The sequence below is a fragment of the Streptomyces sp. NPDC029216 genome (genome assembly GCF_040648015.1).
Lineage (GTDB): Bacteria > Actinomycetota > Actinomycetes > Streptomycetales > Streptomycetaceae > Streptomyces.
Window position 1 is genome coordinate 1 of the sequence record NZ_JBEZWL010000011.1, and the last position, 57,671, is coordinate 57,671.

44 protein-coding genes (1 of these 44 running past the window's edge) are annotated in these 57,671 nt (G+C 73.3%); 34 read left to right on the forward strand and 10 right to left on the reverse strand.

Annotated elements, in window-relative coordinates; all coding sequences use genetic code 11:
- Window positions 1-163 precede the first annotated feature (163 nt).
- Entirely contained in the window at window positions 164-1,453 is a 1,290-nt protein-coding gene (locus AB0F18_RS06820; protein ID WP_362055733.1) for a glycosyl hydrolase, read from the reverse strand.
- 361 nt (window positions 1,454-1,814) lie between these two features.
- On the opposite strand from AB0F18_RS06820, the gene AB0F18_RS06825 reads away from it, so the two are divergent.
- The gene (locus AB0F18_RS06825; protein WP_362055734.1) at window positions 1,815-2,948 is read left to right on the forward strand and encodes a LacI family DNA-binding transcriptional regulator; all 1,134 of its coding nucleotides are present in this window, start codon (window positions 1,815-1,817) and stop codon (window positions 2,946-2,948) included.
- Window positions 2,949-3,057: 109 nt separating this feature from the next.
- On the forward strand, window positions 3,058-3,981 hold the full coding sequence (locus tag AB0F18_RS06830) for an ROK family protein (RefSeq protein WP_362055876.1): 924 nt from the start codon (window positions 3,058-3,060) through the stop codon (window positions 3,979-3,981).
- 7 nt (window positions 3,982-3,988) lie between these two features.
- On the opposite strand, the gene AB0F18_RS06835 is transcribed toward AB0F18_RS06830, so the two are convergent.
- Window positions 3,989-4,984: a TAXI family TRAP transporter solute-binding subunit gene (locus AB0F18_RS06835; protein ID WP_362055736.1), complete on the reverse strand. Its 996-nt coding sequence runs from the start codon at window positions 4,982-4,984 to the stop codon at window positions 3,989-3,991.
- A gap of 160 nt (window positions 4,985-5,144) precedes the next feature.
- On the opposite strand from AB0F18_RS06835, the gene miaB reads away from it, so the two are divergent.
- A complete protein-coding gene (gene miaB, locus AB0F18_RS06840; RefSeq protein WP_362055738.1) occupies window positions 5,145-6,665 on the forward strand; it encodes a tRNA (N6-isopentenyl adenosine(37)-C2)-methylthiotransferase MiaB in 1,521 nt (506 codons plus the stop codon).
- Window positions 6,666-6,753: 88 nt separating this feature from the next.
- Entirely contained in the window at window positions 6,754-7,461 is a 708-nt protein-coding gene (locus AB0F18_RS06845; protein ID WP_362055740.1) for a class III extradiol dioxygenase subunit B-like domain-containing protein, read from the forward strand.
- 90 nt (window positions 7,462-7,551) lie between these two features.
- Here AB0F18_RS06845 and AB0F18_RS06850 read toward each other — a convergent pair whose 3' ends face one another.
- Both AB0F18_RS06850 and AB0F18_RS06855 read right to left on the reverse strand, forming a co-directional pair.
- Window positions 7,552-7,797: an antitoxin gene (locus AB0F18_RS06850; RefSeq protein WP_362055742.1), complete on the reverse strand. Its 246-nt coding sequence runs from the start codon at window positions 7,795-7,797 to the stop codon at window positions 7,552-7,554.
- Window positions 7,798-7,847: 50 nt separating this feature from the next.
- Window positions 7,848-8,090, reverse strand: a complete 243-nt coding sequence (locus AB0F18_RS06855; protein ID WP_362055744.1) for a hypothetical protein — start codon at window positions 8,088-8,090, stop codon at window positions 7,848-7,850.
- Between the two features lie 176 nt (window positions 8,091-8,266).
- Between AB0F18_RS06855 and miaA the strand changes: the two genes are divergently transcribed.
- The 6 genes from miaA (at window position 8,267) to hflX (ending at window position 16,349) form a co-directional block, all read left to right on the forward strand.
- Window positions 8,267-9,205, forward strand: coding sequence for a tRNA (adenosine(37)-N6)-dimethylallyltransferase MiaA (gene miaA, locus AB0F18_RS06860; protein WP_362055746.1), 939 nt, complete (start codon window positions 8,267-8,269; stop codon window positions 9,203-9,205).
- A gap of 112 nt (window positions 9,206-9,317) precedes the next feature.
- Entirely contained in the window at window positions 9,318-9,893 is a 576-nt protein-coding gene (locus AB0F18_RS06865) for a hypothetical protein (protein WP_362055878.1), read from the forward strand.
- Window positions 9,894-9,978: 85 nt separating this feature from the next.
- Window positions 9,979-10,854 (forward strand): diaminopimelate epimerase, encoded by an 876-nt coding sequence (dapF, locus tag AB0F18_RS06870; RefSeq protein WP_362055747.1) that lies wholly within the window; start codon window positions 9,979-9,981, stop codon window positions 10,852-10,854.
- A 140-nt stretch (window positions 10,855-10,994) separates the two neighbouring features.
- Window positions 10,995-13,067, forward strand: a complete 2,073-nt coding sequence (locus AB0F18_RS06875; RefSeq protein WP_362055749.1) for an HD domain-containing protein — start codon at window positions 10,995-10,997, stop codon at window positions 13,065-13,067.
- Between the two features lie 99 nt (window positions 13,068-13,166).
- Window positions 13,167-14,660, forward strand: a complete 1,494-nt coding sequence (locus tag AB0F18_RS06880) for a M1 family metallopeptidase (protein WP_362055751.1) — start codon at window positions 13,167-13,169, stop codon at window positions 14,658-14,660.
- Window positions 14,661-14,843: 183 nt separating this feature from the next.
- Window positions 14,844-16,349 carry a GTPase HflX gene (gene hflX, locus AB0F18_RS06885; RefSeq protein WP_362055753.1) on the forward strand — a complete coding sequence of 502 codons (1,506 nt, stop codon included), beginning with the start codon at window positions 14,844-14,846 and terminating at the stop codon, window positions 16,347-16,349.
- An 89-nt stretch (window positions 16,350-16,438) separates the two neighbouring features.
- Here hflX and AB0F18_RS06890 read toward each other — a convergent pair whose 3' ends face one another.
- Window positions 16,439-17,626, reverse strand: coding sequence for a hypothetical protein (locus AB0F18_RS06890; RefSeq protein WP_362055755.1), 1,188 nt, complete (start codon window positions 17,624-17,626; stop codon window positions 16,439-16,441).
- A 342-nt stretch (window positions 17,627-17,968) separates the two neighbouring features.
- Between AB0F18_RS06890 and AB0F18_RS06895 the strand changes: the two genes are divergently transcribed.
- The 5 genes from AB0F18_RS06895 to AB0F18_RS06915 all read left to right on the forward strand — a co-directional run bounded on the left by AB0F18_RS06895 (window position 17,969) and on the right by AB0F18_RS06915 (window position 26,935).
- Entirely contained in the window at window positions 17,969-19,315 is a 1,347-nt protein-coding gene (locus AB0F18_RS06895; protein WP_362055757.1) for a diaminobutyrate--2-oxoglutarate transaminase family protein, read from the forward strand.
- A gap of 1,095 nt (window positions 19,316-20,410) precedes the next feature.
- Window positions 20,411-22,180 (forward strand): IucA/IucC family protein, encoded by a 1,770-nt coding sequence (locus AB0F18_RS06900; RefSeq protein ID WP_362055880.1) that lies wholly within the window; start codon window positions 20,411-20,413, stop codon window positions 22,178-22,180.
- Between the two features lie 30 nt (window positions 22,181-22,210).
- Complete coding sequence (locus tag AB0F18_RS06905; protein WP_362055759.1) at window positions 22,211-22,930, forward strand: GNAT family N-acetyltransferase; 720 nt, start codon at window positions 22,211-22,213, stop codon at window positions 22,928-22,930.
- A gap of 102 nt (window positions 22,931-23,032) precedes the next feature.
- Complete coding sequence (locus AB0F18_RS06910) at window positions 23,033-24,913, forward strand: IucA/IucC family protein (protein WP_362055761.1); 1,881 nt, start codon at window positions 23,033-23,035, stop codon at window positions 24,911-24,913.
- Between the two features lie 51 nt (window positions 24,914-24,964).
- Window positions 24,965-26,935 carry an ATP-dependent DNA helicase gene (locus AB0F18_RS06915; protein ID WP_362055763.1) on the forward strand — a complete coding sequence of 657 codons (1,971 nt, stop codon included), beginning with the start codon at window positions 24,965-24,967 and terminating at the stop codon, window positions 26,933-26,935.
- 106 nt (window positions 26,936-27,041) lie between these two features.
- Here the strand turns inward: AB0F18_RS06915 and lexA are convergent, their stop codons facing one another.
- Window positions 27,042-27,836 (reverse strand): transcriptional repressor LexA, encoded by a 795-nt coding sequence (gene lexA / locus AB0F18_RS06920; RefSeq protein ID WP_042810077.1) that lies wholly within the window; start codon window positions 27,834-27,836, stop codon window positions 27,042-27,044.
- Window positions 27,837-28,353: 517 nt separating this feature from the next.
- Here lexA and nrdR point away from each other — a divergent pair.
- From nrdR to AB0F18_RS06950, 6 genes are all read left to right on the forward strand, one after another.
- A complete protein-coding gene (nrdR, locus tag AB0F18_RS06925; protein ID WP_042810078.1) occupies window positions 28,354-28,869 on the forward strand; it encodes a transcriptional regulator NrdR in 516 nt (171 codons plus the stop codon).
- A gap of 134 nt (window positions 28,870-29,003) precedes the next feature.
- Entirely contained in the window at window positions 29,004-31,886 is a 2,883-nt protein-coding gene (locus AB0F18_RS06930; protein WP_362055765.1) for a vitamin B12-dependent ribonucleotide reductase, read from the forward strand.
- Window positions 31,887-32,053: 167 nt separating this feature from the next.
- Window positions 32,054-32,884: an arylamine N-acetyltransferase gene (locus tag AB0F18_RS06935; protein WP_362055767.1), complete on the forward strand. Its 831-nt coding sequence runs from the start codon at window positions 32,054-32,056 to the stop codon at window positions 32,882-32,884.
- Window positions 32,885-32,916: 32 nt separating this feature from the next.
- Window positions 32,917-33,522 carry a YdbC family protein gene (locus tag AB0F18_RS06940; RefSeq protein ID WP_362055769.1) on the forward strand — a complete coding sequence of 202 codons (606 nt, stop codon included), beginning with the start codon at window positions 32,917-32,919 and terminating at the stop codon, window positions 33,520-33,522.
- 74 nt (window positions 33,523-33,596) lie between these two features.
- Window positions 33,597-34,256, forward strand: a complete 660-nt coding sequence (locus AB0F18_RS06945; RefSeq protein WP_362055771.1) for a histidine phosphatase family protein — start codon at window positions 33,597-33,599, stop codon at window positions 34,254-34,256.
- Between the two features lie 11 nt (window positions 34,257-34,267).
- Complete coding sequence (locus AB0F18_RS06950) at window positions 34,268-35,182, forward strand: ADP-ribosylglycohydrolase family protein (protein ID WP_362055772.1); 915 nt, start codon at window positions 34,268-34,270, stop codon at window positions 35,180-35,182.
- An 81-nt stretch (window positions 35,183-35,263) separates the two neighbouring features.
- Here AB0F18_RS06950 and AB0F18_RS06955 read toward each other — a convergent pair whose 3' ends face one another.
- Window positions 35,264-36,817 carry an MFS transporter gene (locus AB0F18_RS06955; RefSeq protein ID WP_362055774.1) on the reverse strand — a complete coding sequence of 518 codons (1,554 nt, stop codon included), beginning with the start codon at window positions 36,815-36,817 and terminating at the stop codon, window positions 35,264-35,266.
- A gap of 139 nt (window positions 36,818-36,956) precedes the next feature.
- Here AB0F18_RS06955 and AB0F18_RS06960 point away from each other — a divergent pair, with 139 nt between their 5' ends.
- The 3 genes from AB0F18_RS06960 to AB0F18_RS06970 all read left to right on the forward strand — a co-directional run bounded on the left by AB0F18_RS06960 (window position 36,957) and on the right by AB0F18_RS06970 (window position 39,137).
- Window positions 36,957-37,562 (forward strand): TetR/AcrR family transcriptional regulator, encoded by a 606-nt coding sequence (locus tag AB0F18_RS06960; RefSeq protein WP_362055776.1) that lies wholly within the window; start codon window positions 36,957-36,959, stop codon window positions 37,560-37,562.
- Between the two features lie 139 nt (window positions 37,563-37,701).
- Window positions 37,702-38,412 carry a ribonuclease HII gene (locus tag AB0F18_RS06965; RefSeq protein ID WP_362055778.1) on the forward strand — a complete coding sequence of 237 codons (711 nt, stop codon included), beginning with the start codon at window positions 37,702-37,704 and terminating at the stop codon, window positions 38,410-38,412.
- A 59-nt stretch (window positions 38,413-38,471) separates the two neighbouring features.
- Window positions 38,472-39,137 carry a hypothetical protein gene (locus AB0F18_RS06970; protein WP_362055780.1) on the forward strand — a complete coding sequence of 222 codons (666 nt, stop codon included), beginning with the start codon at window positions 38,472-38,474 and terminating at the stop codon, window positions 39,135-39,137.
- Between the two features lie 170 nt (window positions 39,138-39,307).
- Here AB0F18_RS06970 and AB0F18_RS06975 read toward each other — a convergent pair whose 3' ends face one another.
- Entirely contained in the window at window positions 39,308-39,934 is a 627-nt protein-coding gene (locus AB0F18_RS06975) for a hypothetical protein (protein WP_362055782.1), read from the reverse strand.
- A gap of 215 nt (window positions 39,935-40,149) precedes the next feature.
- Complete coding sequence (locus AB0F18_RS06980; protein WP_362055783.1) at window positions 40,150-42,309, reverse strand: RecQ family ATP-dependent DNA helicase; 2,160 nt, start codon at window positions 42,307-42,309, stop codon at window positions 40,150-40,152.
- A gap of 123 nt (window positions 42,310-42,432) precedes the next feature.
- Between AB0F18_RS06980 and AB0F18_RS06985 the strand changes: the two genes are divergently transcribed.
- The 7 genes from AB0F18_RS06985 (at window position 42,433) to AB0F18_RS07015 (ending at window position 53,065) form a co-directional block, all read left to right on the forward strand.
- Window positions 42,433-43,695, forward strand: a complete 1,263-nt coding sequence (locus AB0F18_RS06985; protein ID WP_362055785.1) for a DUF4192 domain-containing protein — start codon at window positions 42,433-42,435, stop codon at window positions 43,693-43,695.
- A gap of 212 nt (window positions 43,696-43,907) precedes the next feature.
- On the forward strand, window positions 43,908-46,133 hold the full coding sequence (locus tag AB0F18_RS06990) for a glycogen debranching N-terminal domain-containing protein (protein ID WP_362055787.1): 2,226 nt from the start codon (window positions 43,908-43,910) through the stop codon (window positions 46,131-46,133).
- A 117-nt stretch (window positions 46,134-46,250) separates the two neighbouring features.
- A complete protein-coding gene (locus tag AB0F18_RS06995; protein ID WP_362055789.1) occupies window positions 46,251-46,997 on the forward strand; it encodes an NUDIX domain-containing protein in 747 nt (248 codons plus the stop codon).
- Window positions 46,998-47,182: 185 nt separating this feature from the next.
- A complete protein-coding gene (locus AB0F18_RS07000) occupies window positions 47,183-49,135 on the forward strand; it encodes an ATP-binding cassette domain-containing protein (protein WP_362055791.1) in 1,953 nt (650 codons plus the stop codon).
- Between the two features lie 201 nt (window positions 49,136-49,336).
- The gene (locus tag AB0F18_RS07005) at window positions 49,337-50,224 is read left to right on the forward strand and encodes a FadR/GntR family transcriptional regulator (RefSeq protein WP_362055793.1); all 888 of its coding nucleotides are present in this window, start codon (window positions 49,337-49,339) and stop codon (window positions 50,222-50,224) included.
- Between the two features lie 314 nt (window positions 50,225-50,538).
- Complete coding sequence (locus tag AB0F18_RS07010; RefSeq protein ID WP_362055795.1) at window positions 50,539-52,110, forward strand: RNA polymerase sigma factor; 1,572 nt, start codon at window positions 50,539-50,541, stop codon at window positions 52,108-52,110.
- A 100-nt stretch (window positions 52,111-52,210) separates the two neighbouring features.
- The gene (locus tag AB0F18_RS07015; protein WP_362055797.1) at window positions 52,211-53,065 is read left to right on the forward strand and encodes a serine protease; all 855 of its coding nucleotides are present in this window, start codon (window positions 52,211-52,213) and stop codon (window positions 53,063-53,065) included.
- Between the two features lie 227 nt (window positions 53,066-53,292).
- On the opposite strand, the gene AB0F18_RS07020 is transcribed toward AB0F18_RS07015, so the two are convergent.
- The gene (locus AB0F18_RS07020) at window positions 53,293-53,529 is read right to left on the reverse strand and encodes a hypothetical protein (RefSeq protein WP_351880652.1); all 237 of its coding nucleotides are present in this window, start codon (window positions 53,527-53,529) and stop codon (window positions 53,293-53,295) included.
- A gap of 447 nt (window positions 53,530-53,976) precedes the next feature.
- On the opposite strand from AB0F18_RS07020, the gene AB0F18_RS07025 reads away from it, so the two are divergent.
- From AB0F18_RS07025 to AB0F18_RS07035, 3 genes are all read left to right on the forward strand, one after another.
- A complete protein-coding gene (locus AB0F18_RS07025) occupies window positions 53,977-56,097 on the forward strand; it encodes a DNA topoisomerase IV subunit B (RefSeq protein WP_362055799.1) in 2,121 nt (706 codons plus the stop codon).
- Between the two features lie 130 nt (window positions 56,098-56,227).
- Window positions 56,228-56,716, forward strand: a complete 489-nt coding sequence (locus tag AB0F18_RS07030) for a DUF485 domain-containing protein (protein WP_362055801.1) — start codon at window positions 56,228-56,230, stop codon at window positions 56,714-56,716.
- Window positions 56,713-57,671, forward strand: the 5' portion of a protein-coding gene (locus tag AB0F18_RS07035; protein WP_362055803.1) for a cation acetate symporter. Its footprint extends 634 nt past the window's final position; only the first 959 of its 1,593 coding nucleotides appear in the window; its start codon is at window positions 56,713-56,715; its stop codon lies off the right edge, out of view. Before AB0F18_RS07030 ends, AB0F18_RS07035 begins: the two co-directional genes overlap by 4 nt.

Here is a 57,671-nt window from a genome sequence, read left to right on the forward strand (position 1 = left end):
GCGCGGGGGCCGCCCAGGGCAGCAGGGCGGCGGCGCCGGCCCCGGCGCCCAGGGCCAGGACCGTGCGGCGGGCCGGGGGTGAGGGGGTGGTGCCGTGGCCGGTCGAGGGCATGGGGGCTCCTGGGTGGCTGCGGGCGGCTGGGCGGTGTCCTGTCATCTCGTTTCAGCTCCGGTCGACACCCCACCCCGTCCCCGCCCCCGGCCGGCGGACGTCTTCGGGGTGGAGCACCTCCTTGATGCCGCGTGCCGCCAGCAGGGGCCGGTCCTGTGCGTGCTCCGCGCGGATCACCGCCGGGCGGATTCCCTCCGCGGCCAGGGCCGCCCAGGCCTCGAAGAACGTGCCGCCGGGGGCGCACGCCGAGCGCGGCCGGCCGGAGTCCAGGGCCAGGGCGGTGGACCGTACGGCCGGGCGGTGCTCCCGGCCCCGCCAGGCCCCGGCGATCCGGGCGACGGCGGCGCCGGCCGGTTTGGTCCGGCGGTCGTTGGTGAGCAGGCCCAGGCCGTACTCCAGCTCCGGGAAGTCCGCCAGCTCGCGGGACACGTCGTGGGAGCACCACCAGGTCACCCCCCACAGGCCGGGGCAGTCCAGCGCGGCCGCCAGGGTGGCCTCGGTGAACTCCGCCGCGTGCTCGGGCGGGATCAGCGGCGCGGGTGCCCCGACCTCCTGGAGCCACACGGGGCGGTGCGGGTCCTCCGCCCAGGCCTTGGACAGCTCGACGAGGTAGGCGGCGTGCTGTTCGGTGGCCGTACCGGAGCGGCCGTGGCGCTGCGCGGTCCCGTTGAACACCCACGCGTGCACGGCGGTGGCCGCCCCCAGCCGGGCCGCCTGCGCCGGGGTGAAGGGGTGCCCGTCCCGGAACCAGGCGGCGTCGTACTCGGCGTGCAGGTGGAACCGGCCCGGCGCGCCCTCCTCGCAGGCGGCCAGCATCCGCTCCAGCCAGCGCTGCGCCTGGGCCTCGGTGATCCGGTCGGGGTCGGGGTGGGGGTCGTCGGAGAACTGGTTGATCTCGTTGCCGATGGTCATGCCCAGGAAGTTCGGCCGGTCGGCGAGGGCCGCGGCCAGGGTGCGCAGGTACTCCTCCTGCCCGGCCACCACGTCCGGATCGGTGAAGAGGTTGCGGCGGTGCCAGGTCCCGGTCCACGCGGGCAGGAAGTCGAAGCTGGACAGGTGCCCCTGGAGGCCGTCCACGTTCACGTCGAGCCCGCGCTCGGCGGCCGCGTCGGCGAGAGCCACGAGCTGTTCGACGGCGCGCGGCCGGATCAGGGTCCGGTTCGGCTGGAAGAGCGGCCAGAGCGGGAACACCCGTACGTGGTCCAGGCCGAGCGCGGCGATCGAGTCGAGGTCGGCGCGGACCTCGGCGAGGTCGAAGTCCAGCCAGTGGTGGAACCAGCCCCGGGTGGGGGTGTAGTTCGCGCCGAAGCGCAGGGTTCGGTGGCGGGCGGCGCGGTCCATGAGGGGTCCCGGAGTTCAGGGGGAATTCGCCGGACGCCCACAAACTGCCGGGCCGTTCGGGGGGAAGTCAACGGGGCGTCCGGCGCCGGGCGGCCGAATTCCGGCGGGAGGGCCACTTATGCGCTTCAGCCCCGTCGCCGCAAGGGTGGCGGGCGGGTGCTGTGACGCGGCTAATGCGGTTTAGTACGGGCGCGCGTACAGGCGTCCGTACGGAAAGGGGCAGGGCCGTTCCGGCCGCACGGGAAGGTCCGGCGGGCCGCCGCCGGTGCGGACCGGCGGGGCCGGATCGCGTACGGTCCGGCCAACGAAGTCCAAACGAAGTCCAGTCGTTCACGTCACCGAGGGATGAGGCGGCACGGCCATGGCCCGCAGACCCACCATCAAGGACATCGCCCGCCAGGCCGGGGTGTCGGAGAGCGCCGTCTCCTTCGCGCTGAACGGCAGACCGGGGGTCTCCGAGGGCACCCGCGCCCGGATCCGCCGGGTCGCCGAAGAGCTCGGCTGGCGGCCCAACAGCGCCGCCCGCGCCCTGTCCGGCGAACGTTCCGGCGCGGTGGGGCTGGTGCTGGCCCGCCCCGCGCACACCCTGGGCGTCGAATCCTTCTTCCTGCGGCTCGTGTCCGGCATCCAGGAGGTGCTCTCGGCCGCCGGTTCCGCCCTGCTGTTCCAGGTGGTGGAGGACGTCGAGGCCGAATGCGCCGTGTACCGCCGGTGGTGGGCCGAACGCCGGGTGGACGGGGTCCTCGTCGTCGACCCCCGGATCCGCGACCCCCGGCCGCTGCTGCTGTCCCGGCTGGGCCTTCCGGCGGTGGTGATAGGCGGCGGCGCCGGGACGCCCCCGGACCCGTGGGACCCCGGGGTCCCGGCCCCGCCGGGCGGAGGGCCGCCCGGCGCGGGCGCCGGGCCGGCGACGGACGGTGGGGCGACGGACGGCGGGGTGGGGCTCGCGGCGGTGTGGGCGGACGACGCCCGGGCCATGACCGAGGTCCTGGACCACCTCCACGGGCTCGGCCACCGCCGCATCGTCCACATCGCCGGCCTGCCCGGCCTCGCCCACACCGCCCGCCGGGTCGCCGCGCTGCGCGCCGAGGCGGAACGGCTCGGGCTCTCCGCGGCCCGGGTGCGCTCGGTGCCCACGGACTACTCCGACACCGAGGGCGCCGCCGCGACCCGCCGGGTCCTCGCCGAGCCGGAACCGCCCACCGCGCTGGTCTACGACAACGACGTGATGGCGGTGGCGGGCCGCGCGGTCGCCGCCGAGCTGGGCATCCCGGTGCCCGGCCGGCTCTCCATCGTGGCCTGGGACGACTCGCCCCTGTGCCGGCTCACCCATCCCCGGCTGACCGCCCTGGTCCGGGACACCGCCGGATTCGGCCGGCTCGCCGCCGAGGAACTGCTCTCCGTCCTGGCCGGGGCCCCGCCCCGGGCCCGCGAGAGCGAGCTGCCCCGGCTGGAACCCCGCGGGAGTACGGCCCCGCCACCGGCCGCATACTGAAATCCGACCCCTTTTCAGGAGTGCCTCCGTGACCACCCCCACCTCAGCCTTCCCCACCCCGCGCGCGGCCGCGACGGCGGCCGCCACGGCCGACACCGCCGGTCCGGTCGTGGCGATCGACATCGGGGGAACGAAGATCGCCGGGGCGCTGGTCCACCCCGACGGCGAGATGACCGCGGCCACCCGGCGGCCGACCCCGCGCGGGACGGACCCGGAGGCGGTGCTGGCGGCGGTCACCGAGGTCATCGCCGAACTGTCCGAGGCCCCGCTGTGGGAGCGGGCCGTCCGCTGCGGGATCGGGAGCGCGGGCCCGGTCGACACCTCGCGCGGCACGGTCAGCCCGGTCAACATCGGCGCCTGGCGCGGCTTCCCCGTCCAGGCGCGGGTCGCCGCCGAGCTGCGCGCCCGCGGGGCCCGGATCCCGGTCGTCCTGGCGGGCGACGGGGTCGCGATGACGGCGGCGGAGCACTGGCTCGGAGCCGCCCGGGGGTACGCGAACGCCCTCTGCATGGTGGTCTCCACCGGGGTCGGCGGCGGCCTGATCCTGAACAACCAGCTCCATGCCGGCCCCACCGGCAACGCCGGTCACATCGGCCACATCAGCGTCGCTTTCGACGGCGAACCCTGCGTCTGCGGCGGCCGCGGCTGCGTGGAATCCCTCGCCTCCGGCACCGCCATCGCCCGCTGGGCCCTCGCCCAGGGCTGGACCGGCCCCGACCCGACCGCCGCGGGCGTCGCCGCCTCCGCCGAGGCGGGCGACCCGGTCGCCCTGGCCGCCTTCGACCGGGCCGGGCGCGCCCTGGCCGCCGCCATCGCGGCCACCGCCACCCTGGTCGAGACCGACATCGCCGTGATCGGCGGCGGGGTCGCCGCCAGCGGTGAGACCCTCTTCGGACCGGTCCGGCGGCACCTGGCCTCGTACGCCACCCTGGCCTTCGTCAAGGACCTGCGGGTCGTCCCGGCCGCCCTCGGCACCCACGCCGGGCTCATCGGCGCGGCCGCCGCCGCGATGATGCTGGCGCCCGCCGACTGACGGTGTCCTACGGCTTGACCGAGCGGTAGTACCGCCGGGCCCCCTCGTGCAGGTCCAGCGGATCGGTGTAGATCGCCGTCCGCAGGTCCACCAGCTGCGCCGCGTGCACCTCGTGCCCGATCCGGTCGCGGCTGAGGATCACCGTCCGGGTGAACTGCTCCGTCAGCCGGGCGTCCGCCCCTTCCTTCGTGACCAGCAGGTTCGGGACGGCGAGGGTGGCCACGGACGAGGTGTTGCGGGCCCGCGCGTACGCGTCCTGGGGCATCACCGCCGCGCGGTAAAACCGCGCCGGGGTCCCGCTGGCCTGGAGGTCCGCCACGAGGTCGCCCAGCTGGACCAGCCGGATGTCGAAACGCTCCGACAGCTCGCGCACCGCGTTCGTGGGGAGGCCGCCCGACCAGAAGAAGGCGTCGATCCGCCCCGCCTGCAGCTCCGCGGGCATGGTGTCGATGCCGATGGCGACGGGGGTGATGTCGTGGGCCGGGTCCAGCTTGGCCGCCCTCAGCAGCCGGTCCGAGACCAGCCGGACCCCGGAGCCGTCCTGGCCGACCGCGACCCGCTTGCCCCGCAGGTCGCGGGCCGACTGCACCGGCGACCCGGCGGGCACCACCAGCTGGACGTAGTCGTCGTAGAGCCGGGCGACCCCGCGCAGCTGCTCGGCGCCCGGCTTGCCGTCGGTCCGGTACTTGGCGACCGCGTCCGCCGTCGCGATGGTGAAGTCGGCCTCACCGGAGGCCACCCGCTGGAGGTTCTGCTGCGAACCCTCGCTGGTCTCCAGCCGGACCTTGACCCCGGGCATGTCCTGCGCGAGGGCCTGCTCCAGCAGCTGCCCGTAGCGGTGGTAGACGCCGGTACGGACCCCCGTGCTGAAGGCGAGCCGCCCCTTGAGCTCGGGCTCCCCGAAGGGCCGCAGCCACCACAACAGCACCCCGAGCACGGCCAGCACGGCGACCAGCCCCACGAGCAGGCGGCGCGGGCTGATACGGGGTGGTACGAGGGACATGCCCGCGATCCTCCCACCCACCCCGCCGTCTGTCACGGCCCGGCCCGGCGGGCTGCCGGCCGTGTGCCCCCGCCCTGGCTCCGAGCAGGGACACCAGGCCGAAGCCGTCCACCGCCGTACGGGGGACGGGGGGCTCCCCGGCACCGCCTACCCTTGTTGCATGACCAGCAGCAGCGACCGGAGCACGGCAGTGGTGGACCCCAAGGGAACTTACGAGGTGCGCACCTACGGGTGCCAGATGAACGTGCACGACTCCGAGCGGCTCTCCGGTCTGCTGGAGGACGCCGGCTACGTCCGGGCCCCCGAGGGCTCGGACGGCGACGCCGACGTGGTCGTCTTCAACACCTGCGCGGTGCGCGAGAACGCCGACAACAAGCTGTACGGCAACCTCGGCCGGCTCGCCCCGATGAAGACGAAGCGCCCCGGCATGCAGATCGCCGTCGGCGGCTGCCTCGCGCAGAAGGACCGCGACACCATCGTCAAGAAGGCCCCCTGGGTCGACGTCGTGTTCGGCACGCACAACATCGGCAAGCTGCCCGTCCTCCTGGAGCGCGCCCGCATCCAGGAGGAGGCCCAGATCGAGATCGCCGAGTCGCTGGAGGCCTTCCCCTCCACCCTGCCGACCCGCCGCGAGTCCGCGTACGCCGCCTGGGTGTCGATCTCCGTCGGCTGCAACAACACCTGCACCTTCTGCATCGTCCCGGCGCTGCGCGGCAAGGAGGAGGACCGCCGCCCCGGCGACATCCTCGCCGAGGTCGAGGCCCTGGTCGCCGAGGGCGTCTCCGAGATCACCCTGCTCGGCCAGAACGTCAACGCCTACGGCTCCGACCTCGGCGACCGCGAGGCCTTCAGCAAGCTGCTGCGCGCCTGCGGCCGGATCGAGGGCCTGGAGCGGGTCCGCTTCACCTCCCCGCACCCGAAGGACTTCACCGACGACGTCATCGCCGCCATGGCGGAGACCCCGAACGTGATGCCGCAGCTGCACATGCCGCTGCAGTCCGGCTCGGACCCGATCCTCAGGGCCATGCGCCGGTCCTACCGGCAGGAGCGTTTCCTCGGGATCATCGAGAAGGTCCGCGCCGCCATCCCGCACGCCGCGATCTCCACCGACATCATCGTGGGCTTCCCCGGCGAGACGGAGGAGGACTTCCAGCAGACGATGCACGTGGTCCGCGAGGCCCGCTTCGCCAGCGCCTTCACCTTCCAGTACTCCAAGCGCCCCGGCACCCCGGCGGCCGAGATGGAGGGGCAGATCCCCAAGGAGGTCGTCCAGGACCGCTACATGCGCCTGGTCGCCCTCCAGGAGGAGATCTCCTGGGAGGAGAACAAGAAGCAGGTCGGCCGCACCCTGGAGGTCATGGTCGCCGAGGGCGAGGGCCGCAAGGACGGCGCCACCGCCCGCCTCTCGGGCCGTGCCCCCGACAACCGCCTGGTGCACTTCACCAAGCCGGACGAGGAGGTCCGCCCGGGCGACGTGGTGACCGTGGAGATCACCTACGCGGCCCCGCACCACCTCCTGGCCGAGGGCCCGACCACCGCCGTGCGCCGCACCCGCGCCGGCGACGCCTGGGAGAAGCGCAACGCCGCCCCGGCCCAGCCGCAGGGCGTCATGCTCGGCATCCCGACCCTGGGCGTCCCGGCCCCGCTGCCGGCGGCCACCTCGGGCTGCGCGATCGACTGATCCGGGACACGACCCCGGCGCGGTGGCCCTCCGTCCGCCGCGCCGGGGCGTCTGGCCCGATGCCGTGACACCGCCTAGGCTGCGGATCATGCTCGTAGCCGCCGCCGTATGCCCCGCCCCGCCGCTCCTCGTGCCGGAGGTCGCCACGGGCGCCGCCGCCGAACTCGACGAGGCCCGTACCGCCTGCTCCGACGCGCTCGCCGTGCTGGCCGCCTCCCGGCCCGACGTGCTGGTCGTGGTCGGCTGCGCCGACGCCGACCACGAGGGGACGTACCCGCAGGGCTCCCGGGGCGGCTTCCACGGCTTCGGCGTCGACGCCGAGGTCCGGCTCGGGGAGGGCGAGGAGGGGCCGCGCGCCCTGCCCGCCTCCCTGTCCGTGGGCGCCTGGCTGCTCGGCCGCGCGCGGTGGGGCGCCGCCCCCGTCGAGGGGCTCGCCGTCACCGCCTCGATGGACTCCGGGCGCTGCCTGGAGACCGGCCGGGAGCTCGCCGCCGCCGACGAGCGGGTCGCGCTGCTGGTCATGGGTGACGGCAGCGCCTGCCGCACCCTGAAGGCCCCGGGCTACCTCGACGACCGCGCCGCCGCCTTCGACGCCGCCGCCGGCCGCGCCCTGGGCGCCGCCGACACCGACGCGCTGGCCGCGCTGGACCCCGTACTCGCCGCCGAGCTCCAGGCCGCCGGGCGGGCCCCCTGGCAGGTGCTCGCGGGCGCCGCCGAGGGCGCGGGCCTGGACGGGCGGCTGCTGTACGAGGACGCCCCGTACGGGGTCGGCTACTTCGTGGCCGCCTGGTCCTGACGCCGCAGCCCGCCGACGGGTGACCGCACACGCCGAAGGGGCGTGGGATCCTCGATCCCACGCCCCTTCGGCGTTCGCAGGCGCCGCGCCTCAGGGAGCCGCCGGCGGCGTCGGCCCGCCGGGGTCGTCCTTGTGCGCGACCTTGCCCAGGGCGTCCTTTGCCTTGTCCGTACCGGTCGTGATCCGGTCGCTGTATTTGCCATGGGTCTTGGAGTCCACGACCTTGGCGACCTTGTCCAGGCCCTCGCCGATCCTGCCCTCGTGCTTCTGCGCGAGGTCGCCGACCTTCTCCTTGGCCGGAGCGAGCTTGGCCTTCAGATTGTCGAGCAGGCCCATGGGTCACCTTCCTGGGGGTCCCCCCGGACGGAGCCCGGGGGAGGCGGTAGCTACGTACGGGCGCCGTCGCCGGTCTCGCTGTCCGCGGCTGCCTCCGCCGACTGCTGCTTGGGGATCTCCACGGCTGCCTCCGCCGCGGGAGCCCCGGCGGCAGCCGCCTCGGCCTCCCCGGCCCCAGCGGCCGGTTCGGTCTCCGCGGCCGGCGTCTCCGCCGGGGCGGTCTCGGCCGCGACCTCTCCGGTCGCTGCCTCGTCCTTATCCTTACGGCGGAAAATCCGGTCAAAAACGCCCATGTCTACTCCCATAACGTTACTCGTGCGGGTGAAGTTCCGCCTTGCCCGGACAGGCCTCCCCCGCTTGACGCGCCAGGCGCACGCCGGGCCGGAACCTCTTCAAGGCAACGACCCCGGACACACCCCGTCACCTCACCCGATCGGGTACATGCCGGAGGGTTTGCGAGACTGTGCCGGTGAGGAATGCAGCCCCCGCCCCGCGGGTCATCGCCGTCGTCGGTCCCACCGCGGCCGGAAAGTCCGACCTGGGCGTCGCCCTGGCCCGCCACTTCGACGGGGAGGTCGTCAACGCCGACTCCATGCAGCTCTACCGGGGGATGGACATCGGCACCGCCAAGCTGACGATGGACGAGCGCGGCGGCGTTCCCCACCACCTCCTCGACATCTGGGACGTCACCGAGACCGCCAGCGTCGCGGAGTACCAGCGCCTCGCCCGGGCCGAGATCGACCAGCTCCTCGCCCAGGGCCGCACCCCCGTCCTCGTCGGCGGCTCCGGCCTCTACGTCCGCGGCGCGCTCGACGCCATGGAGTTCCCCGGCACCGACCCCGAGGTGCGGGCCCGGCTGGAGGAGGAGGCCGCCCTGCGCGGCCCCGGCGCCCTGCACGCCCGCCTCGCCGCCGCCGACCCGGCGGCCGCCGCCGCGATCCTGCCCAGCAACGCCCGCCGCATCGTCCGGGCACTCGAAGTGATCGAGATCACCGGCAAGCCCTTCACCGCCAACCTGCCCGGCCACGAGTCCGTCTACGACACCGTCCAGATCGGCGTCGACGTGGCCCGCCCCGAGCTCGACGAGCGCATCGCGACGCGCGTCGACCGCATGTGGGAGGCGGGACTGGTCGACGAGGTCCGCGCCCTGGAGGCCCAGGGCCTGCGCGAGGGCATCACCGCCTCCCGCGCCCTGGGCTACCAGCAGGTACTGGCCGCCCTCGCCGGAGAGTGCACCGAGGACGAGGCCAGGGCCGAGACCGTACGGGCCACCAAGCGCTTCGCCCGCCGCCAGGACTCCTGGTTCCGCCGCGACCCCCGCGTCCACTGGCTCAGCGGAGCCGCCGCCGACCGCGGGGAACTCCCCCGACTCGCGCAGTCGTTGGTCGAACGAGCGGTCACAGCCTGATCACGTGATGGCATCGGGAAGCCCCGTGCGCCCATCGCGGGGCCGGGACCGTGCCATCATCAAACTTCTGAACAGTGGCGTGCGGAGTCCGAAGTGGGGAGGGCGCGTGGCTATGGAGGCCGGCCCTCGACGAGACACCGGGCGGGACGACACCGAGCGGGAAGCGGAACAGGATCTGTCCGCCGCCCCCGCGGAGACCGGTGGTCCCGCGGGCCCCGGCGTGCCGGGAGCGGCCGGCGGCCCGGACGGCCCGGACGGCCCCGACGGACTCGGCCTGCCCGCCGACCCCGCGCGGCTGACCCCCGACGGCCCCGACGCGCCCGAACCGGGCACCGAGGACGTCGCCGGCCCCGCCGTCGAGGTCGAGCTGCGCCCGCAGCGCAGGCTGCGCATCTGGCAGATCGCCCCCATCGTGATGCTGGCCGCCGCCGGCTCCCTGATGTTCGCCTTCCCGCTCGCCTTCGAGTTCGGCGACGGCGGCGCCGTCGTCGCCATGCTCGGCTTCCTCATCAGCTCCTGCGCGGGCGGCTGGGGCATGATGGCCGCGCGCCGCGTCGGCTACTCCTGGCCGGGGCTGCCGCCCCGCGGCAGCGGCCGCCGCCCCGACTGGCGGATCGCCGGGCTGTACGCGCTGATCGCGCTGGTCCTCGTGGCGCTCGCCGTCTACCGGGTGGCCCGGCTGCGCTGACCTGCGCCGACAAGGGGCTGACGGCGGTCTGACCGCATGCTGATCCCACCGGCCCCGGTCCCGGCCCGCTCGGTACCATGGCCGGGTGACGCACAGCACCCTCTCCTTCCTCAAGGGCCACGGCACCGAGAACGACTTCGTGATCGTCCCCGACCCGGACAACGCCATCGAGCTGCCGCCCACCGCCGTCGCCGCCCTGTGCGACCGCCGGGCCGGCATCGGGGCCGACGGTGTGCTGCACGTCGTACGCTCCGCCGCCCACCCCGAGGCCGCCCACCTGGCCGACGAGGCCGAGTGGTTCATGGACTACCGCAACAGCGACGGCTCCGTCGCCGAGATGTGCGGCAACGGCGTACGCGTCTTCGCCCGCTACCTCCAGCACGCCGGCCACGTCGAGCCCGGCGACTTCGCGGTGGCCACGCGCGGCGGCGTCAAGCAGGTCCACCTCGCGAAGACGGGCGACGTCACCGTCTCCATGGGCAGCGCCCGGCTCCCCGAAGGAGAGGTCACCGTCTCCGTCGGCGAGCGCTCCTGGCCCGCCCGCAACGTGAACATGGGGAACCCGCACGCCGTCGCGTTCGTTGAAAGCCTCGACCACGCCGGCGACCTGTACAGCCCCCCGCCGTTCAGCCCCGCCTCCGCCTACCCCACCGGGGTCAACGTCGAGTTCGTCGTCGACCGCGGCCCGCGGCACGTCGCCATGCGCGTCCACGAGCGCGGCTCCGGCGAGACCCGCTCCTGCGGCACCGGCGCCTGCGCCGTCGCCGTGGCCGCCATCCGGCGCGACGGGGCCGACCCGGCCGTCACCGGTGAGCCCGTCTCGTACACGGTCGACCTGCCCGGCGGTACCCTCGTCATCACCGAACACCCCGACGGTCGCATCGACATGACCGGACCGGCCGTCATCGTGGCCACCGGCGAGTTCGAAGCGGACTGGCTCACCGAAACGGCTTTCGCCTGAAGGTTCCCTCTCATGGGTGATCCGTTTCACGCTGAGCGAGAGGCGGACTGCGCCACGTGGTGGGGTCGGTAACATCAGGCACCGGCCCTGAGGGCTCACCCCATGCCCACCACCGCCGGTCGAAGCCGCCGGAGGTGCCCATGAGTGCAGAGGCCACGAACCCCGAAGCACACGCAGAAATGCGCCCTGAGCTGCGCAGACGTGGCCGAACCCGGCTCGATCTGCGCCGCCTGGGCCGAGCCGCGCTGCTCGGACCCGCGTCCCGCGACCGACTCCCGGACGCCATCGGACACGTAGCAGAAGCGCACCGCGCCCACCACCCGGACGCGGACCTGTCCGTCCTGCGTCGTGCGTACCTCCTGGCGGAGTCCTCGCACCGCGGCCAGATGCGCAAGAGCGGTGAGCCGTACATCACGCACCCGCTCGCCGTCACCCTCATCCTGGCCGAACTCGGCGCCGAGACCACCACCCTGACGGCGTCCCTGCTGCACGACACCGTCGAGGACACCGAGGTGACCCTCGATCAGGTCCGCGCCGAGTTCGGCGACGAGGTCGCCTTCATCGTCGACGGCGTCACCAAGGTCGAGAAGATCGACTACGGCGCCGCCGCCGAGCCCGAGACCTTCCGCAAGATGCTCGTCGCCACCGGCAACGACGTCCGCGTGATGTCCATCAAACTCGCCGACCGCCTGCACAACATGCGCACCCTCGGCGTGATGCGCCCCGAGAAACAGGCCCGGATCGCCAAGGTCACCCGCGACGTCCTGATCCCGCTCGCCGAACGCCTCGGCGTCCAGGCCCTCAAGACCGAGCTGGAAGACCTCGTCTTCGCGATCCTGCACCCGGAGGAGTACGAGCGCACCCGCGCGCTCATCGCCTCCCACGCAGGCGAGGACGACCCCCTCCTCACCATCGCCGAATCCGTACGCACCGTCCTGCGCGACGCGGGCATCGCCGCCGAGGTGCTCGTCCGCCCCCGGCACTTCGTCTCCGTCCACCGCATCTCCCGCACCCGCGGCGAACTGCGCGGCCCGGACTTCGGCCGCATCCTCGTCCTCGTCGGCGAGAACGCCGACTGCTACGCGGTCCTCGGCGAGCTCCACACCTGCTTCACCCCGGTCGTCTCGGAGTTCAAGGACTTCATCGCCGTACCGAAGTTCAACCTCTACCAGTCCCTGCACACCGCCGTCGCCGTCCCCGAGGGCTACGTCGCCGAAGTCATCGTCCGCACCCGGCAGATGCACCGCGTCGCCGAAGCAGGAGTGGTCGCCCTCGGCAACCCGTACGCGACGGGGGAGGGCGCCGACTGCGAGGAGGAGCGCGTCGACCCCACCCGGCCCGGCTGGCTCTCCCGGCTCCTCGACTGGCAGCAGTCCGCACCCGACCCCGACACCTTCTGGACCGGCCTGCGCGCCGAACTCGCCCAGGACCGGGAGATCACGGTGTACCGCGCCGACGGCGGCACCCTGGCCCTGCCCGCCGGGGCCAGCTGTATCGACGCCGCCTACGCCCAGCACGGCGAGGCGGCCCACGGCTGTATCGGCGCCCGCGTCAACGGGCGCCTCACCTCCCTCTCCGCCCCGCTCTCCGACGGGGACACCGTCCAGCTGCTGCTCGCCCAGGACGCCTCCTCCGGGCCCGCCGCCGACTGGCTGGAGCACGCCAGGACCCCGGCCGCCCGGATCGCCATCAGCAGCTGGCTCCAGGCCCACCCCGACGGGCCCGTACCCGCCGCCGCTGCCCCCCGCGCACCGCTCTCGGTGCCCGGGCTGCGCGGGGGCGGGGGCAACGCCGTCGCCGACCTCCCCGACGCGCACGTACGCCTCGCCGGCTGCTGCACCCCCGTACCGCCGGACGCGGTCGCCGGGTTCGTCGTCCGGGGCGGCGCCGTCACCGTCCACCGGGTCCACTGCCCGGCCGTCGCGCAGATGCGCTCCCTGGGCCGCACCTCCGTCGCCGTGCACTGGCGGGCCACCGCCGACTGCCGGGTCACCCTGCTCGCCGAATCGTTCGGCCGCCCGCACCTGCTGGCCGACCTGACCGAGGCCATCGCCCGCCAGGGGGTCGAGGTGGTCTCCGCCACCGTGGAGCCGCCCGTGGAGCAGCGGGTCCGCCACAGCTACACCCTGCAGCTGCCCGACGCCTCGGTGCTGCCCGGCCTGATGCGGGCGATGCGGGACGTGCCCGGCGTGTACGACGTCGGCCGGGCCTGAGGGGGGCCGGGGGCGGGGGGACGTTGGGGGAGTCTCGTTCGGGTGGATCCGTCGCGCGCCGCGCGCGGGCCCGCGGCGGGCGCTGGTAAGCGGTGGTGGATGCAGCTCTCCTCCCCCCGCCTGCGCGCCGCCCTGCTCGCCGCGGCCTCCCTCACCCTCGTCGCCGCCGTGCTGCCCCCGCCGAAGCCGCTCGGCATCGGCGACCGGCTCTTCCCCGAGCTGGGCAACCCCGGGTACGACGTCCTCGCGTACGACCTGTCCCTCACGTACAAGGACGACCGCACCCCCCTCGACGCCGTGACCGCCATCGAAGCCCGTGCCCTGGCCCCGCTGGAGCGGATCAACCTGGACTTCACCCACGGGACGGTGGCCTCCGCCGAGGTCAACGGCGAGCCCGCGCGGTTCGAGAGCGCGGGGGAGGACCTCGTACTCACCCCCGCACGCCCCGTCGCCGCGAACACCCCGCTGCGGATCACCGTGCGGCACACCAGCGACCCGCGCGGCTCGGCCGACGGCGGCTGGGTCACCACCGACGACGGCCTGGCCATGGCCAACCAGGCCGACGCCGCCCACCGGGTCTTCCCGTGCAACGACCACCCCGCCGACAAGGCGTACTTCACCTTCCGCGTCACGGCCCCCGAGGGCTACACGGCCGTGGCCAACGGCCTGCCGGGCGCGCTCCCGGCCGCCCGCGCGGCGGGCGCGACCGAGTGGACGTACCGGACCCTGCACCCGATGGCCACCGAACTGGCACAGGTCTCCATCGGCCGCTCCGCCGTCCTGCACCGCACCGGGCCGCACGGGCTGCCGCTGCGCGACGTGGTCCCGGCCGCCGACCGGGAGCGGCTGGAGCCCTGGCTGCGCAAGACCGCCGGGCACATCGAGTGGATGGAGCAGCGGGTCGGCCGCTACCCCTTCGAGAACTACGGGGTGCTGATCGCGCGCGCCCGCACCGGCTTCGAGCTGGAGACGCAGACCCTCTCGCTCTTCGAGAACGGCCTGTTCGCGGGGGAGGCCGAGGGCTACCCCGACTGGTACGTCGAGGCGGTCATGGTCCACGAGCTCGCCCACCAGTGGTTCGGCGACAGCGTCACCCCGCGCACCTGGTCCGACCTGTGGCTCAACGAGGGGCACGCCACCTGGTACGAGGCCCTGTACGCGGACGGGCTCGGCAAGTACTCCCTGGAGCGGCGCATGCGCGAGGCGTACCAGCGCTCCGACCAGTGGCGGGCGGCGGGCGGCCCCCCGGCGGCCCCGAAGGCGGCGGCGCCCGGGCAGAAGATCGGGCTGTTCCGGCCGGTCGTCTACGACGGGGCCGCGCTGATCCTCTACGCGCTGCGGGAGGAGATCGGCGCCGCCGCCTTCGACCGGGTGGAGCGGCGCTGGGTGGCCGAGCACAAGGACGGGATCGCGGGCACCGAGGACTTCGTACGCCTGGCCTCGCAGGAGGCGGGACGCGACCTCTCGGCCTTCCTGGAGCCGTGGCTGTACGGGGAGAAGACCCCGCCGATGCCGGGACACCCGGACTGGAGCGCCCCGGCGGCCCGGAAGGCGGCCCCCCGGCCGGCCCCGGCCGGGGGGCCGGGCTCATGAAGCGGGCGGAAAAAACGGTATGACGGGCCGGGAACGGGCATGTCACCATCGACAAGGCCGACGACGAGGCGGTCCGGGGAATCCCCGGACGGGGTCCGGCGTTGGACGTGACAGGCTTAGTCACGCACGGCGGTACCTTTGGCCTTAGCCGGCGCGGCGCAATCGAATCGACGTAAGGATCCAATGACCTCCTCTTCATCCCCTTCCCAGGACCCGCGGGACGCACAGGACGTGCGGGACGCGCAGAGCTTCACCGAGAGCCTTCGGGCCGATGCCCTGATGGAAGAGGACGTCGCCTGGAGCCACGAGATCGACGGAGACCGGGACGGCGACCAGTTCGACCGCTCCGAGCGCGCGGCCCTGCGCCGCGTGGCAGGTCTCTCCACCGAGCTCGAAGACGTCACCGAGGTCGAGTACCGACAGCTCCGCCTGGAGCGCGTGGTCCTCGTCGGTGTCTGGACCTCCGGCACGGTGGGTGACGCCGAGAACTCCCTCGCGGAACTCGCGGCCCTCGCCGAGACGGCCGGCGCCCTCGTACTCGACGGTGTCATCCAGCGCCGTGACAAGCCCGACCCGGCCACCTTCATCGGCTCCGGCAAGGCCCGCGAGCTGCGCGACATCGTCCTGGAGAGCGGCGCCGACACCGTCGTCTGCGACGGCGAGCTCAGCCCCGGCCAGCTCATCGCGCTGGAGGACGTGGTCAAGGTCAAGGTCGTCGACCGGACCGCCCTCATCCTGGACATCTTCGCCCAGCACGCCAAGTCCCGAGAGGGCAAGGCGCAGGTCGCCCTCGCGCAGATGCAGTACATGCTGCCCCGGCTGCGCGGCTGGGGTCAGTCGCTGTCCCGGCAGATGGGTGGCGGCGGCGGTGGCGGCATGGCCACCCGAGGCCCCGGTGAGACCAAGATCGAGACCGACCGGCGCCGCATCCGCGAGAAGATGGCGAAGATGCGCCGGGAGATCGCCGAGATGAAGACCGGCCGCGACATCAAGCGGCAGGAACGGCGCCGCAACAAGGTGCCCTCGGTCGCCATCGCCGGCTACACCAACGCCGGAAAGTCCTCCCTGCTCAACCGCCTCACCGGCGCGGGCGTCCTGGTGGAGAACGCACTGTTCGCCACCCTCGACCCGACCGTGCGCCGCGCCGAAACCCCGTCCGGCCGCGTCTACACCCTGGCCGACACCGTGGGCTTCGTCCGGCACCTGCCCCACCACCTCGTCGAGGCGTTCCGCTCCACGATGGAGGAGGTCGGCGACTCCGACCTCATCCTGCACATCGTGGACGGCTCGCACCCGGCGCCGGAGGAGCAGCTGGCGGCGGTCCGCGAGGTCATCCGCGAGGTCGGCGCGGTCAACGTGCCCGAGATCGTGGTGATCAACAAGGCCGACGCCGCGGACCCGCTCGTCCTGCAGCGCCTGCTGCGCATCGAGCGGCACTCCATCGCCGTCTCGGCCCGTACCGGCCAGGGCATCGGGGAACTCCTCGCGCTCATCGACAGCGAGCTTCCCCGGCCCGCCGTCGAGGTGGAGGCCCTGGTGCCGTACACCCGCGGCTCGCTCATCGCCCGGGCGCACGCCGAGGGCGAGGTGATCTCCGAGGAGCACACCCCGGAGGGCACCCTGCTCAAGGCGCGGGTCCATCAGGAACTGGCGGCCGAACTGGCGCCGTACGTTCCCGCCAAGCAGTAACGCCACTCAGGCAAGACCGAGGGCCCTCCGCACGTGCGGAGGGCCCTCGGCCGTTTCGCGTCCGGAACGGGACTACGTGAAGTCCGCGCTCACCGCTTGAACTTGGTGCTCACCGCGTCGTAGATCCCCTTGGCCTCCGGACCCAGCTTCGGGCCGGCCAGCCAGCCCGCCTTCGCCGGGCCGATCGAGGTGTTGGACACCAGCGCCGGCTTGCCGTCGGCGCCCGTCGCGATCCAGCCGCCGCCGGAGGAACCGCCCGTCATCGTGCAGCCGATGCGGTACATCACCGGGTCCTCCTGGTGCAGCGCCAGCCGGCCCGGCTTGTCCGTGCACTGGAAGGCCTTCTGGCCGTCGAACGGAGCCGCCGCCGGGTAACCCGTCGCCGTCATGCCCGTGATCTTCGGGACCGCCGGGGCGTTGAACTCCACCGGGAGCGCCGTACCGACCGTCTCCTCCAGCGACTTGCCGCTGCCGCCCTTCTCCGGGGTCACGTGCAGCACGGCGAAGTCGTACGGCGCGCCCGCGCCGCCCGTCGGACCGCCGGTCGCGATCCACTGGTCGGAGGTCTGCGCCCAGTCGCTCCACCACACGCCGTACGGGGCCACCTGCTCGCGCGGCGCGCCCTTGAGCTCCGCCGCCGGCTTGCCCGCGTTGTTGTACGAGGGGACGAAGGCGATGTTCCGGTACCAGCCGCCGGCCTTGCCCGCGTGCACGCAGTGGCCCGCCGTCCAGACCATGTTGGACTTCCCGGGGTGGGCGGGGTCCTTCACCACGGTCGCCGAGCAGACCATCGAGCCCTCGGGGCCGTCGAAGAAGACCTTGCCGGACGTCGGAACGCTGGAGTGGTACGGCGAGGCCGCGGCCTTCGCCGTCACCGGCGCCGGGGTCGGATCGGTGACGCCCTGGTCCTTGCCGGCGTCCGGGTCGACGGACGGGCGCTGCGGCTGCTCCGCGTCACGCATCCGGTCCGGGTCCCACAGGCCGTCGATGATGGGGTTGACGTAGTCGCCCGCCTCGCGGAGCCAGTCCTGCTTGTTCCAGTTCTTCCACGCGCCCCCCTTCCACTTCTCCATGTCGAAGCCGTGCTGCTTGAGCTTGTCCTTGAGCTCTTGCGGGATCTTGACGGGGCCGTCCGCGGCGCCGCCGGACGGGAGGCCGGCCGCCACGGTCGGCTTGGCGTCGCCGCCGGCCTCCCCGTCGCCGGGTCCGCAGGCCGCGGCGGTCAGCGCGAGCGCGGCCGCGCAGAGGGTAGCGGTGACCGGTCGGTTCGGTCGCATGTCGTAAGTCCCCCAGGTGCTTCGAGGTGTTGGGACGGTGTCGTCCAGAGTGCTTCGTTTCGCTTTCGCAGCACCCCACTATGCCGCCGCCGTTGAAGACGGCGGGCCCCGGGTCGGCGGTTCCGGTCCCCGCCCGGGCTCTTCGGCCGCTGCCCACACCGGGTACCGGGCTGCCGCGAAGCGCTGTTGAAGGTCTTTCAGGACCGCCGGAAGCGCAAGGATCTTCGGCCGACCCGTGATCCGCCGCCGTCACCGTCGTTGGTACGTACGGGGGACGGCGCAGCAGCGTTCATGTTCGAGGCGCAATCCGGAAGAGGAAACCGTGCGGGAGGACCGACAGTCGTGGCCCTGACCGAGCCGGCCGCAGCCGCGGCACAGATCCCGCCGCAGGGCGGACGGGGGCCCGTCGCGGCCGAAGGCATCCTGCGCAGGCAGGCACTGAGGGAATCCGCGGCGCGGACGTACGCGCGCTCGCTGCCCATCGTCCCGGTACGGGCCCGCGGGCTGACCATCGAGGGCGCCGACGGGCGGCGCTACCTCGACTGCCTCTCCGGGGCGGGCACCCTCGCCCTCGGGCACAACCACCCCGTGGTGCTGGAGGCCATCCGCGGCGTCCTCGACTCGGGGGCCCCGCTGCACGTCCTCGACCTCGCCACCCCCGTCAAGGACGCCTTCACCACCGAGCTCTTCGCGAACCTGCCCGCCGGGCTGGCCGCCGACGCCCGCGTCCAGTTCTGCGGGCCGGCCGGGACGGACGCCGTCGAGGCCGCGCTGAAACTGGTCCGGGTCGCCACCGGACGCTCCGGTCTGCTGGCCTTCGCCGGGGCCTACCACGGCATGACGGCCGGGGCCCTGGCCGCCTCCGGCGGGGCCACCGACGTCCGGGTGACCCGGCTGCCCTACCCGCAGGACTACCGCTGCCCGTTCGGGGTCGGCGGCGAGGAGGGCGCGCGGCTCTCCGCGGCCTGGACCGAGAGCCTGCTCGACGACCCCAAGGGCGGGGTGGCCGCGCCCGCGGGCATGCTCGTCGAACCCGTCCAGGGCGAGGGCGGGGTCCACCCGGCACCGGACGACTGGCTGCGCCGGATGCGGGAGATCACCCAGAGCCGGGGCATCCCGCTGATCGCGGACGAGGTCCAGACCGGGGTGGGCCGCACCGGCGCCTTCTGGGGCGTCGACCACGCCGGCGTGGTGCCCGACGTGATGGTCCTGTCCAAGGCGATCGGAGGCAGCCTGCCGCTCGCGGTGATCGTCTACCGCTCGGAGCTGGACGTCTGGACGCCCGGAGCCCATGCCGGAACGTTCCGCGGCAACCAGCTCGCCATGGCCGCCGGCACCGCCACCCTCGCCTACGTCCGCCGCAACGGCCTCGCCGAGCGCGCGGCGGAGCTGGGCGGCCGGATGCTGACGGCCCTGCGCGGCCTGGCGGGCGACCGCCCCTGCATCGGGGACGTACGGGGCCGGGGCCTGATGCTCGGCGTCGAGATCGTCGACCCCGACACGGGAGCGGCGGCGCCCGCCCTGGCCGCCGCCATCCGCCAGGACTGCCTGGACCGCGGCCTGATCGTCGAACTCGGCGGCCGCCACGGCGCGGTGGTCCGCCTGCTGCCCCCGCTCACCCTGACGGACGAGCAGGCCACCGCAGTCCTGGACCGCCTGGCCGACGCCATCCCCGCCGCCACCCACTGACCGAGGACCCCCATGCCCACCCCCCTCCCCGAACCCACCCCCACCCCCGGCGGCCCGGCGCACCCCCACGCCCCGGCCACGAACCACCCCACCCCCCGAGACCACGCCCCCACCGGCCCGGGCACCCACCCCCAAGGCCTCCCGTCCGAGGCACCGGCCCGCCCTGACGGCTCCGCCGCAGCCGGGTTCGCTCAGCCCGGGAGCGTGCAGGGTGTTCGCGTCGACGGTCTCACCGCCGAGGGGGCGGGCGGTCCTGACGGCTCGGCCGCAGACGGGTCCGCACGAGCCGGGAGCTTCGCCGCAGTGCGGGGTGCCCACGTCGAGGGCCTCACCGCCGAGAGGCCGGCCCGCCCTGACGGCTCGGCCGTAGACGGGGCCGCTCGGCCTGCGGGCTCCGCCGCCCTGCGGGGTACCCACGTCGACGGTCTCACGGCCGAGGGAACGGCCGGCCCTGACGGCTTGGCCGCAGACCGGTCCGCCCGTTCCGAGGCCCGTGTCGCCGGGCACGCCGACCGCCCCGGAGCCCCTGCCGTCGGGTGGGCAGGCGGCTCCGATGGCTCCGCCCCCTTGGCGCCGGTCAGCCCGGAGGAACCGGCTTTCCCGTGCATCGGCGAGCCGACCGCCGTACCGCCCGGGGGCAGGCCCGGACCCGGGGCCCCGACACGCCCCCTGCAGGCCGGCCCGGATGACGCACCCACGCCGACGGTACCGGTCCCACCCGCCGCGCACGCCGGCCCCCCGGCCACCACCGCGCCCGCGGACCGGCCCGAGCAGCCCGCGCCCGATGCCGTGCCCCTCGCGGCACCAACCCCGGCAGGCGTCGGCCACACCGACCCTGGGGATACACCGCAGCCCCCTCAAGCCGCCCCCGCCCCTGGTCCGGCCCTGCCCTGGGCCGCAGCCGACTCCGGCCATGTGGCCGGGGCGGGCCCGTCCGACGGAGCCGGGGATCCCGGGGCGGATCGGCGGCCGGCTCCCGGTCCGGGTCCGTCGTGGCCCGGCGCCGGCCCCGGACCCGTGCCCCGGGCGGGGGAGGCGGGGCCGGGCCCCGGCGGGACCGTGCCCCGGCAGAAGGGCGGCGGTCTCCGTGCCCGGGTGGGCGGTGCCGGGCCGGTCGGGCCCGAGCCGGCGGTCCTGCCCGATCTGCTGGACCACCCCGACCCGGCCACCGCCGCCGAGGCAGCCACCGTGGAGAACCTCCTGCGGTGCTGGGTGCGCGAGAGCGGCATCGGCCGCCCCGACGGACCCGCCGGAACCCTGCTCCGCATTCCCCTCCCCGCCTCCGCCGCCGCCCTGCTCGTCCCCGTCCGGCACTGGTCCGAGGCCGGCTGGCACCGCTTCGCCCCCGCCCGCCTCGAAGGCGCCCCCGCCGACGCCCCCGCCGTGGACGCCGTCACCCTCGCCGCCCTCATCGCCCGCGAGGGCAACGGCCGCGGCACCGACCTCGCCGGCCGGGTCGCCGACTCGGTACGCCGCACCGCCGAGTTCATCGCCGACCGGCGCCGCCGCCCCACCGCCCCCGCCCCCGTCGCCGGGGACCTCTTCCTCACCGCCGAACAGTCCCTCCTCCTCGGTCACCCCCTCCAACCGGACCCCAAGAGCCGCGAAGGACTCTCCGAAGCCGAAGCACACCGCTACTCACCCGAACTCCACGGCTCCTTCCCCCTGCACTGGATCGCGGTCGCACCGACCACCCTCGCCACCGACTCCGCCTGGACCGAACGCGGCCGCCCGGTCACCGCCGCCCAGCTCCTGGCCCGGCTCGCCCCCGGACTCCCGCTGCCCGCCGGCACCACCCCCCTCCCCCTGCACCCCTGGCAGGCCCGCGACCTCCTCCAGCGCCCCGCCGTCGCCGCCCTCCGCGACGCGGGACTCCTCACCGACCTGGGCCCGTACGGGGACCCCTGGCACCCCACCTCCTCCGTCCGCACCGTCCACCGCCCCGGCGCACCCGCGATGCTCAAGCTCTCCCTGGGCCTGCGCATCACCAACTCCCGCCGCGAGAACCTCCGCAAGGAACTCCACCGGGGTGTCGAGGTGCACCGGCTGCTCCGCACCGGCCTCGCCGAGCAGTGGCAGACCGCCCATCCCGGCTTCGACATCGTCCGCGACCCCGCCTGGGTCGCCGTCGACGCCCCGGACGGCAGCCCCGTCCGCGGCCTCGACGCCCTCCTGCGCCACAACCCCTTCCGCTCCGACGACGACGCCGTCTGCGTCGCCGCACTCACCGCCCTGCGCCCGTGGCCCGGCCGCACCACGATGCGCTCCCGGCTCGCCGACACCGTCTCCCGGCTCGCCCTCACCACAGGCCGCCCCACCTCCGCCGTCGCCACCGAGTGGTTCCTGCGCTACCTCGACCAGATCGTCCTGCCGGTCCTCGCCTTCGACGCACTCGCCGGCATCGCCCTCGAAGCCCACCAGCAGAACACCCTGGTCCTCCTCGACCGGGCCGGCTGGCCCGTCGGCGGCCGCTTCCGCGACAACCAGGGGTACTACTTCCGCGAGTCCCGGCGCCCCGAACTGGAACACAGGCTCCCCGGCATCGGCCGCGCCAGCGACACCTTCGTCCCCGACGCCGTCACCGACGAACGCTTCGCCTACTACCTCGGCATCAACAACGTGCTCGGCCTCATCGGGGCCTTCGGCTCCCAGCGGCTCGCCGACGAGCGCGTACTCCTCGCCGCCTTCCGCCGCTTCCTCGGCAAGGCCGCAGGCCTCGGCCCGCTCCCCGCGCAGCTGCTGGACTCACCCACCCTCCGCTGCAAGGCGAACCTCCTCACCCGCCTGGGCGGCCTCGACGAGCTCGTGGGCCCCGTCGAAACGCAGTCCGTCTACGTCACCATCACCAACCCCCTCCACGACTGACGCGCTCCCATCGACACGGAGAAGAGCCCGATGCCCGCCACCGAAACGACCACCAGCACCGCCACCGGCCCCGCCCGTCAGGGGACCGCCCACCGCGAAACGGCCCACCGCGAAGCCGACCACCACGAGACCGCCGGACACCGCTTCACCGTCGGACTGCTGCCCCTGCTCGCCGAAGCGGACCTCCTCGACTCACCCGCAGGCTGGGGCGCCCTCCCGACACCGGCCGGAGCCTTCCGCCTCGAACCGGTACGGCCCGGCCGGGACCTCCCGCTCCTCACCCGCTGGATGAACGACCCGGAGGTGGCCGCCTACTGGGAGCTGGCCGGCGCAGCCGTCGTCACCGCCGCCCACCTGCGGGCGCAGCTCGACGGCGACGGCCGCAGCATCCCCTGCCTCGGCCTCCTCGACGGCACCCCGATGAGCTACTGGGAGGTATACCGGGCCGACCTCGACCCGCTCTCCCGCCACTACGCGGCGCGCCCCCACGACACCGGTATCCACCTGCTGATCGGAGACGGCACGAACCGCGGCCGGGGCCTGGGGACCACGCTGCTGCGCGCGGTCACCGAGCTCGTCTTCGACAACCGCCCGCGGTGTACACGGGTCATCGCCGAACCGGACATCCGCAACACCCCCTCCGTATCAGCCTTCCTCGCCTCCGGTTTCCGCTACGCCACGGAAATCGAACTCCCCGGGAAGCGCGCCGCCCTGATGATCCGGGAGCGGGCGCTGCGCAATCTCCTCTGATCGCCGCTGCCCCGCCGTCCCGCCCCAAGGCCTGTTCCCTCACGCCTCTCCCTTCGAAAACTCCGCGCCTCGCAGCGGAGTTCCCGATCCACGAGGAGTCCCGTGCCGAATTCCCCCGCAGCCCCCGACTCCGCTTTCCCCGCAGCCCCCGGTTCCACTGAGCCCGCCGTCCCCCCGTCGCCCCAGCACCCCTGCACACCCCCCGAACTCAACCGTCCTACCTGGGACCTCGCGGCCCGCCGCCTGCTCGCCAAGATGCTCGCCGAGTTCGCGTACGAGGAGATCATCAGCCCCGTCCCGGCCCCAGGGGCCGCCAGCGACGCCTGGACCCTGACCCTCGACGACGGCAGCAGCCTCGGCTTCCGTGCCCGCCGCCGCGCCTACGACAGCTGGCAGGTCGCGCCGGACACCATCACGCTCACCCCGCCGCCCCCCTCCACCGAACCCCCGGCCGCCTTCGGGGACCCGTACGGCTTCCTCGTCCGGGCCCGCACCCTCCTCGGCCTCGACGGCGCCACCCTCGGCCACCTGATCCACGAGCTCAGCGCCACCCTCTCCGCCGACGCCCGCCTCGACCACCACGCCCTCACCGCCGACGTCCTCGCCGACCTGGACTACGCCGAGCTCGAGGGGCACCAGACGGGCCACCCCTGGCTCGTCCCCAACAAGGGCCGCGTCGGATGGTCCGCCGCGGACGCCGCCGCCTGGGCCCCCGAGGCCCGCACCCGGCAGCGCCTGCCCTGGCTCGCCGCCCACACCTCCCTCGCCGAGTACCGGGGCGGCGCCGGCCTGGAGGACCCCGCGCGCCTCTACGCGGCCGAACTCGACCCCGTCACCCGGGCCGCCTTCGACCGGATCCTGCGCGACCGGGGCCTGGACCCCCTCGGCTACCTCTACCTGCCCGTCCACCCCTGGCAGTGGGACGAGATCGTCCTCCCCCTCTTCGCCCCCGCCCTCGCCTCCGGCGCACTGGTCCCGCTCCCCGCCGACCCGGACGCGCGGCTCCCGCAGCAGTCCGTCCGCACCTTCCTCAACCTCACCCGCCCCGACCGCCACAGCGTGAAACTCCCGCTGTCCGTCTTCAACACCATGGTCTGGCGTGGCCTGCCCGGCGACCTCACCCTCGCCGCCCCCGCCGTCACCGCCTGGATCCACTCCCTCCGCGACGCCGACCCCTTCCTCCGCGACGAATCCGGAGTGATCCTGCTCGGCGAGGTCGCCTCCGTCACCGTCCGCCACCCCGTGTACGGCCGGCTCCCCGACGTCCCCTACCAGTACAAGGAACTCCTCGGCGCGATCTGGCGCGAACCCCTGGCCCGCCACCTCGCCCCCGGCGAACGCGCCCGCACCCTCGCCTCCCTCCTCCACACCGACCCGCGCGGCCGCTCCTTCACCGCCGAGCTCGTCGCCCGCTCCGGCCTGGCGCCCGACGTCTGGCTCCGGAGGCTCTTCGCCGCCCTGCTGCCCCCGCTCCTGCGCTTCCTCTACCGCTACGGCACCGTCTTCTCCCCGCACGGCGAGAACGCCGTCGTGATCTTCGACGAGCACGACGTGCCGGTCCGCCTCGCGGTCAAGGACTTCGTGGACGACGTCAACATCAGCCGGACCCCGCTGCCGGAGCACGCGTCCATGCCCGACGAGGTCCGCGCGGCCCTCCTCACCGAGCCGCCCGGCTTCCTCACCCAGTTCATCCACTCCGGCCTGTTCATCGGCGTCTTCCGCTACCTCGCCCCCCTGTGCGAGGACCGGCTCGGCGTCCCCGAGGACGACTTCTGGTCCCTCGTACGGGCGGAGATCCTCCGCCACCAGGCCCGCTTCCCCGAGCTCAAGGACCGCTACGAGCTGTTCGACCTGCTCACCGAGCGGATCGACCGGCTCTGCCTCAATCGCAACCGGCTCTTCGAGGACGGCTACCGCGACCGCCCGGACCGCCCCCACGCCGTCACCCACGGCACCGTGCCCAACCCCCTCCACCGTCCGTGAGTCCGGATCGGTACCTCACTGTCAGCGGAGCCCCGTAGGGTTGGTACCGCTATGACGAAGCCCTCCCTCCCCGACCTGCTGCACGCCGCCGTCTCCGCCGTCGGCGGCACGGAGCGCCCCGGCCAGGTCGCCATGGCCGAAGCCGTCGCCGAAGCGATCGACGACAACTCCCATCGGCTGATCCAGGCCGGTACCGGCACCGGCAAGTCCCTCGGCTACCTGGTCCCGGCCCTCGCGCACGGCGAGCGCGTCGTCGTGGCCACGGCGACGCTGGCGCTCCAGCGCCAGCTCGTCGAGCGCGACCTGCCGCGTACGGTCGAGGCGCTGCACCCGCAGCTGCGCCGGCGGCCGCAGTTCGCCATGCTCAAGGGCCGGTCGAACTACCTGTGCCTGCACCGGCTGCACGAGGGAGCCCCGCAGGACGAGGAGGAGGGCCTCTTCGACCAGTTCGAGGCGGCCGCCCCCACCAGCAAGCTCGGCAAGGACCTGCTGCGCCTGCGCGACTGGGCGGACGAGACCGAGAGCGGCGACCGCGACGACCTCACCCCCGGCGTCTCCGACAAGGCCTGGAGCCAGGTCTCGGTCTCCTCCCGGGAGTGCCTGGGCGCCACGAAGTGCGCGTACGGCGCCGAGTGCTTCGCGGAAGCGGCCCGAGAGCGGGCCAAGCTCGCGGACGTGGTCGTCACCAACCACGCGCTGCTCGCCATCGACGCCATCGAGGGCGCCCCCGTCCTGCCGCAGCACGAGGTGCTGATCGTGGACGAGGCCCACGAGCTGGTCTCCCGCGTCACCGGCGTCGCCACCGGCGAGCTCACCCCGGGGCAGGTCAACCGGGCCGTCAAGCGCGCCGCCAAGCTGGTCGACGAGAAGACCGCGGACTCCCTGCAGACCGCCTCGGAGACCTTCGAACGGGTCATGGAGCTGGCGCTGCCGGGCCGCCTGGAGCAGATCCCCGAGGACCTCGGCTACGCGCTGGCCGCCCTGCGCGACTCCGCGCGCAACGTGATCTCCGCGATCGGTGCCACCCGCGACAAGTCCGTCCACGACGAGGACGCCGTCCGCAAGCAGGCCCTGGCCGCGGTGGAGAACGTCCACGCGGTGGCCGAGCGGATCATGATCGGCTCCGAGTACGACGTCGTCTGGTACGAGCGCCACGACCGCTTCGGCGCCACGCTCCGGGTCGCACCGCTGTCGGTGTCCGGGCTGCTGCGCGAGAAGCTGTTCGAGGACCGCTCGGTGGTCCTCACCTCCGCCACCCTCAAGCTCGGCGGGGACTTCAACGGCGTCGCGGCCTCGCTCGGCCTCTCCCCCGAAGGGGTCGAGGGGGAGGACGTGCCGTCCTGGCGGGGCCTGGACGTCGGGTCCCCGTTCGACTACCCGAAGCAGGGCATCCTCTACGTCGCCAAGCACCTGGCCACTCCCGGCCGGGAGGGTACGCGCGGCGACATGATGGACGAGCTGGCGGAGCTGATCGAGGCGGCCGGCGGCCGTACCCTCGGCCTCTTCTCCTCCATGCGCGGCGCCAAGGCGGCCGCCGAGGAGCTGCGCGGGCGGCTCGACAACCCCATCCTGCTCCAGGGCGAGGAGACGCTGGGCGAGCTGATCAAGAACTTCGCCGCGGACCCGCGCACGTGCCTGTTCGGGACGCTGTCCCTCTGGCAGGGCGTGGACGTGCCCGGTCCCAGCTGCCAGCTGGTGATCATGGACCGGATCCCGTTCCCACGGCCCGACGACCCGTTGATGAGCGCGCGGCAGAAGTCGGTCGAGGAGAACGGTGGCAACGGCTTCATGGCGGTCGCCGCCACCCACGCGGCCCTGCTGATGGCCCAGGGCGCCGGCCGCCTGGTACGGGCCTCGGGGGACCGGGGCGTCGTCGCCGTCCTCGACCCCCGTCTGGCTACGGCCCGGTACGGGAGCTTCCTGCGGGCCTCGCTGCCCGACTTCTGGTACACCACGGACCGCAACCAGGTCCGCCGCTCACTGGCCGCGATCGATGCGAGCGCGAAGGCCGACGGCAAGTAGGCCCGGCCGGTCCCGGACCGGCCGGCCTCATGCGGCTCCCGGAGGCGGGCACACAACAGCTCCGGGACCGGCGCAGTGGGTCCCGGAGCTGGCTGGGGGCGACGGGTCAGACCCGGCGCAGTACGGCGACGACCTTGCCCAGGATGGTCGCCTCGTCACCGGGGATCGGCTGGTAGGCGGCGTTGTGCGGGAGCAGCCACACATGGCCGTCCTCCCGCTTGAAGCGCTTGACCGTGGCCTCGCCGTCCAGCATGGCGGCGACGATGTCGCCGTTCTCCGCGACCGGCTGGCGGCGGACGGTGACCCAGTCGCCGTCGCAGATGGCGGCCTCGATCATCGAGTCGCCGACGACCTTGAGTACGAAGAGCTCACCGTCACCGACGAGCTGGCGGGGGAGCGGGAACACGTCCTCGACCGACTCCTCGGCGAGGATCGGGCCGCCGGCCGCGATCCGGCCGACCAGGGGAACGTAGGAGGCGGCGGGCTTGCCGGTGGTGTCGGTGGGCTGCGAGCTGGGCTGGTCGGAGCCGCGCACCTCGTAGGCGCGGGGGCGGTGCGGGTCGCGGCGCAGGAATCCCTTGCGCTCCAGGGCCATCAGCTGGTGCGCGACGGAGGAGGTGCTGGAGAGGCCGACGGCCTGGCCGATCTCGCGCATCGACGGCGGGTAACCGCGGCGCTGCACGGAGTCCCGGATGACCTCGATGACCCTCCGCTGCCGGTCCGTGAGGCCGGAGCTGTCGGCGCGGATGCCTGGAGGTCGCCCTGGCAGCGAGCGTGCGGGGCGTACGGCGGCCTCCGCCTCCGGGTTCTGACTTGCGTCATTCATGGCATGCACCGGCTCGAGTCGGCTCTGGGAGCGGTTCTGGGCAGTGATGGTGGCACTGTCTGCGGTGGTGGTCACGTCGGCCCCTCTCGAAATGTTCTCCCTAGCTGGACAACGGTAGTTGCTTTCGAAAGGTTGCGCCAAACACACGTTCGAGTGAAAAATCGCGGATCGCCCACCCGGGTTAGAACAGTGGGTGTATGGACGCCGGTACGGGTGGCCGGCCCGAACGGCGGTCCGGAGGTGTGTGGCCGGCCCGTCGTCCGAACGCGGATTCGGAACCGCGTCTGCTGCTTACGGTACCCTTCCCGGTTGGGCTGCCACCGCTCGGGTCCGTGCCCAGTGTGGCACCGGAAACCGTGAAAACCGGCCATCGGGCGCCGCGACACGCGTAGGGGTGCAAATCCTGCCCAACGCAAGATCTAGTGGTTGGATGAGCGTCACAACCCACAAGTTGTGGTCCACGGTCTGCTCGAACCGCCGGGATCGCATATGCTTGTGGCTGCTTCACGAGCCCCCGGCAGAGACTTGTCTCTCTGTGGCTGAGGGGCTCCGTGGGGTGATTCAGTCGTGCCAAGAGGAGGGTGAGGGAACCATGCACTGCCCCTTCTGCAGGCACCCCGACAGCCGCGTCGTCGACAGCCGCACCACCGACGACGGAACGTCGATCCGCCGGCGCCGTCAGTGCCCCGACTGCTCCCGTCGCTTCACGACGGTGGAGACGGCCTCGCTGATGGTGATCAAGCGCAGTGGGGTCACCGAACCCTTCAGTCGCACCAAGGTCATCTCTGGCGTCCGCAAGGCGTGCCAGGGGCGGCCGGTCACCGAGGACGCCCTCGCCAAGCTCGGCCAGCGGGTCGAGGAGGCGGTGCGCGCCACCGGGAGCGCCGAGCTGACCACCCACGACGTGGGTCTGGCCATACTCGGCCCGTTGCAGGAGCTCGACCTGGTCGCGTACCTGCGGTTCGCGTCCGTTTACAAAGCTTTCGACACCCTTGAAGACTTCGAGACCGCCATCGCGGAACTGCGCGAGCCGCGGCCTCATCCCCATGAGTGCGAGCCCGGAGGGACCCCCTCGGTCGTCCCCGTGCCCGCCTCCGCCGCCGACTGACCGGACAGGGCCGCAGCGCAGTGCGGTCCCTCCGGCCGGCAGGGCGAGATTCGTAGATACAAGACACAGCACTGTGCCGCGGAATAGCGCTGGCACTTTAGGGCGTTTTTGCCCGCATATGGGAGGCAGGCGGCATGACAGAGACGGCGAGCAGCTCGGCACGTGGTTCCCGCACCAAGGGGACCAAGGCCGCCAAGGGCGGCCTGCGGATCGAGCGCATCCACACCACCCCCGGCGTGCACCCGTACGACGAGGTGAACTGGGAGCTCCGTGACGTCGTCATGACGAACTGGCGCGACGGCTCGGTCAACTTCGAGCAGCGCGGCGTCGAGTTCCCCGACTTCTGGTCGGTGAACGCGGTCAACATCGTCACCAGCAAGTACTTCCGCGGCGCCGTCGGCACGCCGCAGCGCGAGACCGGTCTGAAGCAGCTCATCGACCGGATCGTGAAGACCTACACGAAGGCCGGCGAGGACTACGACTACTTCGCGTCCCCCGCCGACGCGGAGATCTTCGAGCACGAGCTGACCTACGCCCTCCTGCACCAGATCTTCAGCTTCAACTCCCCGGTGTGGTTCAACGTCGGCACGCCCCAGCCGCAGCAGGTCTCCGCCTGCTTCATCCTGGCCGTCGACGACTCCATGGAGTCGATCCTCGACTGGTACAAGGAAGAGGGCATGATCTTCAAGGGCGGCTCCGGCGCCGGCCTGAACCTCTCCCGCATCCGCTCCTCCAAGGAGCTCCTCTCCTCCGGCGGCAACGCCTCCGGCCCGGTCTCCTTCATGCGCGGCGCCGACGCGTCCGCCGGAACGATCAAGTCGGGCGGCGCCACCCGCCGCGCGGCCAAGATGGTCGTCCTGGACGTGGACCACCCGGACGTCGAGGACTTCATCGCCACCAAGGTGAAGGAGGAGGAGAAGATCCGCGCCCTGCGCGACGCGGGCTTCGACATGGACCTGGGCGGCGACGACATCACGTCCGTCCAGTACCAGAACGCCAACAACTCCGTCCGCGTGAACGACGAGTTCATGACGGCCGTCGAGAACGGCACCGAGTTCGGCCTGCGGGCCCGTATGACCGGCGAGGTCATCGAGAAGGTCGACGCCAAGGCGCTCTTCCGCAAGCTCGCCGAGGCCGCGTGGGCCTGCGCCGACCCGGGCATCCAGTACGACGGTGTGATCAACAACTGGCACACCTGCCCCGAGTCCGGCCGCATCACCGCGTCCAACCCCTGCAGCGAGTACATGCACCTGGACAACACGTCCTGCAACCTCGCCTCGCTGAACCTGATGAAGTTCCTGAACGACGACGGCAAGGGCAACCAGTCCTTCGACGCCGAGCGCTTCGCCAAGGTCGTCGAGCTCGTCATCACCGCGATGGACATCTCCATCTGCTTCGCGGACTTCCCGACGCAGAAGATCGGCGAGAACACCCGCGCCTTCCGCCAGCTGGGCATCGGTTACGCCAACCTCGGCGCCCTGCTCATGGCCACCGGCCACGCGTACGACTCGGACGGCGGCCGCACCCTCGCCGCCTCGATCACCTCGCTCATGACCGGCACCGCCTACAAGCGCTCCGCCGAGCTGGCCGCCATCGTCGGCCCGTACGACGGCTACGCCCGCAACGCCGACTCGCACAAGCGCGTCATGAAGCAGCACGCCGACGCCAACGCCGCCGCGCCGCGCACCGAGGACCTGGACAACGCGATCTGGGCCGCGGCCACCGAGGCCTGGCAGGACGTCCTGCGCCTCGGCGAGAAGAACGGCTTCCGCAACTCCCAGGCCTCCGTCCTCGCGCCGACCGGCACCATCGGTCTCGCGATGTCCTGCGACACCACCGGTGTCGAGCCGGACCTGGCCCTGGTCAAGTTCAAGAAGCTCGTCGGCGGCGGCTCGATGCAGATCGTCAACGGCACCGTCCCGCAGGCCCTGCGCCGCATGGGCTACCAGGAGGAGCAGATCGAGGCGATCGTCTCCCACATCGCCGAGCACGGCAACGTGGTCGACGCCCCGGGCCTCAAGGCCGAGCACTACGAGGTCTTCGACTGCGCCATGGGCGAGCGCTCCATCTCCCCGATGGGCCACGTCCGCATGATGGCCGCGATCCAGCCCTGGATCTCCGGCGCGATCTCGAAGACGGTCAACATGCCGGAGACGGCGACCGTCGAGGAGATCGAGGAGATCTACTTCGAGGCGTGGAAGCTGGGCGTCAAGGCGCTCGCGATCTACCGCGACAACTGCAAGGTCGGCCAGCCCCTCTCCGCCAAGAAGAAGGAGCAGGAGAAGGCCGAGATCACCGAGAAGGCCGAGGAGACCATCCGCACGGCGGTCGAGAAGGTCATCGAGTACCGCCCGGTCCGCAAGCGCCTCCCCAAGGGCCGCCCGGGCATCACCACCTCCTTCACGGTCGGTGGCGCCGAGGGCTACATGACGGCCAACTCCTACCCGGACGACGGTCTTGGCGAGGTCTTCCTGAAGATGTCCAAGCAGGGCTCGACCCTCGCGGGCATGATGGACGCCTTCTCGATCGCCGTCTCGGTCGGTCTGCAGTACGGCGTCCCGCTGGAGACGTACGTCGCGAAGTTCACCAACATGCGCTTCGAGCCGGCCGGTATGACGGACGACCCCGACGTACGGATGGCGCAGTCGATCGTCGACTACATCTTCCGTCGCGTGGCGCTCGACTTCCTGCCCTTCGAGACCCGCTCGGCCCTGGGCATCCACTCCGCCGAGGAGCGCCAGCGCCACCTCGACACCGGCTCCTACGAGCCGCTCGAGGAGGAGGAGCTCGACACCGAGTCCCTGGCCCAGTCGGCGCCCGTCGCCTCCGTGGCCAAGCCGGTGACGATCGTCCCGGTCCCGGCCCCGAAGACGGCGCACAGCAACGCCGAGCTGGTCGAGATGCAGATGGGCGTCTCCGCCGACGCCCCGCTCTGCTTCTCCTGCGGTACGAAGATGCAGCGCGCCGGCTCCTGCTACATCTGCGAGGGCTGCGGCTCCACCAGCGGCTGCAGCTGACGGCTGACGCCTAGCACCACGTGAAGAGGGTGCCGACCCCCGGGTCGGCGCCCTCTTCGGCGTATCCGGCACGGCGGGGGTTGGTGTGCGGGGCGGTCGTGGCGATCATTGAGCGGAGCCCGGGCACGCGCGGGCCGCGGAACGTCACGGTGGGGGAGCGGAGAGCCATGTGGAACGGTGACGAGCTGGACCTGGAGGCGTACCTGGCGCGGATCGGGCTGGGCGGCGACGGGCGGGAACTGCGCCCGGACCTCCGGACGTTGTACGCGGTGCACCGGGCCCACACCGCCGCCATCCCCTTCGAAAGCCTGGACGTCCTGCTCGGCCGCCCCGTCGCGCTGGAGGTCAAGGCCCTGGAGGACAAGCTCGTGCACGGCCGCCGCGGCGGCTACTGCTACGAGCAGAACTCGCTGCTGGCCGCCGCCCTGGAGCGGATCGGCTTCGAGGTCTCCGGGCGCGGCGCCCGCAACCGCACCCGGGGCGACAGCCTGCTCGCGGTCACCCACGCGGTCCTCGTCGTCACCGTCGACGGCGAACCGTGGCTCTGCGACGCCGGATTCGGCTACCAGGGTCCGCGCGAGCCCGTCCCGCTCGCCAGGCCGGGGGCCGGGGTGCGCCAGGGGCCGTGGACGTTCGCCGTCCGCGAGGAGGAGGACGGCGTCCTCGCCCTCCGCATCCGCCGCGGGGACGCCTGGCGGGACCTGTACGCCTTCTCCCCACAGCGCTACCACCCCGTCGACTACGTCGTACTCAACCACTACAGCTCGACCCACCCGCGCTCCTCCTTCATCGGACGGACCCTCGTACAGCTCCCGGGGGACGAGGTACGCAAGACCCTCGTGGGAGGGGAGCTCATGCGCCTGTACCCCGACGGGCGCACCGAGCGGGAGCCCGTCGCCCCGGACGGGCTCATCGGCCTGCTCGACCGGGAGTTCGGCCTTCGGCTGTCCGAGCGGGATGCGGCCGAACTGGTACGGATCCACCGCTCCGGGGACTGACCGCGGCCGGGCCCGGCCCGTACGATGGCGCGGTGCTGGTCAAGTGGATTCGCTGCACGGTGACGGACCGACGCGGGTTCGAGCGCGGGCAGCGCAAGTGGGCGGGGCTGCCCGGCGAACCGGGATTCCGGGGGCAGGGCGGCGGCTGGAGCAGAGGCCGGCAGGGGGTCGCGCATGTCTTCGCGTTCTGGGAGAGCCGTTCCTTCTACGACTCCTTCATGGCCCGGTCGCACGACAGACTGGCGGCCTCGCAGACCGGCACCTACACCGACGCGCGGGTCACGCTCTTCGACTACCGCTTCGACGTGAAGACCGGCTTCGAGCCGCGCTTCAGCGACGCCGACGTGGTGCGGGTCGCGCACACGCGCGTCCGGGAGGGCCGGGCCGAGCACTTCGCGCTGATGCAGGAGAAGGTCTGGAACCCCGCCATGGCGGGATCGCCCGGAATGATCCGGGGACTCTTCGGCGAGGCGCCGGGCCGGGAGTTCCTGGTGCTGTCCATGTGGCGTGCCGCCGCCGAACACGGCAAGTACCGGCAGGAAAGGGTCGAGAGGCTCTCGCTGCGCGCCCAGACCGAGGCCGACGTCGAGGCGCTCACCGGGGACGTCGTCGACCTCGAACCCGGCTGGACGGTATGACCGTATGACGAACCGCTGCCCGTGACCGGCGTGCCCGTGACAAGGACGCCCAGGCCGCCGCATAGGCTCGGGGCATGGTTCGACCACGGCGCATCGTCCTCGTCCGGCACGGGGAATCGGAGGGAAACGTCGATGACACGGTGTACGAACGGGAGCCCGACCACGCCCTGCGCCTGACCCGGGCCGGCCGCGAACAGGCGGCCGAGGCCGGGGTCCGGCTGCGCGAGCTCTTCGGCGACGAGCACATCAGCGCGTACGTCTCCCCGTACCGCCGTACCCTCCAGACCTTCCGCGAGCTGCGCCTGGACCCCGCGCGGGTGCGGATGCGCGAGGAGCCCCGGCTGCGCGAGCAGGACTGGGGCAACTGGCAGGACCGCGACGACGTCAAGCTCCAGAAGGCCTACCGGGACGCGTACGGGCACTTCTTCTACCGCTTCGCGCAGGGCGAGTCGGGCGCCGACGTCTACGACCGGGTCGGCGCCTTCCTGGAGAGCCTCTACCGCAGCTTCGAGGCACCCGACCATCCCGAGAACGTCCTGCTCGTGACGCACGGGCTGACGATGCGGCTGTTCTGCATGCGCTGGTTCCACTGGTCGGTGGCCGAGTTCGAGGCCCTCTCCAACCCCGGGAACGGCGAATTCCGGGTGCTGATGCTCGGTGCGGACGGCCGGTACCGGCTGGACCGCCCGTTTGAGCGGTGGACCACACCCGAGCCTTATGACCTGGACGGCTAAAGTGGCGCGCGATGACCGCTGATTCCGCTTCCGAACGGCGCTACGCGCGCGCCCTGTCCAGCCTCCGCGGGCTGGCCCTGGGGGACGCCCTGGGCTCCCAGTACTTCGTCCCCGTGAACTATCCGCTGCTCAAGCGGCGCGAGCTGCCGGCCGGCAGCGAGCCGTGGCAGTGGACCGACGACACCGAGATGGCCTGCTCGGTGGTGGCCGTGCTCGCCGCGCACGGGCGCATCGACCAGGACGCGCTGGCGTCCTCGTTCGCCGAGCACCACGACTTCGACCGCGGCTACGGCCCCGCCGTGAACCGGATGCTGCGCCTGGTCCGGGAGGGCGAGGACTGGCGGACCCTGGCCGCCGAGCTCTTCAACGGGCAGGGCTCCTGGGGCAACGGCGCCGCCATGCGGATCGCACCGCTGGGCGCCTGGTACGCGGAGGACCCTGAGCAGGCCACCCACCAGGCGGAGATCTCCGCCTACACCACCCACCAGCACCGCGAGGCGGTGTGCGGGGCGATGGCCGTCGCCGCCGCGGCCGCGCTGGCCGCTGCCCCCGCCGGGCCGCCGACCGCCGAAGAACTGCTGGACGGGGTGATCGCGCTGGTGCCGCGCAGCGCCGTGGGCGCCGGAGTGCGCCGGGCGCGGGACATGCTGGACTACGGGGACGCGAACACCGTCGCGGCCGTGCTGGGCTGCGGGCGGCGCACGAGCGCCCACGACACGGTGCCGTTCGCGCTGTGGTCGGCGGCGCGGGCGCTGGAGGACTACGAGCGGGCGTTCTGGACCACCGCCCAGGTGGGCGGGGACGTGGACACCACCTGCGCGATCGTCGGCGGGATCCTGGGCGGGCGCGGGGACGCCGTGCTGCCGCAGGACTGGCTGGGCCGGACCGAGGCCCTCCCGGCCTGGCTGCCGGAGACCCCGGCCTAGCGGGACCGGCCCCGGAACGGCCGGTGACCCGGGTGAGGGGGTTGGTCCCGCACCCGGGTCTTCCCGTACGGAGCTACGCCCTCAGGCCGCCGGACCGGCCTTGGCGGCGGCTCCGCTGAGGGCCTCCAGGTCGCTGCGGCGCACGCGGATCACCAGCAGGGCGGTGACCAGGGCCAGCCCCGCCATGGCGACGGCGGCGATGAAGGCGGTGGAGATGCCCTGGGTGAGGACGAGGTCCCCCCAGGGGTCCGGCAGCCGTCCGGTCTGCTTGAACGCGGCCAGCTGCTCGGGGCCGGCCTGGGCCGCGAAGGCGGGGACCTGCTTCGCCGCCTCGTCGCGGCTCGCCGTCCCGAAGACGGTGACCAGGATGGACAGGCCGAGGGAACCGCCGACCTGCTGGCTGGCGTTGAGCAGTCCCGAGGCCGCGCCCGCCTCCTTGGGCGCCACCCCGGAGACGGCCGTGAGGGTGAGCGTGACGAAGTTCAGGCCCATGCCGAAGCCGAACAGCAGCATCGGCCCCAGCACCCCGGAGAGGTACGTGCTGTCGGTGCGGATCAGGGTCAGCCAGGCGAGGCCGACCCCGGTGAGCGCCGACCCGGTGACCATGAACGGCTTGGGGCCGAGGCGGGGCAGCAGGCGCTGCGAGAGACCGGCGGCGACGATGATGGCCGCGGTCACGGGCAGGAAGCCGAGTCCGGACCGGATCGGGGAGAAGCCCAGCACGTTCTGCACGAACTGGACGATGAAGAAGAACATGCCGAACATGGCGGCGGCCAGCCCCAGCATGATCAGGTAGGTTCCGGCGCGGTTGCGGTCGGCGAACATCCGCAGCGGGATGATCGGTTCGGCCGCCCGCGACTCGATCAGCACGAAGAGGCCGAGCAGGACGACGGCGGCGGCGAAGGAACCGAGGGTCAGGGAGTCGCGCCAGCCGTCCTCGGAGGCGCGGATGAACCCGTAGACGAGCGTGGCCATGCCGCCGGTGGAGGTGAGCGCCCCGGCCGCGTCGAAGCGGCCCGGGTGCCGTTCGGACTCGCTGATGTAAAGCGGGGCGAGGACCGTGATGAGCACGCCGATGGGCACGTTGACGAAGAGGACCCAGCGCCAGTCGAGCCACTCGGTGAGCATGCCGCCGGCCAGCAGACCGATGGCGCCGCCGCCCGCGGACACGGCGGCGAAGACGCCGAAGGCGCGGTTGCGGGCGGGGCCTTCGGCGAAAGTCGTGGTGATCAGGGCGAGCGCGGTCGGCGAGGCGATGGCCCCGCCGACCCCCTGGAGGGCGCGGGCGGCCAGCAGCTGCCAGGGCTCCTGGGCGAAGCCGCCGAGCAGGGAGGCCAGCGTGAACAGCAGGATTCCGGCCATGAACACCCGGCGCCGGCCCAGGATGTCGCCGGCCCGGCCGCCGAGCAGCAGCAGGCCGCCGAAGGCCAGGGTGTAGGCGCTGATCACCCAGGAGAGGTCGGTGGTGGAGAAGGAGAGCGCGGTCTGGATGTGCGGGAGTGCGATGTTCACGATCGTCGCGTCGAGGACGACCATGAGCTGGCAGGCGGCGATGACGGCGAGTGCGACGCCCGGGCGTCCGGGCCGGCGGGCGGCCCCGGGTATCCGGGGCGGGGCGAGTTGAGCGCTTGTCACTGTGGATCCCCCCGAAGTGAAATAGTGAACGCATTCGTTCACTGCGGGACCACGGTAGGAGCCCGCATGGAAGGAACGCAAGCGTTCACTATGGCTGAAAATCCGTGCGAGGCCGCGCGGCTGGTCGGAGGTACGGGGCATGACGGGTCCGGGCTGGACGGAGGGGTCTGCGCCGGCGCGCAGACGGGGGCCGGAGCTCGAACGGGCGATTCTGGACGCGGCGCTGGAGCAGCTCGTCAGCGTCGGCTGGAACGCCCTCACGATGGAGGCGGTCGCGGCCGGGGCCCGCACCGGCAAGGCGGCCCTCTACCGGCGCTGGTCCTCGAAGGCGGACCTGGTGGCCGAGGTGCTGCGGCAGGGGCTGCCCGGGCTGGGGGAGGTCCCGGACCGCGGATCGATCCGCGAGGACCTGTACCGGCTGTGCGTGCGGATGTGCGACGTCATGCGCTCACGGGCCGGGGTGGCGCTGCGCGCAGTGCTTCACGAATGCGATCCCGTTCATGCCGACCTGTTCCGTGAGGTCATCTGGAAGGGGCTGCACGAGCCGGCGCACGAGGTGATCCGGGAGCTGGTACTCCGGGGTATCGAGCGGGGGGACGTCCGTCCGGACGCCACGAGTCCGCTGATCATCGACGTGATCCCGGCGATGCTGATGTACCGCGCCAAGGTGTGCGGCAGCGAATGGCCGGACCGGGAGATCGCGGAGATGATCGACGGGCTGATGGTCCCGATGCTCCGTCCCTGAACCCCTTCCGGACCGGCCCCGGGGTGGCTCCGCGCGGCTCCGGGAAGGCCCGCGGACCGGCCGGCCGGCGCGCGGCGCACGCGCTTGCCGCAGGCCGGGGTGTGCAGGCGGCCCGGGGCGGCGTAACCTTGCTGGCGCCATGCCGTACGAAGCACCCACCCACACCGTCGAGCGCTCCCTCCGTGCAACCACCGGCGCCAAAATCATCGCCGGGGTCGACGAGGTCGGACGAGGGGCCTGGGCCGGTCCCGTCACCGTGTGCGCGGCGATCACGGGGCTGCGCCGCCCGCCCGACGGGCTCACCGACTCGAAACTGCTCACCCCCAGACGACGCGACGAACTGTTCGACCTCCTGCAGACCTGGGTCACCGCGCACGCCCTCGGACACGCCTCCCCGGAGGAGATCGACGAGCTGGGGATGACGGCCGCGCTACGGCTCGCGGCCGTACGCGCGCTGGAGGCCCTGCCGGTGCGGCCCGAAGCGGTGATCCTCGACGGCAAGCACGACTACCTCGGCGCACCCTGGCGGGTCCGTACGGTGATCAAGGGCGACCAGTCCTGCATCGCCGTCGCCGCCGCCTCGGTGATCGCCAAGGTCCAGCGCGACCGGATGATGGCCACGCTGGGCGAACCGGGCGACGGGACCGAGGAGTTCGCCTTCGCCGCCAACGCCGGATATCCCTCGCCCGTGCACCGCGCCGCGCTGGAGTTGCGCGGGCCCACCGTGTACCACCGGCTCTCGTGGTCGTACCTCGACGCGCTGCCCCAGTGGCGGCACTTGAAGAAGGTGCGCCGCAGCGAGGAAGCGATGGAGCTGGAAAACGGAGGCCAACTCGGCTTCGATTTCTGATCGCACCCACGTGCCACCCACCGGTACGTTTCGTACCGGTGTTTGATAGACATCAACTCATGCCTCTCACCCCCGCCATCGAGGAGCCTCAGATTCACGAGAGTGCCCAGGGTCCCCGCGTCACGCCGGCCGCGAGCCGCACCGCGCAGACCCCCCGCCCCGTACCCGGTCCGCGTCCCGCCGCCGTCCCCCGGCCCGGGCGCCCCGGTCCCTCCCCCGCAGCGGCAAGCCGCGCGGGAGGTACCCCCAGGCCCACCCCGACCGCGCCGCGCGCGGCACAGGCCACCCCCGCACCCGTACCCGCAGCCCCCGCCGCGCCGTCCGTCTCGGCGGCGGTGCCGCAGGTCCAGCTGATCCCGGCGTCCGCCGAGGGTGCGCTGGACGCGGCCGAGGAGGCCGTGGACCTGCTGCTCGACACCGGGCGCGCGCCCGGCGACATCCTGGTGCTCACCACCGGCGACCCGCACCCGTGGGCCGCCCACGAACTGTCCTTCGGCGAGGCCTCCTACTGGGCCCAGCACGACGCCAAGGACGACGTCTTCTACGCGGACGCCGCGCACGTGCAGCGCGCCGCCGGACGTCCCGTCGTGGTCTTCGCGGCCAACGGCGGACCGGCCGGGACGACCGCGGCCGCACTCCCGGTCGCGCTCGCGCGGGCGGGGGCGCTGCTCGTCGTCTGCGGTGACGTTCAGCAGATCAACTCCGTGCTGGGTGCGGGCGTCTGACGTCCCGTATCCCGCTGGGGCGAGGGGCGGGGCGGGCCGGATGCCTGCCCCGCTGAGGTCCGAGGCCCGACCAGCCGTACCCCGTGTCGCGGGAGTACGGCCGTGAGGGCCTGGGCCGCGTTCCTCCGGGCTGCGTTCCTCGGGCCGCGCAGACGGCCCAGGCGGACGGCCTAGCGGGCGGCCGTCCGGCGCAGGGCCTCGACCGTGCCGCCGACGGTGCTCAGCGGCAGAGGTGCCACCTCGGTCATGGCACCGAGGCGCTCGGGCCGTGACTCCGAGCTGGGATGACGTCCGCCCCGGCCTTCGCCGAGCACCTGCCAGCCCCCGCGGGTCAGCGTGATGTACGCGCCGCAGCGCAGCCCGTGCAGGGTGCAGGCGTCCCGCAGGCCCCACATCCAGGCCCCGTCCTCCTCGGTCCACCGCTCGTCGCCGTCACGGCAGTACATCAGCACCGCCGTCCGGACCGGGGTCCGGCGCCGCAAGTCGTGCGGGATGACCCGGCGCAGCCGGGACAGCAGGGCGTTGCGGTACTCCCAGCCGTCCGCCGAGGCCGAGCGCTGCACGAACGAGGCGCTGGCGACGAGCCGTTCCTCGGGGCCGAGCACGGCTATGACGGCGGTGGACGGCACCGGGCTGTGCCGGGAGTGCAGGTCGCCGACCACCTCACGCGGGTTGCGCAGCAGGGGAACCCCCGCGGCGGTCCATTCGGAGGGTTCGAGCAGTCGGCCGTGCCGGCTGACGCCACCGGTGGCCGTTGTCAGGGACGCGGTCGCGGGCGGGGCGAATCCGAAGGTCACGGTCCTCCCTTCGGGTACACGCCCGCGAACGGGCACGGCTGAGGTGTGGGCGCGCCGCAGCGCGGCCCAGGAGAGTGCCGACGAGCCGAGCGGGAGCACTCCGATTCTCGCGTGGCCCGCGACGGTGGGGCAATGAGCATTTGAGGACGCGGACCGGAATTCGCCGGTATGCCGTTCATATCCTTGCCCCGCCACGCCGGAGATGACGCATTCCGCTACGGCTGAAGCGCGAGCACCAGCGGAAACACCCCCCTCACGCCCGCTCGCCGCAGCAGCCGGGCGGCTACTGCGAGGGTCCAGCCGGATTCTGAGCGGTCGTCGACGAGGAAGACCGGACCGGGGACCTCGGACAGGCTGGCCGCAAGGGCTGGCGGCACGGTCAAGGCCTGGTGGAGCGCCCGGACCCGCTGGGCACTGTTCGAGGACGGCAGCCCGAACTCCGGTGCCCGGTCCGTGTACTCCAGCGCTCCGAGCAGCGGAATCCGACCGACCTCCGCGATCCGCGCGGCCAGCGAGCCGACCAGCAGGGGACGGCTGCGCGAGGGCAGCGCGACCACGCCCACGGGCCGCGGCGGGGCGTCCTCGGCGCCGGAGGCCCAGCCGCCCGGCCCCCGGGCCCAGTCGGCCAGGACGGCCACCACGGCCTGTGCCACATCGTCCGGAACCGGCTGGTCGGGCGCCTGGGGGGCGAGCATCGGGCGCAGCCGGTTGCCCCAGCCGATGTCGGACAGCCGGCCCAGGGCCCGGCCGGGCGCCGCCTGTTCGCCCGCCGGGATCCGGCCCTTGAGATCGACGCCCACCGCGGCGAGCCCGGTCGGCCACATCTTGCGCGGTTCCAATTCCACCCCGGGACGGCCCAGTTCCCCCCGGGCGGTGTCCAGCGACGCCGAGGAGACCGCCGCGGTGAAGCGGGCGCCCGCGCAGTTGTCGCAGCGGCCGCAGGGCGCGGCCTCCTCGTCGTCGAGCTGGCGGCGCAGGAACTCCATCCGGCAGCCGGTGGACGCCGCGTAGTCGCGCATCGCCTGCTGCTCGGCGGCCCGCTGCCGGGCGACCCACGCGTACCGCTCGGCGTCGTACACCCAGGGCTCTCCGGTGGCGGTCCAGCCGCCCTTGACGCGGTGGACCGCGCCGTCCACGTCGAGGACCTTGAGCATCGTCTCCAGCCGGGTGCGACGCAGGTCCACCAGCGGCTCCAGGGCAGGGAGCGACAGGGGTCGGCCGGCCTGCGCCAGGACGTCCAGGGTGCGGCGCACCTGCTCCTCGGGCGGGAAGGCCACCGAGGCGAAGTACTGCCAGATCGCCTCGTCCTCGCGGCCGGGGAGCAGCAGCACCTCGGCGTGCTCCACGCCGCGGCCGGCGCGGCCGACCTGCTGGTAGTAGGCGATGGGGGACGAGGGCGAGCCCAGGTGTACGACGAAGCCCAGGTCGGGCTTGTCGAAGCCCATGCCGAGGGCGGAGGTGGCCACGAGGGCCTTGACCCGGTTCGCCTGGAGGTCGTTCTCCGCCTGTTCGCGGTCGGCGTTCTCGGTCTTGCCCGTGTACGAGGAGACGGTGTGCCCGCGGTGGCGCAGGTAGGCGGTGACCTCCTCGGCGGCGGCCACCGTCAGCGTGTAGATGATCCCGGAGCCGGGCAGATCGCCGAGGTGGTCGGCGAGCCAGGCCAGGCGGTGCGCGGCGTCGGGCAGGGTCAGTACGGCCAGGCTCAGGCTCTCGCGGTCGAGGGGGCCGCGCAGCACCAGGGCGTCCGTGCCGGCGCCGGTGCCGAGCTGTTCGGCGACGTCGGCCGTGACCCGGGCGTTGGCGGTGGCGGTCGTCGCCAGGACCGGGACGCCCGGGGGGAGGTCGGCGAGCATCGTGCGCAGCCGGCGGTAGTCGGGGCGGAAGTCGTGCCCCCAGTCGGAGATGCAGTGGGCCTCGTCGACCACGAGCAGACCGGTGGCGGCCGACAGCTTGGGCAGTACCTGGTCGCGGAACTCCGGGTTGTTGAGGCGCTCGGGGCTCACCAGCAGGACGTCGACCTCGCCCGCGGCGACCTCGGCCTGGATGCCCTCCCACTCCTCGGGGTTGGCGGAGTTGATGGTGCGGGCGTGGATCCCGGCGCGGGCGGCGGCCTCGACCTGATTGCGCATCAGCGCGAGCAGCGGGGAGACGATCACGGTCGGTCCGGCCCCGCTCGCCCGCAGCAGGGACGTGGCGACGAAGTAGACCGCGGACTTGCCCCAGCCGGTGCGCTGGACGACCAGGGCCCGCCGCTTGTGCGCGACGAGGGCCTCGATCGCCCGCCACTGGTCCTCGCGCAGCCGTGCGGTGCCCGTGGGGTCGCCCACGAGGCGGGCGAGTACGGAATCGGCGGAGGACCTCAGGTCTGCGTTCATGCCCCCATGCAACCCGATCCCTCTGACATCGCGCCAATGGAGATCGCGGGCTGTGGATGTTGAAGGCTGGACGGGTTATCCACAGGGGTTTCCGGATCGGATCACGCACGGGACCTTCGAGGCATGACGACGAACCACGAATCGCGCAGCCCGTCCGGCCGGCCGTCCATCAGCCCCGCCGGAGCCCCCACCGAACCCCAGATCACCCTGCGCAGCCCGGCCGAACTCGCCGACGCGCTGCCCTACATGCTCGGCTTCCACCCGAACGACTCCCTCGTCATGGTCGCCGTGCACGGCGAGGGCGGCCGCTTCGGCGGCCGGCTCCGCGTCGGGATCCCCACCGCCCCCGCCGAATGGGAGGACACCGCCCGCCAGGTCGCCGAATGCCTGATCAAGGGCAGCGAACGGCGCGGGAACAAGCCCGACGGCGTGGTGGTCTACCTCTGCCAGGACCCGGCCGGAGGGGAGAGCGGACAGCGGGTCATGACCCGGCTGCGGCCGCTCGCCCAGCGGCTGCGGCTGGCTTGCGGCGCGCTGGACGTGCCGGTCCTGGAGGCCCTGTGCCTCTCCGGCGGCCGCTACTGGTCCTACACCTGCCCCGAGACCGGCTGCTGCCCGGCCGAGGGCATCCCGCTGGCCCCGCCCGGCACCTCGGTGATGGCCGCGGCCGCCACCTTCGCCGGGCTCCAGGTCCGCGGCTCCCTGAAGGAGATCGAGAAGCGGTTGACACCGATGGGCGGCGCCTGGGCCGCCGAGCAGGAGGAGGCCCTGGAACGGGCCGCCGCGTCCCTCGTGCCGAGGATCCTCGACGGGGAGACCCGCGAGGAGGTCGGCGCGCAGACCATCAGCCTCGCCCGCACCCTCATGCGGCGCCTGACCCTGGCACCGCCCGCCGAGGGCGGGCCCCGCGCGGACGACTGGGACGACGCGCTCCTCGGCCACGACGAGGCCGCGGCCGTGATCCTCGGCCTCCAGGACCGGGAGATCCGCGACATCGCCGCCGAGTGGATGGAGGGCGACGAGGCCGCCCCGGCCCTGCGGCTGTGGCGGGCCCTGGCCCGGCGCTGCGTCGGGGCCTACGGGGAGCACGCGGCGGCCCCGCTCACCCTGGCCGGCTGGGTGTCGTGGTCCAGCGGGGACGAGCCGACCGCCCGGATCGCCCTCGGGCTGGCCCTGCAGGCGGACGCCGAATACCGGTTCGCGCAGCTCCTGCACCACGCCTGCAACGAGGGCATCGACCCGGAGGGGCTGCGGCAGTGCCTGCGCGAGGAGCGTAGGCGCCGCGAACCCCGCCGCAAGCGCACCGCCGCCACCACCCGGCCGCCCGGCCGCCGGACCGGGCAGCGCCGCCGCACCTCCCGCCGCACCGAGGGGAGCGGACAGTGAGCGCCCGTCAGGCCCCGGCCCCCGGCCGCTCCGCGCGGCGGCTGTGGAGCGCGACGGGAGCGTCCCCGCGCCGCCCGCGCCCCACACGCTGCGGACCACCGCCACCGGGGCCCGTGACCCGGGCGGGGGCGGGGGCGTTCAGCCGGTGGGCGGTGGGGGTCCGGTCGCGCCGCCGCCCAGCCGAACCGGCCGGAGCGCAGACAAGGCGACACATGGCTCCCCCCGCACCCGAAACCGGCCAGCCCGGAACCACACCCGCTGACGCCCCCCGCCCGCCGGGGCCACCACCGGGGGCCGCCCCCACCCCCGGCTCCACGTCCGTACCGGGCGCCCGCCCGCCCGGGTATCCGGCGGGTCCCTCCCCGGAGGGGCCGGCGAGAGACCGGCACGGGCCCGGGGGCGCCCCTGCGCCTGGGGGTGCCGGGCGGCCGCCGCAGGGTGCGGGCGAACGACCGGGCGGATCCGGGAACCCGCCGCCCGGGGCGGGAGGCGGGCAGCGGGTCGAGCTGCCTCCGGTGCACGGTGCCGTCATCTGCGTCGCCGCCCCCTGCCTGGTCATCTCGCCCGAGCACGGCCAGCTGACCGGGCGGGGCATCGAGGGGATCTACCGGTCCGGGCGCCGGCTGCTGTCCCGCTGCGTGCTGCGCGTCGCCGGGCGGGAGCCGGTCGCCGTCCAAGCGCGCAGCCTCGGGGCGGACCGGGCCGCCTTCACCGCCACCGTCCGTACCGGGGTCGAACCCGGCCCCGACCCCGACATCGGCGTCGAACGGGTCCGGCACGCCGACGGCACCGAGCGCATCACCGTCCGCAGCTTCGCCGCCCGGCCCCTTCGCCTCCCCGTGGAGGTCTCGCTCGGCACCGACCTGGCCGACCTGGCCGCGGTGGCCGCCGGTCGCGCCGGGCCCGAGCTCGCCGCCGGGGTGCACGCGGCGGGGCTGCGCTGGAGCACGGAGGAGGCTCTGGCCGTCACCACCGCCGAGCCCGCCCCCGACGATGCCCTCGCCACCGCCGGACTCCTACGCTGGCAGCTCGAACTGGGGCCGGGGGAGTCACGCAGCATCGAGCTGCGGACCGCCCGGGACCGCACCGCCCGGGCCCCCGCGGGACAGGTCGCCAACCCACTGGCCGGGGCCCGCGCCGAGGGGGACGACCCGAGGGCCGAGGCATGGCTGCGGACCAGCGTCGACGACCTGCGCGCACTGCTCCTGCGGGACCCCGCGGAGCCGGGCGACGCCTTCGCGGCGGCGGGGGTGCCCTGGCGGCTCGGGCTGGCCCCGGCCGAGTCGCTGTGGGCCGCGCGGATGGCACTGCCGCTCGGCACCGGGCTCGCCGCCGCCACGCTGCGGACGCTGGCCCGGAGTCAGACCGCGGGACGGGGCCCCGGCTCCGGCAAGATCCCGGGACCGTTGCGCGCGTCCGGACCGCAGCTGCCGCCGGGATGCACCGGAACCGAGGCCACCCTCGGCTTCCCGGCGGTGCTCGCCGAGGCCCGCCGGTGGGGGCTGCCCGAGGAGGAGGTGGCCCGGCTGCTCCCCGCCGCCGAGCGCTGCCTGGAGTGGCTGCGCGGGGCGCTCGGCAAGGACGGTTTCCTGGCCGACCCCGACCCGGGGCCGCGGCGCTGTGAGACCCAGGCCCACGCCCACCGGGCCGCGCTGCTCGGAGCCGACCTGCTCGACGGGTGCGGGCGGGCCGGAGCGGGGGAGTGGCGGGAGTGGGCGGCCGCCCTGCGGGAGAGGTTCCTGGACCGATTCTGGATCGACGGCCCGGACGGCGGCCGCCCCGCCGCCGCCCTGCATCCGGACGGCCGGCCGCTGGCCCGGCTGACGGGGGCGGCCGCGCACCTGCTGGACACCGGCCTGCTGGGCGGCGGCCGGCTCGCGCCCGGTCTGCTGGACCGGGTCCGCACCGAACATCTCGCCCGGCTGCTCGGGGCACCGGCGATGGATTCCGGATGGGGGCTTAGGAGCATGGCGTCACGGGAGCCGGGACACAACCCCTTCGGCCACCGCTCGGGCGCGGTCCGGGCCCACGAGAGCGCCGTCGCGGTGGCCGGACTGGCCCAGGCCGGCTACGAGAAGGAGGCCGCCGGGCTGCTGCGGGGCCTGCTGGACGCGGCGGAGGTCTTCGGATACCGGCTGCCGGAGATGTACGCCGCCGAGCAGCGCACCGCCGGCAGTGCCCCGCTCCCGCACCCGGCGGCCTGCCGGCCCGCCGCGGTGGCCGCCGCCGCGGGGATCCACGCCCTCACCGCCCTCGCGGGCATCCGCCCGGACGCCCCGGCCGGGACGGTCGCCGTGGCCCCCCGGGCGGGCGCGCCCCTCGGCGCCCTGCGCCTCGCGGGGCTGCGGGTGGCGGGGGAGCCGTTCACCGTCAGGATCAGCCGCCTCGGCGTGGGCATGGTGGAGGAGGCAGCCGATGGGCTCCAACTGGGAGGGTGAGGTACGTCCCCGGCGGCGGGGCCGCCTGATCGCCACGGTGCGGACTGGGTTCCAGATCACCGTCCTCGGGATCACGAAAGCGCTGTTTATCGTCAGGCAGACGACTATGATCGCGGCATGTCGCCCTACGACCCGTCGGCCTTCCCGCCCTTTGCCGTCACCGTCGACCTGGTCGTGCTCACCGTGCGGCGCGACGCGCTCTGCGCGCTGGTCGTACGACGGGGAGAGCAGCCGTTCCAGGGACGCTGGGCGCTGCCCGGCGGCTTCGTGCGCGGGGACGAGGACCTCGCGGCGGCCGCGGCCAGGGAACTCGCCGAGGAGACCGGGCTGTGCGCGCACGACCCGGCCGCACCCGGCGTGGACAACGGGGCGCACCTCGAACAGCTCGCCACCTACGGCGACCCCCGGCGCGACCCCCGGATGCGGGTGGTCAGCGTGGCGCACTTGGTCCTCGCGCCCGACCTCCCCGCGCCCCGCGCGGGCGGCGACGCGAACAGCGCCCGCTGGGCCCCCGTCGACGAGCTCCTGGAGGGCCCCGACCAGACCGCCGCGGGGCTCGCCTTCGACCACGCGCGGATCCTCGCCGACGGCGTGGAGCGGGCCCGCTCGAAGATCGAGTACTCCTCGCTGGCCACGGCCTTCTGCCCGCCCGAGTTCACCGTCGGCGAGCTGCGCCGGGTGTACGAGGCCGTGTGGGGCGTGGCGCTCGACCCGCGCAACTTCCACCGCAAGGTCACCGGCACCCCCGGCTTCCTGGTGCCCGCCGGGGGGACGACCACCCGTCAGGGCGGCCGGCCCGCCCAGCTGTTCAGGGCCGGCGGGGCGACCCTCCTCAACCCGCCGATGCTGCGCCCGGAGGTCTGACCCGCCGACGGCACGGGCCCGGCCCGTGCCGGGCCGGCCCACGTCGGCCCCGTACCGGTGGACCCGGACGGCGGCAATACCGGCCACGACCCGGACCGGTTGCGAAGAAAATCGGACATATCGCGTTATCTTGCATGCGGTACTCACCCTGCCGCAGAGCGGTCTCACCCCCCGCGAGAGAAGCGATGCTCCAGGCCATCGGACTCACCAGCACACCCCGTCGAGATCTGCCGCCCCTCGTGGACGACCTCACCTTCGAGGCCCGCCCCGGGTGCGTGACCGCCCTGCTCGGAGAGCCGGGTTCGGGCAAGACCACCGCCCTGCGGCTCATGCTCGAACTCGAACCGGGCCGCGGCGTCACCTACTTCCGCGGACGCCCGCTGCACCGGATCCCGCATCCGGGCCGTGAGGTCGGCGTCCTCCTCGGAGACGTCCCAGGGCACCCGTCGAGGACGGTCCGCGGCCAGCTGCGCATGCTCTGCGCCGCCGTCGGCGTCCCGGCCTCCCGGGCGGACACCATGATGGAGGTCGTCGGCATCGCGGGCCTGCGCGACCAGCGGCTCGGCTCGCTCTCGGCCGGCATGGACCGCCGCGTCGGACTGGCGGCGGCCCTGCTCGCCGACCCGTGCACCCTGCTCCTCGACGAGCCGGCCGCCGGCCTCCCGCCCCGCGAGCGCGCCTGGCTGCACGGGCTGCTGCGCGGTCACGCCTCCCTCGGCGGGGCCGTGCTGTTCACCACTGCCGACGCGAAGGAGGCCGCCCGCAGCGCGGACCGGGTCGTCTCCATCGCCTCGGGCCGGCTCGTCGCCGACCAGGAGGCCGCGGACTTCGCCCGCACCCGGCTGCGCCCGCGCGTCGCCGTGCGCACCCCGCACGCCGCGCGGCTGGCCGACGTACTGGGCCGGGAGGCCCGGGCCGCGCACCGCGCCGTCGAGATCGTCGAGGAGAGCGGCAGCCGGCTCTCGGTGTACGGCAGCAACTGCGCCGAGGTCGGCGAGGCGGCGTTCCGGAACGGCGTCCTGGTTCACCAGCTCGCCGACGAGACCGGCGACGCCGGAGCCCCCGTCACGCCCGTACCGCAGGCCCGCACCGGGGCCGGCGGGGCGGTCAAGGCGGAGGCGCGGGTCGAGGCCGGAGCCCCGCGCCGGGCCGGAGCGGGCGCCGCCGGCCCCGACACCCCCGCCGACCCCCTCCCGGACCCGCGCCACGCCCCCGCCGGCGCCCCCGGCGGCGGGTTCCGCTCCGAGCCGGGCGGCGCGCCCGCGTCGTGGCCCGCGCCCGGGCCGGAGTCCGAAGGCCGTCCCGCCACCGGGGCGCGCCCCCTTCACGCCCGCCCCGAGCCCCCCGTCTCGGCAGTGCGCCGCGTGGGCGGGCCGCTGCGCCCCCTGCGCTACGAACTGCGCCGCGTCTTCGGCACCGCCACGCCCTTCCTCACCGCCGCCCTCGTCGTCACCGTCTCCGCCCTCACCGCCCTGGTGCTCGCCCGGGCCGGCCACCTCCCCCGCAACCGGGTCCTCGCCGCCTGGCCGGAGCTGGCCCCGCTGCCTCCCGCCGCACTCGGGGCGGGACTGCTCGGAGCCCTGGCCTTCGGTGAGGAGTACCGCTACCCCGCCCTCGCCGCCGACCGGGGCACCGTCCCGCGCCGCCTCGGACTCCTCACCGCCAAGCTCGGCGTCTGCGCCGCCCTCGCCCTGCTGCTCGGCGCCCTCGCCGTCACCGCCGACGCCGCCGCCCTCCGGCTCGTCTTCGGGCGCGGCCCCCTGGGCACCTGGGAGGAATGGGCCGAACCCGCCGCGAGCTGGGCGGGGCTGCTGGTCGGCTGCGCCTGGGCCGGGGTGCTCGCCTCCGCGGTGTTCCGCTCCGCGTCGGCCGGCCTGGCCGCCGTGCTCGCCGTACCGGTGATGGTCGTACCGCTGGTGCGCAAGGCGTTGGAGGGGCCATCCGCGTACCCGGTGAGCGGGTTCGCCTCGCGGCTGCGCGGTCTGGCCTCGGCGCCGTGGCCCGCGGAGTCGGACCGGTACGTCCTGGGGGCCTTCCGGGTGATGGCCCAACCCGTGGGCGCCGCCCTCGTGTTGTCGTTGATGGTCCTGTTGTGCGCCTATGGGTTCACAGGACTGCGCGGTCGGGTCCGTTGGTGATCGTTCCGATGCGGTAGCCGACTCCGTCGGGACCGGAGAAGTCCGCTTCGCGCCCTCTCACGCGAAGCGGACCGCAACTCCCCGCAAAGCGCCCGGTTCCTTACGATAAGTCGTCAATTGCGTAGGTGGCACCGATCACCCTTTCGTGTGCTTTTCACCAAAGACCTCAAGGGCGGTGGAGGCGCGGCCGACAAAGGATTCGTGAGTACCCTTGCGCACACCATGATGACCGCCGCCCGCCATGCCGACACCGGCCTCGCCGGCCCGGGCGAACTCGACCGCTACCCCTATGCGGAGGCCTCCGGGACCGAGCGGGTCGGACCGCCCCACTGGGACGGCGCCGACGTCGAGTTGAGCCGTGTGGGCCGCCGGGCGGCCGGCAGCCGCGGCCGCGGGCTGCACGGCCAACTCGTCCAGCAGCTCGGCCAGATGATCGTCTCCGGCGACCTCGGCGCGGACCGGCCGCTGGTCCCCGAGGAGATCGGCCAGCGCTTCGAGGTCTCCCGTACGGTCGTCCGCGAATCGCTGCGGGTCCTGGAGGCCAAGGGCCTCGTCAGCGCCCGCCCCAACGTCGGCACCCGGGTCCGGCCGGTCGCCGACTGGAACCTCCTCGACCCCGACATCATCGAGTGGCGCGCCTTCGGCCCCCAGCGCGACGACCAGCGCCGCGAGCTCAACGAGCTCCGCTGGACCATCGAGCCCCTGGCCGCACGCCTGGCCGCGGGCCACGGCCGCCCGGACGTCCAGCAGCGGCTCTCCGACATGGTCGAGATCATGGGCCACGCCCTCGGACAGGGCGACGCGATCACCTTCGCCCGCGCCGACAACGAGTTCCACGCCCTGCTGATCCAGGTCGCCGGCAACCGCATGCTGGAGCACCTGTCGGGGATCGTCTCCGCCGCCCTCCAGGTCTCCGGCAGCCCCGTCACCTCCTGCGACCGCCCCAGCGAGACCTGCGTGGCCCACCACGCGCGAATGGTCGAGGCCCTCGCCACCGGTGACAGCACGGGTGCCGAGAGCGCCATGCGCCAGCTCCTGACGGTGCATCCGGAGGTCGAGCGCGTGGTGCCCGCCCCGCGCGAGCACTGACCCGCCGGCGCACGGGGGCGTGGAGGTGCAGCACCGGTCGCCGGGCCCGTTTTCGGGCCCGGCGACACCGGTGTGCGGAGGGTGTCACGACCCCGGTGTGACTTGGGCCACGAAGATTGGGCGTAACGCTCTGCGACGTCACGCGATGACCTAAGCGGTGATGGCCGACGGAGGGAAACAGCAGCCCTTGGGGTGCTGTGCAGCTCCCCGGCCCCTGCCCGCGCCCCCGGCCCATCCCCAGTCGGTGGTCGTCGGCTCCGGTCCAGCACCAGGCCGGGGTCGGAACCCGTTCCCATCGTTCCGAGAGGTTGTTCGTGTCGGCCAGCACATCCCGTACGCTCCCGCCGGAGATCGCCGAATCCGAGTCTGTGATGGCGCTCATCGAGCGGGGCAAGGCCGAGGGGCAGATCGCCGGCGATGACGTGCGTCGGGCCTTCGAGGCTGACCAGATTCCTGCGACCCAGTGGAAGAATGTCCTGCGCAGCCTCAACCAGATCCTCGAGGAAGAGGGTGTGACGCTGATGGTCAGTGCCGCAGAGTCGCCCAAGCGCACCCCACGCAAGAGCGTCGCAGCGAAGACCCCCGCCAAGCGTACGACGACCAGGACCGTCGCGGCCAAACCGGCGGCGGCTCCGGCCGCGGCCGACACCCCGGCGGAGGCCGGACCGACGGAACCCGACACGGCCGACGCGCTCGCCGCGGAGCCCGCTGCCGAGCCCGCCGCGAAGAAGACGGCGGCCCGCAAGACGGCGGCCAAGAAGGCCGCGCCGGCGAAGAAGGCCGCCGCGAAGAAGACCGCGGCCAAGAAGACGGCCGCCAAGAAGGACCTGGCCGAGGGCGAGGAAGAGGCCGTCGAAGAGGGTCCCGACGCGGTGAAGGCCGAGGCCGAGGAAGAGGACGAGAGCGGGGAGAACAAGGGCTTCGTCATCTCCGACGACGAGGACGACGCCCCGGCCCAGCAGGTCGTCGTGGCCGGCGCCACCGCCGACCCCGTCAAGGACTACCTCAAGCAGATCGGCAAGGTCCCCCTCCTCAACGCCGAGCAGGAGGTCGAGCTCGCCAAGCGCATCGAGGCGGGCCTGTTCGCCGAGGACAAGCTGGCGAACTCCGACAAGCTGGCGCCCAAGCTCAAGCGCGAGCTGGAGATCATCGCCGAGGACGGCCGCCGCGCCAAGAACCACCTGCTGGAGGCCAACCTCCGCCTCGTGGTCTCCCTGGCCAAGCGTTACACGGGCCGCGGCATGCTCTTCCTGGACCTCATCCAGGAGGGGAACCTGGGCCTGATCCGCGCGGTCGAGAAGTTCGACTACACCAAGGGCTACAAGTTCTCCACCTACGCGACCTGGTGGATCCGCCAGGCGATCACGCGCGCCATGGCCGACCAGGCCCGCACCATCCGCATCCCGGTGCACATGGTCGAAGTGATCAACAAGCTGGCCCGCGTGCAGCGCCAGATGCTCCAGGACCTGGGCCGCGAGCCCACCCCGGAGGAGCTGGCCAAGGAACTCGACATGACCCCCGAGAAGGTCATCGAGGTCCAGAAGTACGGCCGCGAGCCCATCTCCCTGCACACGCCGCTCGGCGAGGACGGCGACAGCGAGTTCGGCGACCTGATCGAGGACTCCGAGGCGGTCGTCCCGGCCGACGCCGTGAGCTTCACGCTCCTCCAGGAGCAGCTGCACTCGGTGCTCGACACGCTCAGCGAGCGCGAGGCCGGTGTGGTCTCGATGCGCTTCGGGCTGACCGACGGCCAGCCCAAGACCCTCGACGAGATCGGCAAGGTCTACGGGGTCACGCGCGAGCGCATCCGGCAGATCGAGTCCAAGACCATGTCGAAGCTGCGCCACCCGTCGCGCTCCCAGGTGCTGCGCGACTACCTGGACTGACCGGACCGCAGGGGCGTACGGCGGTGGCCGCGCGGGTGCGCACGGCCACCGGGCATCCCACTCTGGGTGGAGTCATGCACACTCGGAGTCAGGAGGCCCCATGCGTCGTCCCTTCGCCCGTGCCCTGGCGGGCGCACTGACCCTGGTGGCGGGAGCGGCCGTGGCGCCGCTGGCCCACGCGCCCACGGTGGCGGCGGACAGCGTCGTCATAGGCGGGAAGCCGGTGAATGTGGCCGACAGTCCCTGGGTCGTGGCCCTCGCCAGCCGTGACCGGTTCGGGGGTATCCGGGACGGGCAGTTCTGCGGGGGCGTCCTCGTCGCCCCGACCACGGTGGTGACGGCGGCCCACTGCCTGGGCCGCCAGGTGCTGGGCGGGCCCGTCGACTCCGTCGCCGACTTCCGCGTGATCACCGACCGTACGGAGCTGCGCTCCCCCGAGGGGCGGGAGATCGCGGTCCGCGCGGCCCGGGTGAACCCGGCGTACGACCCCGGGACCAACGCCGGCGACCTCGCCGTACTGGAACTGGCCGAAGCGGTTCCGGCAGACCACGTGCTCCCCATGGCCGGAGAGGGCCACCCCGGCTACGACGCCGGCACCGGGGCGGCCGTGTACGGCTGGGGCGACACGAGCGGGTTCGGCGACTACGCGTACGGGCTGCGGGCGGCGCAGGTCACCGTGCTGGACGACGAGACCTGCCTACGGGCCTACCCCGGTAACGCGGACGGCCGGTACCGGGCCGACTCCATGGTGTGCGCGGGCGACCGGTCCGGAGGAAAGGACGCCTGCCAGGGGGACAGCGGCGGCCCGCTGGTGGCCCGGGGGCGGCTCATCGGACTGGTGTCCTGGGGGCGCGGCTGCGGGCGCGCGGACAGCCCGGGCGTGTACACGCGGATCGCCCCCCTGATCGCATTCGTGAGCGGCTCCGAGAGGGGCCGACGGCCGAGCGGGGTCTAGGGCCATCACGCGGGACGTCCGCAGGGGCCCCAGGAGCCCGTCACGGCCCGGCACGGGGGTGCGGGGTCGTGACGGGGCCTCGGAGCGGGGCCCGCGCCGGAGGGGGCAGGGCCTCGGAGTCCGGATGTCCGGACATGAGGACGGGCGGCGTCTCTGGGTCTCAGAGACGCCGCCCGTCGACCGGCCTTGCCGGTCCTGGCTCGTCGGATGCGAGGGCAGGCCTTGTGTCAGCGGTCCTCGGGGTCGGCTGCGTGGGCGGCCGGAGCGGACGTCAGCCGCTCGGTCTCATCCTGTATTTCCGCGGCGATCTTCTTGAGTTCCGGCTCGAACTTACGCCCGTGGTGGGCGCAGAAGAGCAGTTCACCACCGCTCAGGAGGACGACGCGCAGATATGCCTGGGCGCCGCAACGGTCGCATCGGTCAGCGGCCGTCAGCGGGGTCGCGGGTGTCAGAACAGTAGTCACGTCGCCTCTTCTCTAGCTCGACGAGCTGTCGTACCAGGGTCAACATCCAACCAGGCCGAAAACGTTCCCGCTCGCGGCTTTTCCTCGAAACTTCCTTCCGAAGCTGGCCGGCTGCTGCCGGTTGGCGGCGAAGGAGCCGTATTGCGTTGCTTTACGGTTTCGCGTTGTCAGTCGTTCGCTTGTAGCAGTTCTCGTCCTCCCCGGCGTGAGTGCCGGTTGTTCATGAGGACGTGCCCGAACCCTAAATGGTTCATGCCTGGAAGGGAACGTGATGTTTGCTTCACCCTCACGAGGGATCGAACATCCGTGCGGATCTGCACTAGGCTGTGGAACGCGCGAGGGTGGCGTTGCATCGGCTCTACCAGGCCTCGGTACCCTTCGACGGGCAACCGAGCCACTCCTGCGCCCCAGTGGGCCAGAAAAGAAATTCAGCGAGGAGCGAACTGCGTGACCGCCGACACGTCCGTGCCTTCCAGCGCGCTGCTGTCCGGAGCAGACCGGGACGGTTCCAACTACACCGCGCGGCACCTGCTCGTCCTCGAGGGTCTTGAGGCCGTCCGCAAGCGCCCCGGCATGTATATCGGCTCGACCGACAGCCGAGGCCTCATGCACTGCCTCTGGGAGATCATCGACAATTCCGTCGACGAGGCCCTGGGCGGCTACTGCGACCACATCGAGGTCATCCTCCACGAGGACGCCTCGGTCGAGGTCAGGGACAACGGCCGGGGCATCCCGGTCGACGTCGAGCCCAAGACCGGCCTGTCCGGCGTCGAGGTCGTCATGACCAAGCTGCACGCCGGCGGCAAGTTCGGCGGCGGCTCGTACGCGGCCTCCGGCGGCCTGCACGGCGTCGGCGCCTCCGTGGTCAACGCCCTGTCGGCCCGCCTCGACGTCGAGGTCGACCGCGGCAGCTCCACGCAGGGCATCAGCTTCCGGCGCGGCGTGCCCGGGCTCTTCACCGAGCAGGGCCCCGACAGCCCCTTCGATCCGGCCAGCGGCCTGCGCAAGATCAAGCGGATCGCCAAGGGCAAGACCGGCACCCGGATCCGCTACTGGGCCGACCGCCAGATCTTCCTCAAGGACGCCCGCCTCTCCCTGGAGACGCTCTACCAGCGCGCCCGCCAGACCGCCTTCCTCGTGCCCGGCCTGACCATCGTCGTCCGCGACGAGCGGGCCATCGACGGCGCAGGCAAGACCGAGGAGACGTTCCGCTACGACGGCGGCATCAGCGAGTTCTGCGACTACCTCGCCCAGGACAAGGCCGTCTGCGACGTGCTGCGCCTGACCGGCTCGGGCACCTTCAAGGAGACCGTCCCGGTCCTCGACGACCGCGGCCACATGACCCCCACCGAGGTCACCCGGGAACTGGGCGTGGACATCGCCCTGCGCTGGGGCACGGGGTACGAGACCAACCTCAAGTCCTTCGTGAACATCATCGCCACCCCCAAGGGCGGCACCCACGTGGCCGGATTCGAGCGGTCGGTCACCAAGACGGTGAACGAGGTGCTGCGCTCCGCGAAGCTCCTGCGCGTCGCCGAGGACGACGTCGTCAAGGACGACGCCATGGAGGGCCTGACGGCGGTCGTCACCGTCCGCCTCGCCGAGCCCCAGTTCGAGGGCCAGACGAAGGAGGTGCTCGGCACCTCCGCGGCCACCCGCATCGTCGCCGCCGTCGTCGCCAAGGAGCTCAAGGCCTTCCTGACCTCCACCAGGCGCGACGACAAGCAGCAGGCCCGCGCCGTGATGGAGAAGATCGTCGCGGCCGCCCGGACCCGGATCGCGGCCCGCCAGCACAAGGAGGCGCAGCGCCGCAAGACCGCGCTGGAGTCCTCCTCGCTGCCGGCCAAGCTGGCCGACTGCCGCAGCGACGACGTCGACCGCAGCGAGCTCTTCATCGTCGAGGGGGACTCGGCCCTCGGTACGGCCAAGCTCGCCCGGAACTCCGAGTTCCAGGCGCTGCTGCCGATCCGCGGCAAGATCCTCAACGTCCAGAAGTCCTCGGTTTCGGACATGCTCAAGAACGCCGAGTGCGGCGCGATCATCCAGGTCATAGGAGCCGGCTCGGGCCGCACCTTCGACATCGACGCCGCCAGGTACGGGAAGGTCATCATGATGACCGACGCCGACGTCGACGGCTCCCACATCCGCACCCTGCTGCTGACGCTCTTCCAGCGGTACATGCGGCCGATGGTCGAGGCGGGCCGGGTCTTCGCGGCCGTTCCGCCGCTGCACCGGATCGAGCTGGTCCAGCCCAAGAAGGGCCAGGACAAGTACGTCTACACGTACTCGGACCACGAGCTGCGCCAGACGCTGCTGGAGTTCCAGCGCAAGAACATCCGGATCAAGGACGCCATCCAGCGCTACAAGGGCCTCGGCGAAATGGACGCGGACCAGCTCGCGGAGACCACGATGGACCCCCGCCACCGCACCCTGCGGCGGATCAACATCGGCGACCTGGAAGCGGCGGAGCAGGTCTTCGACCTGCTCATGGGCAACGAGGTGGCCCCGCGCAAGGAGTTCATCACCAGCTCCGCCGCGACCCTGGACCGTTCGCGCATCGACGCCTGATCCGCCCGTCCGGCGCTCTTCGCTCCCTCACCTGATGGAGTGAAGAGCGCCAGGACACCAGTCCGGAAAGCGACCTTCGGCACATCCTTGTGAGCACGCGGCCAATGCGGCAGCGGACAAGGAGAGTTCGGTGGACAAGCACGAAGGTCGTGAAGCCGGAACGATCCGGCTGGACGACCCCTGGTACGACGCCCTGGCCGTGGGCTGGGGCGAGGGCGCGGAACCCTTCCCGCCGCGTCGGCCCACGTCGGACCGGAGCGCCCCGGGCGCGTCCGACATCTACCTGGAAGTGCAGCGCAGCGCCGCGTTCCAGGAGGTGCGGGGCCGGTACCGGAGGTTCGTCGTCCCCGCGACCGCCGGCTTCCTCCTCTGGTACGTCGCCTACGTGATCGCGGCCACCGCCGCGCCCGGGCTGATGGCCCGGCCCGTGGTGGGTTCCTTCAACGTGGCCCTGCTGGCGGGACTCGGCCAGTTCCTCAGCACCTTCCTGCTGACTTGGGCCTATGCCCGGCACGCGCGGCTGCGCCGGGACAGCGCCGCGCTCGACCTGCGCTGGACCGTCTTCGAACGCGAACGCGGCCAGGAGCGCACCCGCACGAGCCGGGGGGAGGACCAGTGACCTCCGAACACCAGGCCCTCGCCCTGATCCTCTTCAGCCTGTTCATCGCGGTCACCCTCGGCATCACCACCTGGGTCAGCCGCAGGAGGCACGGCTCGGCGGAGGAGTTCTACGCGGGCGGGCGACTGTTCTCCCCGATGGAGAACGGTTTCGCCATCGCCGGCGACTACATGTCCGCCGCCTCCTTCCTCGGGGTCTCCGGGCTGATCTCCCTCTTCGGCTACGACGGCCTGCTCTACCTGATCGGCTTCCTCGTCGCCTGGCTGATGGTGCTGTTCCTGGTCGCCGAACTGGTGCGCAACTGCGGGCGCTTCACCCTCGCCGACGTGGTCGTCGCCCGGATGAGCGAGCGGCCCGTGCGGATCGCCGCCGGGACCTCCTCGGTGGTGGTCTCGGTGCTCTACCTGGTCGCGCAGATGGTCGGCGCGGGCAGCCTGGTGGGCCTCCTCCTCGCGGACGCGGGCCCCGGCGCCCGGACCCTGACGGTGGTCGGGGTCGGCGCGCTGATGGTGGTCTACGTGGCCTTCGGCGGGATGCGGGCCACCACCTGGATCCAGATCGTCAAGGCCGTCCTGCTGATGGGCGGGGCGGTCGCCCTCACGGTGCTGGTCCTGGTGCGCTTCCACGGGAACCTCGACCAGCTCCTGTCCGGCGCCGCCGAACGCAGCGGGCACGGGGCCCGGTTCCTGAGCCCCGGCCTCAAGTACGGCGGGGGCTGGACCGCGCGCGTCGACTTCATGAGCCTGGGCCTCGCCCTGGTCCTGGGGACGGCGGGGCTGCCCCACATCCTGTCGCGCTTCTACACCGTGCCGACCGCGCGGGCCGCCCGCCGGTCGGCGGTGTGGGCGATCGGGCTGATCGGGGGCTTCTACCTGATGACGATCGTGCTCGGTTTCGGGGCGGCCGCGCTGGTCGGCCCCGACGCGGTGCGGGCGTCCAGCGCCTCCGGGAACAC

Bases quoted from the DNA above. Each gene is read 5' to 3' on its own strand.
- AB0F18_RS06820 (WP_362055733.1), bottom strand. From the start codon at position 1,453: ATGGACCGCGCCGCCCGCCACCGAACCCTGCGCTTCGGCGCGAACTAC.
- AB0F18_RS06825 (WP_362055734.1), top strand. From the start codon at position 1,815: ATGGCCCGCAGACCCACCATCAAGGACATCGCCCGCCAGGCCGGGGTG.
- AB0F18_RS06835 (WP_362055736.1), bottom strand. From the start codon at position 4,984: ATGTCCCTCGTACCACCCCGTATCAGCCCGCGCCGCCTGCTCGTGGGG.
- miaB (WP_362055738.1), top strand. From the start codon at position 5,145: ATGACCAGCAGCAGCGACCGGAGCACGGCAGTGGTGGACCCCAAGGGA.
- AB0F18_RS06845 (WP_362055740.1), top strand. From the start codon at position 6,754: ATGCTCGTAGCCGCCGCCGTATGCCCCGCCCCGCCGCTCCTCGTGCCG.
- AB0F18_RS06850 (WP_362055742.1), bottom strand. From the start codon at position 7,797: ATGGGCCTGCTCGACAATCTGAAGGCCAAGCTCGCTCCGGCCAAGGAG.
- AB0F18_RS06855 (WP_362055744.1), bottom strand. From the start codon at position 8,090: ATGGGCGTTTTTGACCGGATTTTCCGCCGTAAGGATAAGGACGAGGCA.
- AB0F18_RS06865 (WP_362055878.1), top strand. From the start codon at position 9,318: ATGGAGGCCGGCCCTCGACGAGACACCGGGCGGGACGACACCGAGCGG.
- AB0F18_RS06875 (WP_362055749.1), top strand. From the start codon at position 10,995: ATGAGTGCAGAGGCCACGAACCCCGAAGCACACGCAGAAATGCGCCCT.
- AB0F18_RS06880 (WP_362055751.1), top strand. From the start codon at position 13,167: ATGCAGCTCTCCTCCCCCCGCCTGCGCGCCGCCCTGCTCGCCGCGGCC.
- hflX (WP_362055753.1), top strand. From the start codon at position 14,844: ATGACCTCCTCTTCATCCCCTTCCCAGGACCCGCGGGACGCACAGGAC.
- AB0F18_RS06890 (WP_362055755.1), bottom strand. From the start codon at position 17,626: ATGCGACCGAACCGACCGGTCACCGCTACCCTCTGCGCGGCCGCGCTC.
- AB0F18_RS06905 (WP_362055759.1), top strand. From the start codon at position 22,211: ATGCCCGCCACCGAAACGACCACCAGCACCGCCACCGGCCCCGCCCGT.
- AB0F18_RS06915 (WP_362055763.1), top strand. From the start codon at position 24,965: ATGACGAAGCCCTCCCTCCCCGACCTGCTGCACGCCGCCGTCTCCGCC.
- nrdR (WP_042810078.1), top strand. From the start codon at position 28,354: ATGCACTGCCCCTTCTGCAGGCACCCCGACAGCCGCGTCGTCGACAGC.
- AB0F18_RS06930 (WP_362055765.1), top strand. From the start codon at position 29,004: ATGACAGAGACGGCGAGCAGCTCGGCACGTGGTTCCCGCACCAAGGGG.
- AB0F18_RS06935 (WP_362055767.1), top strand. From the start codon at position 32,054: ATGTGGAACGGTGACGAGCTGGACCTGGAGGCGTACCTGGCGCGGATC.
- AB0F18_RS06945 (WP_362055771.1), top strand. From the start codon at position 33,597: ATGGTTCGACCACGGCGCATCGTCCTCGTCCGGCACGGGGAATCGGAG.
- AB0F18_RS06950 (WP_362055772.1), top strand. From the start codon at position 34,268: ATGACCGCTGATTCCGCTTCCGAACGGCGCTACGCGCGCGCCCTGTCC.
- AB0F18_RS06960 (WP_362055776.1), top strand. From the start codon at position 36,957: ATGACGGGTCCGGGCTGGACGGAGGGGTCTGCGCCGGCGCGCAGACGG.
- AB0F18_RS06965 (WP_362055778.1), top strand. From the start codon at position 37,702: ATGCCGTACGAAGCACCCACCCACACCGTCGAGCGCTCCCTCCGTGCA.
- AB0F18_RS06970 (WP_362055780.1), top strand. From the start codon at position 38,472: ATGCCTCTCACCCCCGCCATCGAGGAGCCTCAGATTCACGAGAGTGCC.
- AB0F18_RS06980 (WP_362055783.1), bottom strand. From the start codon at position 42,309: ATGAACGCAGACCTGAGGTCCTCCGCCGATTCCGTACTCGCCCGCCTC.
- AB0F18_RS06985 (WP_362055785.1), top strand. From the start codon at position 42,433: ATGACGACGAACCACGAATCGCGCAGCCCGTCCGGCCGGCCGTCCATC.
- AB0F18_RS06990 (WP_362055787.1), top strand. From the start codon at position 43,908: ATGGCTCCCCCCGCACCCGAAACCGGCCAGCCCGGAACCACACCCGCT.
- AB0F18_RS06995 (WP_362055789.1), top strand. From the start codon at position 46,251: ATGTCGCCCTACGACCCGTCGGCCTTCCCGCCCTTTGCCGTCACCGTC.
- AB0F18_RS07000 (WP_362055791.1), top strand. From the start codon at position 47,183: ATGCTCCAGGCCATCGGACTCACCAGCACACCCCGTCGAGATCTGCCG.
- AB0F18_RS07015 (WP_362055797.1), top strand. From the start codon at position 52,211: ATGCGTCGTCCCTTCGCCCGTGCCCTGGCGGGCGCACTGACCCTGGTG.